Source organism: Microcoleus sp. BROC3 (genome assembly GCF_036702515.1).
Classification (GTDB): domain Bacteria; phylum Cyanobacteriota; class Cyanobacteriia; order Cyanobacteriales; family Microcoleaceae; genus Microcoleus.
In genome coordinates, this window is sequence record NZ_JAUBTQ010000026.1 from 57672 (window position 1) to 109253 (window position 51582).

At 46.3% G+C, this 51582-nt stretch carries 46 protein-coding genes and 1 tRNA gene (1 of these 47 cut by a window edge); 28 read left to right on the forward strand and 19 right to left on the reverse strand.

Annotated features, from left to right (window positions below):
• On the reverse strand, positions 1-1778 hold the 5' portion of the coding sequence (locus tag QUB30_RS17900) for an AAA-like domain-containing protein (RefSeq protein ID WP_333335834.1). 91 nt of this gene lie to the left of the window's left edge; 1778 of the gene's 1869 nt are visible here — the first part of the coding sequence; its start codon is at positions 1776-1778; its stop codon lies beyond the left edge, outside the window.
• Positions 1779-2054: 276 nt separating this feature from the next.
• Between QUB30_RS17900 and QUB30_RS17905 the strand changes: the two genes are divergently transcribed.
• From QUB30_RS17905 to QUB30_RS17915, 3 genes are all read left to right on the forward strand, one after another.
• Positions 2055-2228 (forward strand): hypothetical protein, encoded by a 174-nt coding sequence (locus QUB30_RS17905; protein ID WP_333040368.1) that lies wholly within the window; start codon positions 2055-2057, stop codon positions 2226-2228.
• A 31-nt stretch (positions 2229-2259) separates the two neighbouring features.
• Complete coding sequence (locus QUB30_RS17910) at positions 2260-2592, forward strand: hypothetical protein (protein ID WP_006633666.1); 333 nt, start codon at positions 2260-2262, stop codon at positions 2590-2592.
• A 210-nt stretch (positions 2593-2802) separates the two neighbouring features.
• The gene (locus QUB30_RS17915; protein WP_333335837.1) at positions 2803-4209 is read left to right on the forward strand and encodes a serine hydrolase; all 1407 of its coding nucleotides are present in this window, start codon (positions 2803-2805) and stop codon (positions 4207-4209) included.
• Positions 4210-4326: 117 nt separating this feature from the next.
• Here the strand turns inward: QUB30_RS17915 and QUB30_RS17920 are convergent, their stop codons facing one another.
• The 3 genes from QUB30_RS17920 to QUB30_RS17930 all read right to left on the reverse strand — a co-directional run bounded on the left by QUB30_RS17920 (position 4327) and on the right by QUB30_RS17930 (position 7427).
• Complete coding sequence (locus tag QUB30_RS17920) at positions 4327-4698, reverse strand: DUF4342 domain-containing protein (protein WP_333335840.1); 372 nt, start codon at positions 4696-4698, stop codon at positions 4327-4329.
• Positions 4699-4917: 219 nt separating this feature from the next.
• A complete protein-coding gene (glgA, locus tag QUB30_RS17925) occupies positions 4918-6393 on the reverse strand; it encodes a glycogen synthase GlgA (RefSeq protein WP_333335843.1) in 1476 nt (491 codons plus the stop codon).
• A gap of 305 nt (positions 6394-6698) precedes the next feature.
• Complete coding sequence (locus QUB30_RS17930) at positions 6699-7427, reverse strand: AIM24 family protein (protein ID WP_333335846.1); 729 nt, start codon at positions 7425-7427, stop codon at positions 6699-6701.
• Positions 7428-7607: 180 nt separating this feature from the next.
• Here QUB30_RS17930 and QUB30_RS17935 point away from each other — a divergent pair, with 180 nt between their 5' ends.
• The 5 genes from QUB30_RS17935 to QUB30_RS17955 all read left to right on the forward strand — a co-directional run bounded on the left by QUB30_RS17935 (position 7608) and on the right by QUB30_RS17955 (position 13202).
• Positions 7608-9104 (forward strand): glycosyl hydrolase family 57, encoded by a 1497-nt coding sequence (locus tag QUB30_RS17935; protein WP_333335849.1) that lies wholly within the window; start codon positions 7608-7610, stop codon positions 9102-9104.
• A gap of 492 nt (positions 9105-9596) precedes the next feature.
• Positions 9597-10403 carry a hypothetical protein gene (locus QUB30_RS17940; protein WP_333335853.1) on the forward strand — a complete coding sequence of 269 codons (807 nt, stop codon included), beginning with the start codon at positions 9597-9599 and terminating at the stop codon, positions 10401-10403.
• A gap of 37 nt (positions 10404-10440) precedes the next feature.
• Entirely contained in the window at positions 10441-10665 is a 225-nt protein-coding gene (locus QUB30_RS17945; RefSeq protein ID WP_333335856.1) for a hypothetical protein, read from the forward strand.
• Positions 10666-11343: 678 nt separating this feature from the next.
• Positions 11344-11877 (forward strand): hypothetical protein, encoded by a 534-nt coding sequence (locus tag QUB30_RS17950; protein ID WP_333335860.1) that lies wholly within the window; start codon positions 11344-11346, stop codon positions 11875-11877.
• Positions 11877-13202, forward strand: coding sequence for an O-antigen ligase family protein (locus tag QUB30_RS17955; protein ID WP_333335863.1), 1326 nt, complete (start codon positions 11877-11879; stop codon positions 13200-13202). The genes QUB30_RS17950 and QUB30_RS17955 overlap by 1 nt, the downstream gene beginning before the upstream one ends.
• Before the next feature lie 20 nt (positions 13203-13222).
• Here QUB30_RS17955 and QUB30_RS17960 read toward each other — a convergent pair whose 3' ends face one another.
• Both QUB30_RS17960 and QUB30_RS17965 read right to left on the reverse strand, forming a co-directional pair.
• Positions 13223-13522, reverse strand: a complete 300-nt coding sequence (locus QUB30_RS17960) for a hypothetical protein (RefSeq protein ID WP_006633230.1) — start codon at positions 13520-13522, stop codon at positions 13223-13225.
• Between the two features lie 49 nt (positions 13523-13571).
• Positions 13572-14183, reverse strand: coding sequence for a DNA-3-methyladenine glycosylase (locus tag QUB30_RS17965; protein WP_333335867.1), 612 nt, complete (start codon positions 14181-14183; stop codon positions 13572-13574).
• 20 nt (positions 14184-14203) lie between these two features.
• Here QUB30_RS17965 and QUB30_RS17970 point away from each other — a divergent pair, with 20 nt between their 5' ends.
• Positions 14204-14326, forward strand: a complete 123-nt coding sequence (locus QUB30_RS17970; protein ID WP_006633228.1) for a hypothetical protein — start codon at positions 14204-14206, stop codon at positions 14324-14326.
• 99 nt (positions 14327-14425) lie between these two features.
• Here QUB30_RS17970 and QUB30_RS17975 read toward each other — a convergent pair whose 3' ends face one another.
• Positions 14426-14944 carry a pentapeptide repeat-containing protein gene (locus tag QUB30_RS17975; RefSeq protein ID WP_333335870.1) on the reverse strand — a complete coding sequence of 173 codons (519 nt, stop codon included), beginning with the start codon at positions 14942-14944 and terminating at the stop codon, positions 14426-14428.
• 663 nt (positions 14945-15607) lie between these two features.
• Between QUB30_RS17975 and QUB30_RS17980 the strand changes: the two genes are divergently transcribed.
• Positions 15608-16111 carry a hypothetical protein gene (locus QUB30_RS17980; RefSeq protein ID WP_333335873.1) on the forward strand — a complete coding sequence of 168 codons (504 nt, stop codon included), beginning with the start codon at positions 15608-15610 and terminating at the stop codon, positions 16109-16111.
• Positions 16112-16219: 108 nt separating this feature from the next.
• A complete protein-coding gene (locus tag QUB30_RS17985; protein ID WP_333335876.1) occupies positions 16220-16600 on the forward strand; it encodes a translation initiation factor in 381 nt (126 codons plus the stop codon).
• A gap of 156 nt (positions 16601-16756) precedes the next feature.
• Here the strand turns inward: QUB30_RS17985 and QUB30_RS17990 are convergent.
• A tRNA-Ser gene (locus tag QUB30_RS17990) sits at positions 16757-16841 on the reverse strand.
• Between the two features lie 34 nt (positions 16842-16875).
• Positions 16876-17793, reverse strand: a complete 918-nt coding sequence (locus QUB30_RS17995; RefSeq protein WP_333335879.1) for a TIGR04168 family protein — start codon at positions 17791-17793, stop codon at positions 16876-16878.
• A gap of 211 nt (positions 17794-18004) precedes the next feature.
• On the opposite strand from QUB30_RS17995, the gene nadA reads away from it, so the two are divergent.
• The 8 genes from nadA (at position 18005) to QUB30_RS18035 (ending at position 24589) form a co-directional block, all read left to right on the forward strand.
• Entirely contained in the window at positions 18005-18973 is a 969-nt protein-coding gene (gene nadA, locus QUB30_RS18000) for a quinolinate synthase NadA (RefSeq protein WP_333335883.1), read from the forward strand.
• A 161-nt stretch (positions 18974-19134) separates the two neighbouring features.
• A complete protein-coding gene (locus QUB30_RS18005; protein WP_333335886.1) occupies positions 19135-19752 on the forward strand; it encodes a TIGR04282 family arsenosugar biosynthesis glycosyltransferase in 618 nt (205 codons plus the stop codon).
• A 406-nt stretch (positions 19753-20158) separates the two neighbouring features.
• The gene (locus QUB30_RS18010) at positions 20159-20875 is read left to right on the forward strand and encodes a TIGR04283 family arsenosugar biosynthesis glycosyltransferase (RefSeq protein WP_333335889.1); all 717 of its coding nucleotides are present in this window, start codon (positions 20159-20161) and stop codon (positions 20873-20875) included.
• A gap of 114 nt (positions 20876-20989) precedes the next feature.
• The gene (locus QUB30_RS18015; RefSeq protein ID WP_333304032.1) at positions 20990-21499 is read left to right on the forward strand and encodes a photosystem I reaction center protein subunit XI; all 510 of its coding nucleotides are present in this window, start codon (positions 20990-20992) and stop codon (positions 21497-21499) included.
• A 57-nt stretch (positions 21500-21556) separates the two neighbouring features.
• Positions 21557-21673: a photosystem I reaction center subunit VIII gene (locus QUB30_RS18020; RefSeq protein ID WP_293127047.1), complete on the forward strand. Its 117-nt coding sequence runs from the start codon at positions 21557-21559 to the stop codon at positions 21671-21673.
• Positions 21674-22000: 327 nt separating this feature from the next.
• Positions 22001-22540, forward strand: a complete 540-nt coding sequence (locus tag QUB30_RS18025; protein ID WP_333335892.1) for a hypothetical protein — start codon at positions 22001-22003, stop codon at positions 22538-22540.
• 138 nt (positions 22541-22678) lie between these two features.
• Positions 22679-23566, forward strand: a complete 888-nt coding sequence (locus tag QUB30_RS18030; RefSeq protein ID WP_333335894.1) for a hypothetical protein — start codon at positions 22679-22681, stop codon at positions 23564-23566.
• Positions 23567-23746: 180 nt separating this feature from the next.
• Complete coding sequence (locus tag QUB30_RS18035; protein WP_333335897.1) at positions 23747-24589, forward strand: DUF2996 domain-containing protein; 843 nt, start codon at positions 23747-23749, stop codon at positions 24587-24589.
• A 145-nt stretch (positions 24590-24734) separates the two neighbouring features.
• Here the strand turns inward: QUB30_RS18035 and QUB30_RS18040 are convergent, their stop codons facing one another.
• Positions 24735-25556 (reverse strand): alpha/beta hydrolase, encoded by an 822-nt coding sequence (locus QUB30_RS18040; RefSeq protein ID WP_333335900.1) that lies wholly within the window; start codon positions 25554-25556, stop codon positions 24735-24737.
• Between the two features lie 107 nt (positions 25557-25663).
• The gene (locus QUB30_RS18045) at positions 25664-26389 is read right to left on the reverse strand and encodes a lysophospholipid acyltransferase family protein (protein ID WP_333335904.1); all 726 of its coding nucleotides are present in this window, start codon (positions 26387-26389) and stop codon (positions 25664-25666) included.
• A 418-nt stretch (positions 26390-26807) separates the two neighbouring features.
• Here QUB30_RS18045 and QUB30_RS18050 point away from each other — a divergent pair, with 418 nt between their 5' ends.
• The 3 genes from QUB30_RS18050 (at position 26808) to QUB30_RS18060 (ending at position 33243) form a co-directional block, all read left to right on the forward strand.
• The gene (locus tag QUB30_RS18050; RefSeq protein ID WP_333335907.1) at positions 26808-27122 is read left to right on the forward strand and encodes a hypothetical protein; all 315 of its coding nucleotides are present in this window, start codon (positions 26808-26810) and stop codon (positions 27120-27122) included.
• 129 nt (positions 27123-27251) lie between these two features.
• Positions 27252-28979, forward strand: a complete 1728-nt coding sequence (locus QUB30_RS18055; protein WP_333335910.1) for a succinate dehydrogenase/fumarate reductase flavoprotein subunit — start codon at positions 27252-27254, stop codon at positions 28977-28979.
• Between the two features lie 226 nt (positions 28980-29205).
• The gene (locus QUB30_RS18060) at positions 29206-33243 is read left to right on the forward strand and encodes an AAA domain-containing protein (protein ID WP_333335913.1); all 4038 of its coding nucleotides are present in this window, start codon (positions 29206-29208) and stop codon (positions 33241-33243) included.
• Between the two features lie 206 nt (positions 33244-33449).
• Here QUB30_RS18060 and QUB30_RS18065 read toward each other — a convergent pair whose 3' ends face one another.
• Positions 33450-34358: a tetratricopeptide repeat protein gene (locus QUB30_RS18065; protein ID WP_333074708.1), complete on the reverse strand. Its 909-nt coding sequence runs from the start codon at positions 34356-34358 to the stop codon at positions 33450-33452.
• Positions 34359-34940: 582 nt separating this feature from the next.
• On the opposite strand from QUB30_RS18065, the gene QUB30_RS18070 reads away from it, so the two are divergent.
• A complete protein-coding gene (locus QUB30_RS18070; protein ID WP_333335915.1) occupies positions 34941-36188 on the forward strand; it encodes a hypothetical protein in 1248 nt (415 codons plus the stop codon).
• A 92-nt stretch (positions 36189-36280) separates the two neighbouring features.
• Here the strand turns inward: QUB30_RS18070 and QUB30_RS18075 are convergent, their stop codons facing one another.
• Positions 36281-37456, reverse strand: coding sequence for a homocysteine biosynthesis protein (locus QUB30_RS18075; protein ID WP_333335919.1), 1176 nt, complete (start codon positions 37454-37456; stop codon positions 36281-36283).
• 139 nt (positions 37457-37595) lie between these two features.
• Here QUB30_RS18075 and QUB30_RS18080 point away from each other — a divergent pair, with 139 nt between their 5' ends.
• Entirely contained in the window at positions 37596-38246 is a 651-nt protein-coding gene (locus QUB30_RS18080) for a Uma2 family endonuclease (RefSeq protein WP_333335922.1), read from the forward strand.
• A gap of 97 nt (positions 38247-38343) precedes the next feature.
• On the opposite strand, the gene QUB30_RS18085 is transcribed toward QUB30_RS18080, so the two are convergent.
• Together QUB30_RS18085 and QUB30_RS18090 are read right to left on the reverse strand one after the other, a co-directional pair.
• Complete coding sequence (locus QUB30_RS18085; RefSeq protein WP_333335924.1) at positions 38344-39516, reverse strand: AI-2E family transporter; 1173 nt, start codon at positions 39514-39516, stop codon at positions 38344-38346.
• A gap of 172 nt (positions 39517-39688) precedes the next feature.
• Positions 39689-40306, reverse strand: coding sequence for a Uma2 family endonuclease (locus tag QUB30_RS18090; RefSeq protein WP_333335927.1), 618 nt, complete (start codon positions 40304-40306; stop codon positions 39689-39691).
• A gap of 240 nt (positions 40307-40546) precedes the next feature.
• On the opposite strand from QUB30_RS18090, the gene QUB30_RS18095 reads away from it, so the two are divergent.
• From QUB30_RS18095 to QUB30_RS18110, 4 genes are all read left to right on the forward strand, one after another.
• On the forward strand, positions 40547-40738 hold the full coding sequence (locus QUB30_RS18095; RefSeq protein WP_333335929.1) for a hypothetical protein: 192 nt from the start codon (positions 40547-40549) through the stop codon (positions 40736-40738).
• A 26-nt stretch (positions 40739-40764) separates the two neighbouring features.
• Positions 40765-42081, forward strand: a complete 1317-nt coding sequence (locus tag QUB30_RS18100) for a methyltransferase domain-containing protein (protein ID WP_333335933.1) — start codon at positions 40765-40767, stop codon at positions 42079-42081.
• Between the two features lie 114 nt (positions 42082-42195).
• Complete coding sequence (locus QUB30_RS18105) at positions 42196-42732, forward strand: type IV pilin-like G/H family protein (RefSeq protein ID WP_333335936.1); 537 nt, start codon at positions 42196-42198, stop codon at positions 42730-42732.
• A gap of 182 nt (positions 42733-42914) precedes the next feature.
• On the forward strand, positions 42915-45158 hold the full coding sequence (locus QUB30_RS18110; RefSeq protein WP_333335940.1) for an O-linked N-acetylglucosamine transferase family protein: 2244 nt from the start codon (positions 42915-42917) through the stop codon (positions 45156-45158).
• A gap of 60 nt (positions 45159-45218) precedes the next feature.
• Here the strand turns inward: QUB30_RS18110 and QUB30_RS18115 are convergent, their stop codons facing one another.
• The 4 genes from QUB30_RS18115 to QUB30_RS18130 all read right to left on the reverse strand — a co-directional run.
• On the reverse strand, positions 45219-46802 hold the full coding sequence (locus tag QUB30_RS18115) for a hypothetical protein (RefSeq protein ID WP_333335943.1): 1584 nt from the start codon (positions 46800-46802) through the stop codon (positions 45219-45221).
• 56 nt (positions 46803-46858) lie between these two features.
• Positions 46859-50782, reverse strand: a complete 3924-nt coding sequence (locus tag QUB30_RS18120) for a methyltransferase domain-containing protein (protein ID WP_333335946.1) — start codon at positions 50780-50782, stop codon at positions 46859-46861.
• A gap of 134 nt (positions 50783-50916) precedes the next feature.
• Positions 50917-51399, reverse strand: a complete 483-nt coding sequence (locus tag QUB30_RS18125; RefSeq protein WP_333335949.1) for a tetratricopeptide repeat protein — start codon at positions 51397-51399, stop codon at positions 50917-50919.
• Positions 51375-51582: hypothetical protein (locus tag QUB30_RS18130; RefSeq protein ID WP_333335952.1), on the reverse strand; the 208-nt coding region annotated here is incomplete at its 5' end. The genes QUB30_RS18125 and QUB30_RS18130, both read right to left, overlap by 25 nt.

The following is a 51582-nucleotide window of genomic DNA, read 5'->3' on the forward strand; positions in this document are numbered from 1 at the left end:
AAACTATCTAATTTAAACGCCTGCATCGCCTTTAATTGCACCGGAGAGTCCGCAGCCACAATCTCTCTCATCCCCTGCGCCAACTCTGGATATTCTTCCAAATTCCACAACTGCCGGCGCAAATGGTCGCTGTAAATTCCCGCATCTGCGATCGCAGTTTCTTTTAATTCATCGAGTGTCACACCAGATCGCGAAATGTGATATAATGCAACTCGCACTAAATACGGATGTCCGCCGACAATTGCTGTCAATTTTTCAACTTCTGCATCCGACCAATTCAAGTTGTGGCGCGCTGCTAAATCTTGTATTTGCTGATGGTTGAATTCCGGCAAATCTACGGGCAGTCCGACGTTGAAAGGCGATTGATTGATGTTCATCGGGATGTAAACTTCGGTGGAGTGAACTACAATTAATCGCAGTTTTTTCCAGATGTCCCGCCGCTTCGATTCTTCGTGCCACGCCCGCAGCAGTCCTAAAAAGTCTTCGGCAATGTCGGGATATTGGAAAACGCGATCGATCTCGTCTAATCCTAAAATTAAAGGACTGTCGATTTGCGGCAAAATGTATTTCTCAAAGTAATCTTTGCAGTTGACTTTGCTGCCAAAAATTTCATCCCAATAATCGTCTAATTGATTGGGTAAGTGCAACTCGCGCCCGACGTAAGCGCAAAACCACTTTAAGAATTTATCTAAGTTGGCAAATACGGCTTTATCTACTAACTGAAAAGTTAGTGGCACGGTGCAATACCCTTGACGGGCTCCGTGATGCAAAATTCTTGCCATCAACGAAGTTTTTCCCATTTGTCTCGGTGCTTTAATTCTAATTAAGGCGCTGGGCTGCACAATAGTTTGATAGCAGCGTTCTTCGATGGGCGGGCGTTCTACATAAAATTGAGAAGCGACATCGACTTGTCCTCCCGGTAATTCTGGTTCGGCGGCGGGTAGAGGTATTTCGTCGCTGCTAATTTCTAATAGTTGTTGTTGTGTTAAATCTTCCGTTTCCTCTGTGACTGGTGCCGGAGTTTCTGCTAGCAAGTTCAGAACTTCTTCGATAATAATTGGAGTGTCGGCGGTGGTTTTCCATTCCCTCTGTTTGATGCGGTACAGATAGCCCCGCAAGTCGTGATTTAGAGGCGAGTTGAGGGGAAAACCGACGCGGATGGGGAGAATTATTGGTTTTCTGTCTGGGCGGGAATCTTGCAGTTCTTTTGCTTGCTGAACTTGATATGTTAGTAGTTCGCTTTGGTTTTCCGTTGGCGGCAACAGTAGCAGCAAATAATCGCATTCTTGGAGGAATAAATTAATGCGCTCAAACCAATTATCTCCCAATCTAATGTTATTTTCGGCTGTGAAAACTGTATGACCGATCGCGCTTAATGCCGTTTCTAACTGTTTTCCTAACTCGCGATCGGGTTCGGCGCTGCGATAACTGACAAATATTTTAACAATTCTGCTGCAGGTGGCTGTTTCCCCCGCTGGTGGCAAATTGTCCAGTTCGTCTAAATTTTCCGGTTCCTCAAGTTTAGCCGATCGGTGGTCGCTAGCAGCCAGAGTCATTTCAAAAGCCGCGAACAACTGCCTAATTTTACTCAAATCCGCACCTTCTCTACCCTGCTTAATTTTGCTGACTGTATCGGCACCAACGCCAGATTCAGCCTCGATTTCCGTCAGAGTACCTCTAATGTTATGTCGGTCAGACCATTCTTGGAGCGCCTCGTTAAGTTTCTTTAAGCCAGAGGCAGTGAGAATGCGACCGCGATCGCGTTTTGACTTGAGCACTTCGCTTGCAGTGAAAGGGAAAGGAATCTAGAAATTTTAACGCCTTAAGTTCCTATTTTGGGGGATTTTAAGGAAGATAATCAGCCAGCCGGAATTTAAGGGATTTTACTTGGAGATGTTTTTAGGGCGATCGACTCCTCAAACTCTTTCCTGATAACGGCTTCAACAGTTGAATATATTTGAGGATAAAAAGTTTTTCTTAACTCCCCAATCTCCGCCACTAATCACCACTTAACTTTTTAGAGTAGATACACCAAGCAAAAAAGGAGCAGCCAAATGAGCAAAATCTTACACAGACTGGCAATGGCCGCTTTGGGAACCGCCGCCATTTTCACAATTAATACACTTAATAATTTAACAGAAGCATCAGCCGCTGGTAAATTTGATGAACCAGAAATTTATCAAAACACAGTTTTTCCACTTGGCGTACCGGGTCAGTTTCATAAATAGGCAAATTCATTCATTTAATTAAGGAGAAATTATGAAGTCTACACTGTGTTCGCCGCAACCTATAGCTACAAAATCTGACTCCGTTGATGCTGAGGCGATCGATGCCTGCACTGCACTTGCATGGGTGGAATTGGTAGCATTAGATGCCAGCGCTCTCACGGGGGATGATTGGCTGGCTTTGTGCGATGATATAGATAGCGGGGAAATTTACCGCTGCTGGTTTTTGTGGCGCGATCGCGAAGTTAGCGGTAATTGGGAAGCTTACGATCCTTTGAGCGATCGCCGATTTGTTGCTAAAGGAAAAGTGTTTCTCAAAGCCGCGATTGACTCGCTCGAAGATGCTAGAAACCGGGAAGTCGCCTAAGTTGAATTCATCGAAGGCGAATAAAATTTGCGCCTACAAAACAAGAATTCTGCCAAGAGAATCCGCCAGTGTACAAAGTTTTGTCCGCCTGCGCGAGACTGGAAGAAAAAGGGGTAATAGAAGCGGATTTGAGATCACTCCCGGAAACGGAATACTCTCAAAGAAAATAAAAAAAATACGGCTGCGGGCAAAAGTTGACTGTATGATGCTATGTGGTTCACCTCGAAAGCGGTTGATAACGTTTTTTCAGCCGCTTTCTCGTTGCAGCCGTTAAACTATTTCTCTTCAAACATGACTCCTAAACTGCGATGGCTGTTGCCGGCCGCCCTTAGTCTTTTCTCGATCGCCCTGCCTGCAAAAGCTGATACACTAACATCTTGGCACTTCGACCCCAGGGAAAATCAGCTCAATTTAACCACAGATTCAGGAGTTCAGCCACAAGTTAAACTAATTGCAAATCCTACCCGCTTAGTAATAGATTTGCCGGGAATAGTCTTGGAATATCCCGAAATTCCTCAAAGCTACAACTCAGCTATTCAACAAATTAGAGTCGGGCAGTTTGACACCGAAACTACCAGGTTAGTGATACAATTAACTCCCGGTTATAAGTTAGACCCGCAAAAAGTCCGAGTCATTAGAGAATCTGCCACGCGCTGGTCGTTTCAGTTGCCTAATCCCGAGCAAATAGCCGGCAACGAGTCTTTTATCCCAACAGCTATTACCCGCATAGAACAAGCAGCAGGTCAAGTTACGCCCACTGTTTCGCCGGGAAATCAGAGAAACTATTCCACTGATTTGGGGATGTCAACAGGCTTGGAAATGACAGCTATCAAGCCTCAAATCGAAAGTGCGATCGAACAGTATAGATCCCTGAGCGCCGGAATGTTTTTTCTGGATTTAGATACAGGAAACTATTTGGATATCAAGGGCGATCGAGTATTTCCGGCCGCGAGTACCATCAAATTACCAATTCTGATTGCTTTTTATCAAGATGTAGACGCAGGCAAAGTTAGCCTAGACGAAACATTAGTCATGAAGTCCGACTTAGTGGCGAGCGGCTCTGGAACTATGCAAGACGAACCAGATGGCACTCGGTTTAGCATCAGAGAAACCGTAGATAAAATGATTACCATCAGCGACAATACAGCCACCAACATGATTATTGAACGTTTGGGGGGAATTGCTAAACTCAACGAGCGTTTTCGCAGTTGGGGATTAACTGATACGAGAATTCGCAATTGGCTCGGCGATTTTCAAGGAACAAATACTACAAGTTCTGTGGATATGGTAAAGCTGCTGGCGATGCTGTCTCGCGATAAATTAGTCTCTGAATCGAGTCGGGAACAAGCTTTAGAATTACTGCGGCACACAACAACTAGAACGCTGCTTCCTTCCGGTTTGGGCCCGGGAGCCGTGATTGCTGACAAAACCGGAGATATCGGCTTTGTAGTTGGCGATGCTGGAATTATTGATATGCCGAATGGGAAGCGTTATTTAGCGGCAATATTTGTCAAACGTCCTTACAATGACCCCATTGTGAGAGAGTTTGTGCGTCGAATTTCGCGGATTGTTTACAATTATTTAGACCAACCTGCGGCGAAAGTACCGGAATTATAGAACTTATGCAAAAAACCCGGTTTCTGGTAAAAATCGTCGATTGATACGAACAATTAACACAGAAACCGGGTTTTTGGTGTGGCTGGCGCAAGCGCTGAATTAACAATTAACTTAAGACTATTCTTTGCGCTCGATGGCTACAGTCAAATGAGCCGCAACTGCCCCAACTGTAGCCAGTACAGCAGCAATTGGAAAGACTACCGAGCCTGCAACGCCGCCCACCAATCCCGCCATCAGCGGAATGTCTGCCAAAGTCCGCCCTTGCGAGTTTTTGATGACGAGGCGGCGGAGTTTTCCTTGCTGAATTAGCTCTTTGACTTTACCAATTAAACTTTCACCGCTAATCTTAAATTCTTCCACTCTGACTTTTTCCTCTGTTGCAAATTCTGAAGCGAATAAAGGAGTTTCAACTGTTGGGTTTGCAGAATTTCCGGCTGCTGCTGTTTCGTCTTGTAGAATCGTTACTTGTTGTTCTAGTTGTGAGTTCATTTTGTGTAAGGGCGGGTGAAAACCAACCGTTTAATTTCTATACCCTTATCTTCGGCGATCGCACTTGGAAACGACAGGCAAGGAAACCCTACAATCTGGATTCGTACTTTCCACCCCCCACTTTTACTCAAAACATTATCTCTGTCTGGTTAGAAAAGGGCGGGTTTATCTATTCCTAAAGGTATAGATAATATCTTTGGGAAAAGCCGCCCCTAGTGATTATTTGTGTCGAATTAGCTCGTAAATTTCCACATAGTCTTTAGCTGGATATTTCCACGAATTATCGCAACTCATGCCTTGAAGCATTAGTTTTTCAAATTCATCATGATAGTCATACCACAATCCGATCGCCCGATCGAGCGCCGACTCTAAAGCGCCGTAGTCGCTTTGGTAAAACACGTAACCGTTGCGCTCTTCCGCGAGGTGGCGGGTGTCGTAATCTCGATCGAACACAGTATTCACCAAGCCGCCCACTCCCCGCACCACAGGAACAGTACCGTACCTCAACCCAATCATCTGAGTCAGCCCGCAGGGTTCGTAATTACTGGGAACCACAATCATATCCCCACCCGCATAAATTAAGTGCGAGAGTTCCTCATTAAAACCTAGTTCTAAATGGCAGTCTGGATTGTCATTTAAAAAGTATTTTTCGTGCTGGAAATGAGCGTTAATTCCCGCTTCCGTCGCGGAACCCAAAAGCACGAATTGCGCTCCCTTACTCAGAGAGTAATAAATTGCATGGTGGACGAGATGAACGCCTTTTTGGTCGTCCAAACGACCGATAAAGGTAATAATAGGCTTGTCAGCATCGCGCAGGAACAGCCGATCGCGCAAAGCTTTTTTAGTTTTGGCTTTTCCTGCCAAATCATCCTTAGTGTAGTGCTGCGGAATGTAGCGATCGCTTTCGGGATTCCACACATCGTAATCAATGCCGTTGAGCACCCCGCGAAACTTCTCTTGATACAAATGCAAAGTGTGGCCCAAACCGTAGCCAAACTCGCCGAGGTGAGCTTCCCAAGCATGGTGCGGCGAAACCGTGGTGACAAAGTTCGAGTAAACAATACCGCCTTTCATAAAGTTGATAGCAAAAGGGTTAAAGTTATCTCGGAGGCGATCGTACTCAAAATAATAATCATCTCGATTCAAACCCGTGGCTTGCAAAATATCGCCACCTCCCATGCCTTGATGTTTGAAATTGTGAATGGTATAGCAGACTCGCTGATTTTCCATCCAATTGTATTTGTAAATTTCAAACAGCATGACTGGAACCAAACCAGTTTGCCAATCGTGACAGTGAATCACATCGGGACGCTTGTTGCTTCTGAGCAAAAATTCCAAAGCGGCTTTGCTGAAAAATGCAAACCGCATATTGTCGTCATTGCAACCGTAATAACAGCCGCGATTGAAAAAGTTATCTTGAGAGCGAGGTTCGATGAAAAAACACAACTGCCCGTGCACCCAGCCGCACAAGACATCACAGAGGATTTCGCCACCGTACCAGGGCACCGCGAGATCCCGATAGGCCTCGTGAAGTCCCCAAATGTGGTCGTATCTCATGCAGTCGTACTTGGGCAGAATAATCTCGACGCAGTGACCGGAATTCTGCAACTCCCGACTCAAACCGTAAACTACGTCGCCCAAACCCCCTGCTTTGATGACGGGGGCGCACTCCGAGGCAATTTGTACTATGTACATTTTTTTTTCTCGCTCCTGGATGAATCAAAAAAATATTTTCTTAACTTGACAAAGTATATGATTTCTAGGCAGATAAGCAAGTCGGCCATTGGGAATACAGGGAAAATAGGCGCAGCTAGCAGAAGTTGAGACCGATTCGGGCGATCGGACTGTTGCTTAAAATAGAGTTACGGACACGGCATTGCCGTGTCCCTGATGTACCCAAGTGTAATCAATGACCTGTTTGTGCAGATTTTGCAAAAATCAAACTAATTTGTCAAATCCATTCCTTTTGAGCGATCGCATCTCCTGTCGCTGTCAATAACTCAACCCAAACCCATAGCATCATTTTCACATACTAACAATTTACCTTTCCCCTGATAAAACCAAACATAACCCTCCCCGCCGCCTTTGCCAAAATGACCTAATTTTCGATAATCTTCTTCAATCCCCTTGGTAAATCCTTTAACCAAATCGCAATCAGCTATCAAAGTTTCACCTTGTTTGAGTTCGACAATCTTAGCCGGTGAACTTGTAGCTGCTATAACAGTAGCTTTTTGCTCGCGCAAAGCTGTAACAGCAATTCTCCACCTACCGTCATTAGAAGCAGCCACTTGTCGCAATTTCAGTTTTTTAGCACCGATAACTACATTGTCCGAACAAAACTGAAATATACCGTCATCAAACTCCCACTGCTCCCCATCCGAAAGCTCGATCGGCGTATAATGCAGGAAATTTCCTTTTTGTCTCGGTTCCAGTTTCACAGTACCAGTCCCTTGATATACGGGAGCGTTGTAGTCCATTTCCGTTGTCAAAGATACCGACATATCTTTTAAACGGTTATCCGTTTTATAAACACCGGAAGTCAATTTTCCCATACACCAATGCAAGGCACCTTTTTGAATTATCACTCCTGAATTATTCAAGTTAATTTCCGCTTGCTGAACGAGGGGAATATTCTTAGTGGGATGGTAAAACTTATTAGTTTCAGGATTGATGTTATTTTGGATGTACCACAAATCCGTCGGTTCCAAAACCTTGATTTCGTATTTCATAATTTACCTCGCCTATTTACGTGAAATGTGTTAAACATTTGACCCGTGATTTGGGGCTGTCGCGATCCCGGACTTATCCGGTGAAATTTCTTTTTTGCAGACATCCTCTGCTACTGTTAAAGTATCTAGCTATATTAGCAATAGCAGACAGCGCCCCTCCACAATTGTTGAGAAAAATTTATGCCTGCGATCGCACAATCTCCCAATTTACCGATTTTACAAGAAATCAACTCAGGATTGCCCAATATTTGCGGATCGGAAGCAGAAATCAGTGCCGCAGCCAACAGCAATGAACCAATCTTTCTACCTACGACAAATCTGCGCCTGGAAAACATTCAAGCCGGATTCGCCTGCGCCCTGCATATGCACCAACCGACAATTCCTGCGGGTGCAAACGGCGAACTAATCAGCAATCTCCAGCATATGTTTGAACATCCCAACCAAGGAGACAATCACAACGCCGGAGTGTTTGCTTGGTGCTATTCCCGCATGGGAGAATTCATCCCACAACTGATTGCGGAAGGCTGCAACCCACGAATTATGCTCGACTATTCGGGCAATTTATTCTGGGGATTGCGCCAAATGGGACGGGACGATATCTTCAACAATCTCAAGCGGATTACCTGCGATCCTCAATATCAACCCCACGTAGAATGGCTGGGCACAATGTGGAGTCACGCCGTCATTCCCTCAACTCCCATTCCCGACATCAAACTCCAAATTCAAGCGTGGCAACATCATTTTGCAGCCATTTTTGGCATTGATGCCCTGAAGCGCGTTAAAGGTTTTTCGCCCCCAGAAATGCACTTTCCCAATCACCCAGATACACTTTACGAATACATCAAAGCTTTGAAAGAATGCGGCTACCGCTGGTTGATGGTGCAAGAACATTCCGTAGAAAATATCGACGGTTCGGGATTGTCGCAAGACCAAAAATACATTCCCAACCGTTTGCAAGCCCGCAATTCTCGCGGCGAAACAATCAGCATCACGGCTTTGATTAAAACCCAAGGTTCGGATACTAAATTGGTCGGTCAAATGCAGCCTTATTACGAAGCGAAAGGACGCAACAAACAGCAAATTGGCAATGTCACCATTCCTTCTTTAGTCACTCAGATTGCCGACGGGGAAAATGGCGGCGTGATGATGAATGAATTTCCTAGCGCTTTTGTCAAAGCTTGGCACGAAAACCGCGAACAAGGCGGGGGAAAATCCGGCGTTGTCGGTTTAAACGGCACTGAATATTTGGAGATAATTGAAGCGGCGGGCGTCAATCCTGATGATTATCCGATTTGTCAAGGGGTTAACCAGCACAAAATCTGGCAGCTAGTCGATCCAGATAGTGCAACACCGGAAAAAGTCGAAAGTGCGATCGGCCAACTCAAGCAAACAGACCATAATTTTCACATGGATGGTGCTTCTTGGACTAACGATTTGAGTTGGGTGAAAGGTTACGAAAATGTCTTGGAACCGATGAATCTACTCAGCGCAGCATTTCACAAAAAATACGACCCGCTGTTACAGCAAGATGCGACCGTTACCAAGCAGTTTGAATACCAACAAGCTTTGCTTTACAATTTGTTAGTGCAAACAAGCTGTTTCCGCTATTGGGGACAGGGAACTTGGACTGATTACGCGCGCGAACTTTACAACCGCGGCGCTGCTTTAATGAAGTAGGAAAAGTTGGCAGTTGCGGTGTGGCGAAAAAACCGCAACTGCGAACTTTACCAAATTTTACAAACAAATAATTCCAGTGCACCCGGATTTCATCTCAACCGTATATTCGCTGATTGCCTCGGTTTTTAGAGGAAACTCGATAAAAAACTGTATCCATTCAAACTTTTTAGCTACAGAAGTCAAAATTTTATCTTAAATCTTCCTTTAGGCATAAGTAATATTAGTAGGAAAAATTTTATTTTGTTCTCTGGGTATCACTCAATTCAGTAAATTTTCGGATGGTGGTGAACTTTGATACTGTGATAATCTTGGGAAATAATCTCAACCAACTTCTTTTAAATTAGCGTGCTACTTCCACAGTTTTTATTGTTTTAAACGTGACCATCTAGAACATCATGATAGAAGCAAGAGGTTGGCGCTGCTTTTAGTAGCTGGTTTCGTATTGTGTGGGCATTATTTCACTAATTATCCGGCTAATAAATAGCAAAAATTATGAAATATTTTTCCCTCTTTATATTGGCTTCAATACTTTGTGCGGTAATGGCACTAGGCTCTGTTTTACCTGGAGTTACTGCCTATAAGGAGGGGGCAAGAGAGAGAGTAGCTGACTTGAATCGAGGCAACACGGTGTCAGCAAGTCGCTACTCTGTCAGCGGCGATCGCCAGGGCATTGTTACCGTCAAAGATGCTGTTTCTTCAGAGGTGATTCGCACTTTTAAAATGGATGATGGAGTAGTTGTCAGGGAAACATTTCTCTTAGACGGTGGCAAGACTGTTGCTGCTTCGCAGAAAGACCATGCTGTTTTCTGGGAGTTGGCAACAGGTAAAGAAATTCGCCGTTTTCCGCAAAGGATTTATGGCTTTTCCCACGATGAAACCAAGTTTTTTACCTATAAATTTCCGCAAGGGATAATATTCCTGCACAGCTATTCCAGCTTTACACTTGTCTGCAAATGGAAAAAAGGAGCTCCCGGGCCTGAGCAGTTTCGCTTTTCGCCAAACGATCGCTTTTTGAACATCACATTTAGTAACGGATATCCCCCGAGCGATGAAAATTATCCTCTACCGGATCGGAGTGGAGGTCCGGTGAATTACGCGCGAGTTTTTAACATCGAAACTTGTCAGGAAATTAAAGAATTTTCTCAGCTTGATTTGCTATCTATAGGCGAGTTTTCTGCCGATTCAAATTTTTTGGTTACGCCAAAATATATCTACGTAGATGTTAACAGTGACAGACTTGTGCGGACTTTGTGGCGTTTCAATCTCAAAACTTACAAAGTTGAAAAAATTGCTGATTAGGATTTAATACACTTTCAAACAATTAGGAGTCAAGGCTATGTCACAGCGAAATGCTAGCACAACATACATCTGTGCGATCGGAATAGCTGTATTCTTTGAAACCGTTTCAAGCGGGGCAGCTCGGGCAGCACAACTGAGTTTTGATGTAATCGTCAAAAATGAAGTCCTAGGTAATATTAGCCTGGATAAAAAAACTGATCTTGTCCCAGCAGGAACCGAAGATGCAATTGTCGGTCAATTCGTTGCTACTAAAAATGACTAGAAAAATTTTCTCGGCGTCGATCATCTCAACTGGCTTCAAATAGTAACGCAAGATTCAAATCCACCCATACCTATTGACCCCCGCTTCGCCAATAACCCCCTAAAAGTCCCATATATAGATACCCCACCATCTGGTTATCTTAGTGGATGGGCTGACGAGGAACCTTGGTACTGGAATGAATACAGAATTCCAGAAGAATTAGAACCATTTCTACCCTGGAGTGAATATACCCAGCTAGCAGTACAGAGTCAAAACAATGGTCAGATTTTAAAATTCTCTGATGTACCGACTGATTCTAAAGCCAATCAGCTCAAATTTGAGACATTTCTGGTCGGTGATTTCGGCAACAAAACCTACGATTTTTTAACAGGTTTTTCCTGGTCAATTTCCCTCAATGGAGGCAGTTCAACTATCACAGATATCAGACAAGGTGCAACATTTACCAAACAGTATGCCAACCTAGTTGAGGAACAGTTTGGGTACAAAAAGGTTGACCGACTCCCCACCTATTTATTTTCCAGTGCCTTATCTCCTGGCAAGGTTGACACTTTTACAGAATCTGGGCTTCAACCATCAGCACCTTTTGTAGCCTGGACTAATAACTTTCCCGGTATCAACCCACCCAAAAAACCGGACACAATTTTAGGAGCGTTTAACCAATCGGGAAATCTGATTGCGGTGAATGACGACGGCGGGCCGTTTGGGAGCAATTGGGGTTCAGGGATTAAAAGTTCTGTAAACAATGACGGTTCTTTCAAACTCAAGGTGAGTGGCTACAACGACTTCAACTTTGATGAGCGTAATGACTTTAGTGGTGGCCCATGTAACGGCGGTAGCGGTGGTGGTGGATGTGTACGCAATGCACCACATCTTCAAGTTGGAAAATACGACTTAGCTGTCAAGATGTATCAAGATTACCTTCCTTCTCGCAGTAGCGTTTCTACGTCTTCGAGTAGCGTTGATACGAATACAAGAACCTTAGCTGCTAGGAGTATAAACCAGGAAAGATTTTTTTCCTCCAGCGACGTTTCTAACATAGCAAGCCTTTACAGCGACGACTTACCAAACGAAAAAGCCTCATCTAAAAAAGCCGAGGAGGACGCCCTCGCCGCCGCAGCCGTTCCCGAACCAACCACCGCATTAGGAACTTTATTTGGCCTCGCTACATTACCTGTAATTAAAAGACTCAAAAACCGGAAAACCAAAGAGTAATGAAAACCCTCTACACCCTCCTGTTTACCCTCAGCATCATCCTCATCAACTCCTGGGGAAGCAGCCGGGGCATCATCTGGACTTCTCCGAAAGTGTTCGTTATTTGGCTAATAGTAGGAGTCAATGTCGCGCTCTTGTGGGAACAAAAAAAAGCCCTAACCATTCCCCGACAATGGAAAATCTCCCTAATACTGTGGACAATTTTTCTCTCAATCGGAGCTATCTCGACTCTACAAAGTCCTTTCCCCTTAACCTCTTTCTTCGGTCAAGATCAAATGGGAGACGGCTGGCTGTACTGGCTATTAATCGCCGCCTTCACTCTCAGCAACAGCTTGCTCCTAATCCTACACCCGCAACTCATTAATTCCCAATTCCAAGGACTGCTAATTGGCGGCACGATCCTTTCTCTTAGTATCTTCCCCCAAATCATCGACTGGCGGATTGACTACACCGCCACAATGGGGCAAATTATCAGAGCTAATGTTAATGCCAGCAGCATTTTTCAAGGGCAACAACCAATAGGATTGTACTCCCATCGCGGCCATGCAGCCATAGTTTTAACATTAATAGCAGTTACTGCTATTGTGGGTTGGTTTGGGAGATTTACCGCCACTAAATTAACTACAATTACTTTAATTTTAACTGTTCCCGCGCTGCTGTTAACATCTACCCGAAGTGCTATTCTAGCTCTGATGGTGGCCAGTGCCTATTTGCTCAGAGACAAATATTACAAAATCGTTGCAGGCATTGCTCTTATCGGTGTAATTGCTATTGGCGTCATGACTGTCACCAGACCGCTAGATTGGAGCCAACCTTCGATCGCACAAGTCATGTCTAGCCGCTCGCCGATGTGGACACTCTCAGCCCGTGGCCTCAAAAAACGCCCGCTATTTGGATGGGGATTTGACGGTTTCGGCATCGCCTATCCCTACATCAGAAATCCTCAAGTAACTCCGATAGTTGTAAATTTAGATGAGTTTACTTACGATTATATTAACATAAAACGTGAAATCAGCACTAGAGAAATCCCTACTTACAAAGCTCACAATTGGATTCTGGATACCACCCTATCAGTTGGCATTTTCGGGCTGCTTGCTGGTATTGCACTTTGGGGATATTATGTATGTTTAGCGCTGAATTCGTCTCTGCGCGGTATTGAAGCGGTTGCTATTGCTTATCTGATTTTTACTTTCACTTGGTTCGACTGCGCTCAATACGCACATATTGCCTGGTGGACTATGAGTTTCGCAGCAGTTAAATCCGCTTCTATTACTCGTTTTTATCGTTGCCGGGGAGAGTCTGGGCAATTACCAATTACTAATTAGCAATTACCCATTCCCCAATCTTACATTTCTTGCATCAACCGCAAATAATTTTGCCGCATCTGCGTCATATTTTCCATCATTCTATTAGCCATATCTTTCTCAACATCGCTCATTTGCTGCCAAAATAAAGCCGATCGCCTCGCCATAATAGCTTCTTCCCACAGCATCTCCAAAAGTTGCGCCGCCATTGGATTTTCAGCATCGATAATCCCGCACAATTGCTCGAAGGCCCGGTTGGCTTCGGTGTGAGTGCTAACATCCTGAACCAGGCTTAGGCATTTTTTGAGTTGTACGATCGGATTTTCCGAAGAGTAAGCCATAATTTCACTAAGATAAGCGACAAAATTTACACTGATACCTTTGACATTACTAGAGTTGTGACACAGCCTTAGAGTTCCCTACATACCACCGCCAAGGCAAATCAATTCCTTGAGAAATCCCGATCCGCGTAGTTTGCACAAAATTTATTGTACCCTCCTCCACAGCTTGCTGAAAGTGTTCGCTCCGGTGTTCCAACCGCAGCGGTTGGCCTGCACCCAAGGGAAAACCGCTTAAAGTTCGATCGATCTTCAGTACCTTACACAGTTTCCCAGGCCCGGCGGCGAGGCGCGATCGCTTCTTATCGGGAATTCCAGCGAATTCTTGGGGAACCGCATCTAGCTGCAAAGCTCGAACCAGCACAGCACTAGCAACTCCCTCTGCATCCGTCACCACGTTAAAACAGTGATACATCCCGTAGATTAGGTAAACGTAGCTCATACCCGCAGGCCCGAACATCACCTCATTGCGAGGAGTGCGCAGCCGGTAAGCGTGACAAGCGGGGTCTCCCGGGCCGTAAGCTTCGGTTTCCACGATAATTCCCCGCATCGTCTCGCCGTCAGGAAACTGCCGCACCAGAGTACAGCCCAGCAAATCTGGCGCTACGCTGGTAGATGGCCGCGCCAGCCAAAAAGATTCTACAATCTGAGTATTTGCACTCACTCAACCACAGCAGGTAAATTATGGACGTTAAGTTAGTTTTAGCAGTCTTGACAGCAGTTTTCACCGTTTGCTGTCTGTTCTTCGGTACAAAAAACGGATTCTACGATACCGATAAGTATCACGGTAACGGTTCTGCTCACTAATTTTAGGCGTGCAGTTAATTTCTTAAAAAACCGCTGCCAGAAAAACAGGCGGCGGTTTTCTTTCGATTAAATCGATTTAAACAGTATTTGCTAGTCTTACTAAGGATGAATAGTGCCATTTGGCATTTGAGCTTCTTGCAAGCTAGCATTCGAGAAGTCAGCGCATCCCATGAGGTTAAAACGCATTGTCGCTCCTCGATCCGTTGCTTTCATATTGAAACCAACTACTGCATTTTCTGGGTTATTCTGTTCTGGAACAGCGGTGACATTAAAATCCATATTTCCTTCTTTTTCATTAGCCTCAAGGTTAAAAGTGATGCCAGCACAGCCCAAATCAGCTCCCGTCAGGTTGGCTCTATTTAAGTTGGCATTTTTGAGGTTGGCATTGGCTAATTTGGCTCCAGACAAATTAGCACCTTCGAGGTTCGCGCCCTGCAAGTTGACTCCTTGCAAGTCTAATCCTTTTAGGTTGGCATTGCTGAAATTACATTCTGGACACTGTTTGGTTTGCAGCAATTCCTTGACTTGGTTTTTTTGATTAGAAAAAGTTAGATATTTAGCCGCAGTAAATACAACTGCGATGGACAATCCAGCAGTAAATAAATTCTTTAATTTCATAAATATCCGAAAAGCTTCGGGGGCTTTCTATCGCGGTTAATAGATTTCTACAATAGTGCGATCGACCTCTCCAGAATTTCCAAAACAAAATTGTCTGCATCTGAGTCAAGCAGTCCGGCCCAATTAAACACCGCTGGACTTATATAGCAGCAAGCGTCCAGACGGTTAGGAGGTTCTTAATTGCTCAAACCCTTGCTATTATTCCTTCTTCCTTCTTTTTACCCGCTCAGCTTCGCGGCGCACTGAGGGTAGTCAAAGTGTCGAAGGGCCTTCTTCTTTCTTCCTTCAGCTCTAAATCCCCCCTCCTTGTCCTCGCCAGTGCTGCTTCGAGTTTCGGACTCCCCGCGTCCGTCTGCTTCACTTCCCTTTGATTCGGTTCCCAAACGGAATTTATTCTTACCCGAAGGCACGCATTTGCATATACCTGCGGATATAAATAAAAGAAACTTTATTTATATCCCTGGAGTGAGTAAGTCTTCTATAAAAGTGAGGATAATTAAACAGAAACGCCATACCGTACCTGCGCTGTTAAATTCTCAGCAACTACTGGTGTCAAAATTGCTTTGAGAAATTAATTTACTCTAAAAACTGTTAGCAGCAGCTCAGGTTCCTAAACCTCGCCAGAATACACCCTACCTATAATCCCGACAATTCGGAGCGGTAATGAACACAATCAAACCCGAACCCCAAAGATCGCGCTTCATGGCTCTGCTGCTGACAACGCTGTTGACCTTTCCCTTTGTGAGTGCTTGCGGTTCTGACGAGCGAACTTACGCTCCCCCGCCTCCTGTTGACAACACTCGCGCTGGAGGAGTGCAAACTAATCGCGCCCCCAGTCCAACGCCCCAAGCGAAAAAAGGACTCAACACTGCTCAAAAAGTAGGGATTACTTTAGCAGGAGCAGCCGCCCTTTACTACATCTACAATCAGTACAAAAATAAACAAGAAAAGGGGCCGCAGGGAAAACATTACCTTTCCAAAAACGGTCGCGTTTACTACCGCGATGCCCAGAATCGCGCGGTCTGGGTAACGCCCCCGCCTGAAGGAATTAAAGTTCCCGAGTCCGAGGCAGCGCGTTACCGCGAATTCCAGGGGTACAACAACCAAACTACCGGTCGAGACCTTACTAGCTTGCCGGAAGCTACAAGTCCTGTTCCGGCACAGTAGCCTAACCACTTGAGATTTTAGATTGCAGGTTCCCTGACTTTCAATTAAATCTGGGATTCCCAATCTAAAACAGTCGTTTTTCAGCACATAAAAAAGAGGAACTTTATCATGGTAGACGGATTTTTGCGGAAGTTAAAAGATGCGGTGGTCGGGTCAGACAGCGAGCAAGTCGATCCTGACGGCAATTACGAAGATGCCTCAAATCCCGGAGAGTACGGCAACGTGACTCCAGCCAGCGAAGACCCCTACGGCGACCCGGCAGAGTACGGAGAGTACGGCAACGTGACTCCAGCCAGCGAAGACCCCTACGGCGACCCGGCTGACTACGCCGGTACCGATTACGGACAGTTCGGTAACGTGAGTCCGGCCAGCGAAGACCCCTACGGCGACCCCGCCGACTACGTAGCGGATGCTGGAATGTTCGGGGACGTGAGTCCGGCCAGCGAAGACCCCTACGGCGACCCGGCGGATGAGGAAGGGTTTAGTTAAGTCGGTTAGCTAGAAAATTTACCTGGTAAGCAACAGCACCCCTGCGGGGGTGTTTTTTTTGGGGAAATACCACGAGTGAGCCAAAGATGAGCGGAAAAGGGAACTCTTGAGGCAATAGAGAATCTGAAACCCTTAACGGACAAGAGAATTGTTAAACGGAGAGGGTGGGATTTGAACCCACGGAACCTTGCGGTTCACCTGATTTCAAGTCAGGCGCATTCGACCACTCTGCCACCTCTCCGGGCGCATAAATTTTATCATACCAGCAATTGCCTCTAACTACAAATAGCCGCAGATTCTGTGCGCCGATAAAGAATTTGTTCTCTTTCTACCCCGAAATCTTCGCCTACCCATACCAGAGACACTTCCGACACTGCTCCATTTTCCAGCAGGACGATCGAGAAATTCCGCAGTTTCGAGCACTCTCTCTCCACAATTCGCGGTACGCTGGCGGCATTCAAATAAACTGTCCCCTCCGCACTCACCTCCAGCGACTTCCGCAACTCATGCTTTTTGTGCCGCAGTTTGTGGTGCATATGACCAAAAGTTACCAGAGGTATGTGCTTTCCCGAACTCCGAGTTCGATCGATCGCCTCCGCAAAATCCGGGTCGCCCCAATCCCCGCCCAGCGGCTTCCAATCTCGCCCGCAGGGGTCTTCAGGAGCCTCTCCCAACCCCGTCGGGCCCGTGTGACCCAAAAAAATCACATTTTCGCAATCGGCATCCGCCGCGGCCGCTGCTATGCGCCGCGCCGACTCCTCAAAACTTTGTACCCCAAACCACTCCGAGTAAAAATCCCCGTACTTCCACTCCGATCCCCCCCAAGTAAACGGGCGGCTTCCCACCACAGTTACGCCCAATTCGGGAAAATCACGCTTCCCGTAACCGACGTGAGCTTCTCCCATCAAATCTAACTGCTGTTTTACCCAATTTTCTTGAGTGCGATCGTAAGGGCACTGACTGCGGCCCCACTCTGTCGCCGTGTACCAAGCGTCGTGGTTCCCAAACACCGCTGCTTTCGGAATGTCCAATTGGGCGATCGCCCGCACTACCTCCACCGACTCATTGCCAAAATCCCCCACAAACAGCACCAAATCAACGCCCAGATGCTTCAGGGCCTCGCCGTCTTCCGGTTCCCACAGATCGTGAACGTCCCCCACCACCGCAATTTTGATAGATTTAGCTTTATTCATGTGATTTGTCATGTGCGATCGATCCCTAGCCCCTTCTTACTCAGCATAAGAAACAGCGACCAATTTTTGCACTCTCCCGCAGCATATTTTGGATTTGAGATTTGAGATTTTAGATTGGCTCCACTGAACAGCCAGCACTTTTTGGTGAATTCAACTATAATTCAAAATACACTTTAGCTGTCTTCGCCACCTTCCCCGGAATATTCTAACTGTGTTTACCACCGCACCTGCTCCGAACTTTACTCAAACCCGACTGCCCCACGACTTGTTTGCAGCCATTAACGCCCTCAAACAAGAGTTAAACGCCGTCATTCTCGCCCACTATTACCAAGACTCCGACATTCAAGACATCGCAGACTTCATTGGCGACTCCCTAGAACTTGCCCGCAAAGCCGCCAACACCAGCGCCGAAGTCATAGTTTTTGCCGGAGTTCATTTCATGGCTGAAACCGCAAAAATTCTCAATCCCGAGAAATTAGTATTGTTGCCAGACTTAAATGCTGGGTGTTCCCTTGCCGACAGTTGCCCTCCCGAAGCCTTTGCAGCTTTCAAAGCCGATCGACCAGGACATTTAGTAATTTCTTACATTAATTGTACCGCCGCAATTAAGGCAATGAGCGATATAATTTGCACCAGCTCCAACGCGGTTAAAATTGTCAACCAAATCCCCAAAAATCAGCCGATAATTTTTGGGCCAGATCGCAATCTCGGCCGCTACGTCATAGAACAAACCGGCAGAAACATGGATATCTGGCAAGGAGCCTGCATCGTCCACGAAAACTTCTCAGAAAAAAAGATAGTTCAACTCAAAATCGAAAATCCCGAAGCCGAAATAATTGCCCACCCAGAATGCGAACCTCCCGTGCTGCGCCACGCCAATTACATCGGCTCCACCAGCGCTTTGCTCAAATATTCTGAATCCAGTTCCAGCCAAGCTTTTATTGTCGCGACTGAACCGGGAATCATTCACCAAATGCAAAAGCAAGCTCCGCACAAACGATTCATTCCCGCTCCTTCAACCAATAATAACTGCGCTTGCAACGAATGCCCGCACATGAGATTAAATACCTTGGAAAAATTGTATCTATCCCTAAAAAATCAAACCCCTGAAATTACCATGCCCCAAGATATTCAACTAGCAGCTTTGCAACCCATCCAGCGAATGCTAGGAATGAGCTAACCGCTGGCTATTTTTAAGTGAATTTATTGTGTGGTAGGTTGGGCGCAGTCATTAAATTAAGTCATCGCCTAACCCACCACCATTAATCGATAATTCGTGAAGTAGTGGTTAACTCTTTCTCTTTCTCTGCAGTTCATTCCTTTAAAACTCATAAACTATAAATGATGCCCGAAAAACTGATTGTTTTCACTCGCTATCCCGAACCGGGAACAACCAAAACTCGACTAATTCCCGTTCTGGGAAAAGCAGGCGCTGCCAACCTTCACCGCTTGATGGCCCAACGGACGATCGCCTGCGCTCTCTCTCTCCAAAAATCCCACCGATTATCCGTAGAAATTCACCGAGCCGGCGGCAGTCAACAACTGATGCAAGAGTGGTTGGGAAGTGATATTTATTGTGAAAATCAAACAGACGGTGATTTGGGCGCAAGAATGACAGCAGCGTTTCAAAAGTCTTTTAATTCAGGGGTTGAGAAAACTGCAATTATTGGCACTGATTGTCCCGATCTGAAAGCAGAAATCATGGCACAAGCTTTTGAGGAATTGAGCAAGCACGATTTAGTTTTGGGCCCGGCAAAAGACGGAGGTTATTATCTGATAGGGCTGCGGCGAGCGATACCGGAATTGTTCGGTGGCATTCACTGGGGAACCAGTGAAGTATTTGCTTGTACGAGGGCGATCGCCCAAAATCTCGACCTGAATATTGCTTATCTTCCCACTCTCCTAGATATCGATCGACCAGAAGACCTCCTCGGTTTAGATATTAATATTTTGAAATAACTAAACTCTATTTAAGTTTTATAAATTATTAGGAATAATCATATATTTTTTAATTAAAATGCTTGATTGTAAAACCGGAACATCATAATATAGTAATTGTATTTGTCTAACCAAATGCTGAATCTCAGTAGCAGTTAGACAGCGCTTGGGACAATAGTCCCAGGCGCGAGAAGAAGCCAAAAATTACCAACTAACAGATCGGCTTTGTACAAAACCCGCCCGGCCCCATAAAAGCCCAATGTAAGTGCGCGCCCGGTGTAAAAAATAAGCAACTAATAGCTTTGCTTGGTACAAAACTCGCCCTCCCACGTTAAGGCCAAATGTAGGGGCGAGTCCGGGGTCAGAAATGGGCAAAATCAGCTTTGTACAAAACCCGCCCTCTCTCTCACGGGCTGCTTAAGTCTGTATGTCGCCAGAAAATCCCAATCTCAAAATTTCCATTATCATTCCCGTATTAAACGAAGCACCTACAATTGCCCCAGTCATCTCCACCGCCCTGGAGGCAAAAAATGTCGAAATAATTGTCGCCGACGGCGGCAGCAGCGACGGTACAGCAGATCTAGCAAAATCTTTGGGCATCCGAGTTATCTCCACCGCCCCAGGCCGCGCCACCCAAATGAATGCAGGGGCCGCCGCCGCGACAGGAGAGATATTGCTGTTTCTCCACGCAGACACTCTTTTACCTCGCGGGTACGACTCTTGCGCGCGTCGGGCACTAGCTAACCCGTGTACGGTAGCGGGGGCGTTTGAACTCAAGATTGACGCCCGCAGACTCAGCCTCCGGCTGGTAGAAAAGGGGGTAAACTGGCGATCGAACTTTTTGCAAATGCCCTACGGCGATCAAGCCATTTTCCTCAACGCAGCTACCTTTGACAAAATCGGCGGTTTTCCCGACTTGCCCCTCATGGAAGACTTTGAATTCGTGCGGCGGTTGAAAAAACAAGGCCGCATCGAAATAGTACCCCATCCAGTGCTAACATCTGCCCGCCGCTGGCAGCAGATTGGGGTCATCAAAACCACCGCCATCAATCAAATAGTAATCATCGGTTATTTCTTCGGAGTGTCGCCCGATCGACTCGCTTTCTGGTATAAGGGACAAAAGAAAAATTCTTCCGAAAACTAAAGAATAGTGAACTTTTCTAAAGCTCGCTGCCAATTATGCAAATAGGAAACACCTCCCTGCGTAAAATATGACTTGAATGCCTCAACTTTTACGCACAGCGAGGAAAAAGAGAATATGGCCGATCCCAGAGATGCAGAGCTTATTAAACCCTTTAACGGCGACCCCTTCACGGGTCATCTAGCAACTCCCATCAGTGCTTCTGATTTCACAAAAGCATTCATTGGGAACTTGCCCGCCTACCGCAAAGGGCTCTCGCCCCTAGTTCGAGGTCTAGAAATCGGTTTGGCACACGGTTATTTCCTCGTCGGCCCCGAAATCGTCTTCGGGCCCCTGCGGGATTATCCAGAAGCAGCTAATCTCGGCGGATTAATTACAGCCCTCGTTTTAGTTCTGCTAGGCACAGCAGGTATGTCTGCCTACGGTTTAGTCTCTTTCAAACAAGACAACACCAGCTACCCGAGTGCTAACCCCATGACTCCCGATTCCCTCAGAAATGCTGAAGGGTGGAGCCAGTTTACCGCTGGTTTCTTCATTGGCGGGATGAGCGGCGTCTTTGCTGCCTACTTCTTACTCGAAAACTTTAACGGCGTTGATGCCATTTTCCGGGGTTTAGTCAACAATTAGGCTTCACTCCCAAATATCCCTGTTGGAACACACTAACTTTAGTTTGGAGAATTTGATATGACAGGTTCCTACGCCGCTTCTTTTTTGCCTTGGATCTTGATTCCGCTAATTACCTGGCTGATGCCGGTTGTGGTAATGGGTTTGTTGTTTATCTACATTGAAAGCGACGCCTAATATTTACCAACAAAGCAAGACCGCAGTTGGATGGTTGACGAATAATAGGTCTGAAGCCTCTAGATAAATCTAGCGAAAATCAGCAAAAATTGTTTGGAGAGTGCTGGCGACAAAAAAACTTGATTTTTTTTCCCGACTTCCCATAATTGATCTGTGAAGTGATTCTTCCGTCTTCTTCCTTCTCAACTCGACCTTGCAAAAAAAAACCTCTGCCGTGCAAGCAGAGGTTTTTTTTGCAATTGAGACAAATTATTCGGCTCGGGACGGACAAATTGCCCAATCCTAAGCCATAATTGCGATCGGATACCCCTTCATGAGGAGACAGCGATGAAATTACCCCCTGCGCGCAGAATCCTAGCTCCATTCCTGATATCGATACTGCTGCTCGTCACCGCTTGCGGTCAAACTCCAGCGCCCTCTCGCTGGGACAAAGCCCAGCAGGAAAGCACCCAAAAACCCGGTCAAGCTCAGCAGACAACTGCTCAAAATCAAAACCTGCCTAAAAAAGCCGTCGCAGGTGGCAAATTAAATAAATATTTCCCCTCATCCGGCGGCGGATTCGATCGCGTCTTCGCTCAAGAAAAATCCGGTTTTGCTGAAGCTAAGCTCAACAAAGGCGGTAAAAATGTCGCGATGCTCTCGATTAACGACATCGCCGGCAACCCCTCGGCAGGCGCAAAATTTAAGCAAAGTACCAAGCAAATTGGCGGCTATCCGGCTGTCTCCCAAGGTGCTAATATCACTGCTGTTTTAGTGGCAAATCGCTATCAGGTGAAAGTTCAGTCCCGCGATCCCTCTTTTACAGCTAGCGATCGCGAAGCTTGGCTGTCAAAATTTAACCTCGGCGGCCTCGCCAGCGTCAAGTAGCCATCTCTTTTGTCAAACTCCGCGCCCGACTCCTGTCTGGCGCTATCAGAACTAAGTCTGCAAAAAAGAGACTTTGAAGTTTTTGCCATCTGCCAAAAGTAATACCTTTAATTCCAGTTCTAGCATAAGGAGTTTTTTGTGAGCAAAACAGTCTTTGAATTAGTCGATCGACTGCCTCAAGACAACATGACTGTCAAAGCCCTGCGAGCGCTTGACTTTGTGGTTCCCGGCGAGTGGAACAATTTAGTTGGCTTTGAAAATACCATTCGCACCGTTACTGGCGAAACCGACGAAGAACTGATCCAGCAAATTGGCGAGCGGGCGATCTACCTCTACAACGATAAGTCTCAGGGCTACCAGCGCGCTCTCTGGCTCTACCAAACTATTGACAGTGCCGACAAGGCTTTGGGCAGTGCCGCCCTCGCTAATAAGGTTGCGGAAAATGTCTCGTTTTTGTCGTTCCTCGGCAATATCACTCCGAAGGCTGAAAAAGCTCAAACGATCGACCTTTCTTTGAAGTTAGTCACTGAGTTGCTCGCTTTTTGCCAAATCAACGGCCTTCCCGGCGACAGCATCGGCGATTTTGCCGGGGCTTTGGGCGACTACGGCGGCGAATCCCTGATGCGGATGGCTGCTTTGGTTTGTTTCGACGGTTTGATTCCCCTGGGCCCGGACTTTATCATGGCAACTCAGTCTTGGATTCAAAAGCTCTCCCCGAACGATTTGCAAGATAATCAGGCCTTCAAGTCGATCGGCGGCATGATTCCTGGGGGCTCTCCCGCAGGCCAACTCGGCTTTATCGGCGAAAGCTTTAACTCGGTTTCTGGCTGGATGAGCTCTTTTGTGAGCGATCGGGGTTTGACTCCTCAAAACGTACTCGGCCACTTGCAGAGTTTTGTGGAAATTTCTGCTGACAAGGTGGACTACGTGGGCGCATTCCTCGACATGACTACCAACTACTACGAACACACGGGTGTTCAAACTCTCGCCCGCCGTTTGATTGAACGAGCTGTCGCTGAGATTTAGAATAACCACAGGAGTTGCGATCTTTGCGGGCGATCGCCCTGAGTGTGTTGAGTTCAAATTTTTTGAATCGCAATTTTCTCAGGTTGGTTTTCGATAAAAAGTGTGCGCGATCGAGAAAGTCGATCGCCCGCTAGCTCAACTCACAACTCCTGGCCGATTACTATTTAACAGGAAGCGTTAATGTCAGAAGAACCGAAAAATCCTACCGCTGGAGAATCCGAAAATCCCAGTGCTTCGATCGAGAACGCTCCGAGTTCCGACACGCCCGAGACAACCGACTTGCCCAGCACTGACAAGCCTCAGCGGGCTGCTAAAAAGCCCAAAGAACCGCAAAATCCTACCGCTGGAGAATCCGAAAATCCCAGTGCTTCGATCGAGAACGCTCCGAGTTCCGACACGCCCGAGACAACCGACTTGCCCAGCACTGACAAGCCTCAGCGGGCTGCTAAAAAGCCCAAAGAACCGCAAAATCCTACCGCTGGCGAATCAGAAACTCCCAGTGCTTCGATCGAGAACGCCCCGAGTTCCGACGAACCGCAGACAAGCGACTTGCCCAGCGCTGACAAGCCTCAGGCGGCTGCTAAAAAGCCCGCAGCCAAGGCTGAAGGCGACAAGCCCCCAGCTAAAGCTAAAAAGGAAAAAGCACCTGCTGTTGAAGACAAGCCCTTTGCGGAATTTATTCAACAAGATTATTTGCCCGCTTTGCAAACTGCTTTGACTAAGCAGGGCGTTCAGGATTTAGAGGTGAGTTTGGCAAAGCAAAAATTCCCCGTTGCGGGCATGAGTTCCGCCGGGGATTGCTGGCAGGTTATTGGGAAATTCCAAGCAGGTCAGCGCCAATTTAACCTGTATTTTCCTCAAGAAAATATTCAAAGTCAAAGGGCGTTTTCCTGCGCTGAAAATAATACGAAAACCAGCACTTTAGAGCCTTTTTTGATAGATGAGCGCAAGGTAACACTAGACCTCATGGTGTTTGGGGTCGTCCAGCGGCTTAACGCTCAAAAATGGCTGAATCTTAATTAGTCATCAGTCATTAGTTATTAGTCATTAGTTGCTTGTCTCGCGGCATTTACTAAAGACTTTCAGGGCGGGTTAATTGGGATATGAAGTTTAGCGATCGCTCAATGTGTAATTTTCACCCTACTGACTCCTAACTGAAAAGTCATAGCTAATGACTACTGACTAATGACAGATTTTCTTCGGATTTTGTCAAAAAATTTCGAGCTTGCATAATCGCGTAAAGGTCAACATCTGTTTCTAACAAACAAGCATGACCGCTGTTAGCCAGCATCACCATTTGAGCATGGGGAATTACCTTGACTAAAAGCTTCGCTTCTGCTAAGGAAGGCAGCAGCCGATCGGCACCGCTAGCAATTACTAGCGTCGGCTGTTTGAGGCCGCGCAACTGATTTTCGTCCACATTAAACGATCGCACTAACGCCAATCTCCACACAGACGTGTTTTGCGGTACTGCTTGCATCGCTTCTAGCAAAGCTCGCCGATCGTCGCGCCCAATCTTTCCTAAGGATGCTAATATCGGCAAGAGACCGATTACCGACAGCGGATAAAGGTTGGCCGGCAGCCACTGAGTCAGATACGATCCCCACTGCACCCAAGGCTGCTGTCGGAATGAAGAAGCTGGATTGACTAAAATTAATCGATCGCACAATTGAGGAGCTTCTAAAACAGTTTTCATCGCTAAACAGCCCCCAAATGACTCCCCGCACAGATAAACCGGCCGCTTCGGCTTTCCGGCTTGCTTTTCTGCTTCAATTAAGGCAATTGTTTCGTTAACCAGTACCTCCCAACTAGCCATGTCGTCAGCCGGTACAGTTAAGCAGCGAATGTCGAAATCATTTGCTAATTTAGAAATTTGCGGCCGCAGTAGCAAACCGCTGCCATCCATACCGGGCAGAAATACAAATAAAGGCCGATCTGGTTTCGGCGGTTTGGGGGTTAGGAAACGAACCTTGTTGTTAGCATTTGCCATGATTCAAGCCAAGCGATTTTAGATTTTAGATTTTAGATTTTAGATGGGAAATCTGACACCAGTCAACAGCCAACAGCCAACAGTCAACAGTCAACAAACTTACAAACTTACAAACAACGTCGTTGGAGTAATTCTGCAATTTCCCCCTGACAGTGGTCTGTGAGTTCAGCAACAACAGCTTTGGCTTTTTTGCCTCGATATTGCTGCTGTCGATCGACAGTAATCCAGTAAGGGCTGCCGATTAAAACATTAACTCGCTGATAAATTATCACAGGATGCCACCCCGATCGATCGAACAGCGGTTCCGAAGGATCGAACAAACTCAACAACTTGAGCGGTACACCCGATCGTATTGACTGTTCCTCAAAAGAACTAATCGCCACCGGCAAAACCGCCAAATCCCGCACCGGCGCCCGCAAAGCCAAATGAGCAAATCCCCGCTGAAACTTCCCCACAGTATTGGGCCCAGTAAGCTTCACCATCGGTTCTGCACCCTCTGGAAACACCCCCACCATCTCCCCGCCTTGCAGCAGCGCTGTCGCTTGAGAGAAAAAATGCTGCTGTCGGTGCTCCGGTGCTTCCAAAGGGAAAGCACCGAAAGTCGTGACAATTTCTCTCATCACCGGAACTTGACCCATGTAATGATGACAAGCAAAGCGGATCGATCGACCCAAAGCCGCCGTTAGCAGCACAGGATCTAAGAAACTGCGGTGATTGCTCACCACCAGCACCGGACTCTCCTGCGGAATCCGGTCTTCGCGGTACATAAACATCTGCGTTCCCAAACCAGCCAGGAAACAGCGCGAAATCAGCAATTTGCTCTCTGAAGACATGGGCGAAAAGACAGGTGCGACGCTATAAAGGTTGATTCCATCCTCATGTAAGTTAACATTTCTTTACCAAGTCGGGGCTCCCTCAAAAAGTAGACTTTCCCCTGATGCCTTTGTTTCCTAATCCTGGACCCACGGGCGGCCATCACCTTGGTTGTTTCGCGCGTTTACTTCTAGTGTGCCCGCCAAAACAGTAAAAAACCCGGTTTCTAGGCCGAGCGAGTGCGATCGCGAACTGTTTCGGCAGAATTTCCCAGTCTGAAGCAAAGATATAGGAAGTGTTGTCGCAACTTATTAAAGAATGTTTACAAGAACCCCAAAACCAAGTTAATGCAGCTAAACTTAGAAATTTACAGTGGGCATTGACGCACTGTCAAAGTATTTTTGGACAAGTCGTAATAGCAATCTCGCGAGGCATCAAATGAATAACATCCAAAACTATCGCCTTAAATGTACCCTCACCTTTGGCGACATTTACGGTCAAATCATTGTTTGGCTGATAGTCATATTCCTAAGTCTAGCGTCGGCACTGGCCTTGTGGAGTAGCGCCCGCCAAATCTACGCCTTGGCTACCGTCGGCTTGATTTTAGTGCTGTCTCTGCCCTTCTTGCTGTTTGCTTTTGTTACCACTCTGCTAAATAACATTGAAGTGCTTGCTGTAGAACCAGGCACGGAAGCTCAACCTTCTGCCACGGGAAATCAGTCCAATCAGCAGCCTGTCGAAAGCGCCGGCTAGTCCAATTTGAGATTTTAACTTTGGATTTTCCATTCAAATCAAAAGTTAAAAAACTTCCTGCTCTTGTGGTAGGAAGTTTTTTTTTGCGTCACCATAAGTTGAGCAGAACACTCAAAATAATTCAAAAAGATGCTAGAACACGACGTAATCATTGTAGGCGGCGGTTTAGCAGGTTGCCGCGCCGCAGTAGAAATTGCCCGGACTGACCCCAGTTTAAAGGTAGCGGTCGTCGCCAAAACTCACCCGATTCGATCGCACTCCGTCGCAGCCCAAGGTGGGATGGCCTCCAGCCTCCAAAATGTCGATCCCGAAGACAGTTGGAAAGCCCACGCCTTCGACACAGTAAAAGGTTCAGACTATTTAGCCGACCAAGACGCGGTAGAAATCCTCACCCGCGAAGCCCCCGGTGTAGTTATAGATTTAGAACACATGGGAGTCCTCTTCTCCCGCCTCCCAGACGGCAGAATTGCCCAGCGCGCTTTCGGTGGACATTCCCACCGCCGCACCTGCTACGCCGCCGACAAAACTGGTCACGCCATCCTCCACGAATTAGTCAACAATCTGCGCCGCTGCGGAGTTCACATCTATCAGGAGTGGTATGTCACGCGCCTGATTTTGGAAGAAGGCCAAGCCAAGGGCGTAGTTATGTACCGCCTTCTAGACGGTCAAATTGAGGTTGTCCGGGCTAAGGCGGTGATGTTTGCTACGGGGGGTTACGGCCGAGTTTACAATACCACGTCGAACGATTACGCCTCCACGGGAGACGGTTTGGCGATGACGGCTTTAGCTGGATTGCCGCTGGAAGATATGGAATTCGTGCAGTTTCACCCAACTGGTTTGTATCCCGTGGGAGTGCTGATTTCGGAGGCTGTGCGGGGCGAAGGCGCTTATTTGATTAATTCAGAGGGCGATCGATTTATGGCGAATTATGCCCCGTCGCGGATGGAATTAGCGCCCAGAGATATCACCTCGCGCTCAATTTCCATAGAAATTCGCGCCGGCCGAGGGATTAATGTTGATGGTAGTGCCGGCGGCCCCTTTATCTACCTCGATTTGCGGCACATGGGACGCGAAAAAATTATGAGCAAAATTCCTTTTGCTTGGGAAGAAGCCCACCGTTTGTTAGGAATTGATGCGGTAAATCAGCCGATGCCCGTGCGCCCTACAGTTCACTATTCAATGGGGGGAATTCCTACTAATGTTAGCGGGCAAGTTCGCAGCAGTCCTGACAGTTTGGTAGACGGTTTCTTTGCAGCGGGCGAAGCAGCTTGCGTGTCAGTTCACGGCGCCAACCGTTTGGGCAGCAATTCGCTGTTGGAATGCGTCGTTTATGGCAAAGTTACTGGCGCAACGATAGCACAATTCGTGCAAAATCGCAAGTTGCCTGCGGTAGATGAACAGCGTTATATTACGGAAGCAAAAGAGCAAATTCAGGCACTTTTAGAACGTCCGGGAAAATACCGCATCAATCAAATCCGGCAGCAGTATCAAGATACTATGACTGAGTATTGTGGCGTATTTCGTAGCGCCGAATTGATGCAGGAAGGTTTAAAGAAATTGGAGGATTTAGAGCGACAATATGAGGAGGTTTACTTAGACGATAAAGGCAAGTTGTGGAATACGGAAATTGTGGAAGCTTTGGAGTTGCGGAGTTTGATTATTGTCGGGAAAATGATTTTAACTTCTGCTTTGAACCGGCAGGAAAGTCGGGGAGCTCATTCGCGGGAAGATTTTACAGAGCGCGATGACGGCAATTTCTTAAAGCATACAATGGCGTATTATTCGCCTGCGGGGATTGATTTGGCTTATATGCCGGTGGCGATTACGATGTTTGAGCCGCAGGAGAGGAAGTATTAATTTGTAGGTGGGCATTGCCCACCATTTGTGTCAACTATAGATTCTAGATTCTTTAATCAAGAAATCCGAGTGGCGGCCCAGCAGTAATACTTGTAAAGTATGGAAAAATAAGGATTGAGAAGCTTTGCATCAGACTCAAGAGGCAGTAACAGTAATATCGATCTCGCAGATATTAGACAAGCGTTGAGAGTCTTCAGGGGATATGCTGTTGGAAAAGAGTGTTGGTATGAGCAACTTTGGGAAGGATGGGGCGAATCGCTCGCGCTATGCTGCTGTGGAGCGAGTACGGGAGGGTTGGATTCGACGCCTAATCGATCTGTCACGGCGCAACAACCTGCTATACTATCGCGAACTTAAGACGGGGACACTTGATTTCTCAGAGTGTAACTCCAAGGCATTGAAAGAGTTGCTGACTGGCAAGACAGTTCCGTTAATTCGTCTGCTACCGCAGGCTGAAGAACTCAAAGCCGCAGCACAGGTACAGGGAATCCGCCGCCGCGCACTTGCCAACTTAGAAGAAAAGGGGCTAGAAACGCTTTTCCTCGCTTTGGGAATGGCAACTTGGACTCCAACTGATGGAGGCCGTCCGCCAGAAGCTGCTGTCCTTCTGGTGCCAATTCATGTAGATGCACGCGGCGCAATAAAACTAAAACGTAGCGGCGAACTCCAGGTCAACCCCGTACTGTTGCACGTACTAGAGGCAGAATATGGATGCCAAGTCACGCCCGAATGTCTGCTAGGGGAGGCAGAAAGCGTAGGGGAAGACGAGAGTCCAGACCTAGAAGCTGTTTATTCTGAGTTAACCAAAGCTGCCTCTGAATTAAAAGGCTTTGAGATTAAAACACGGGCAGTCCTCAGTAATTTCTCTTTCCAAAAGATGGCGATGGTGAGAGACCTGCGCGATCGCTTGAGTGAGATGGTAGCCAATGATATGATTTCCGCGATCGCTGGGGACATCACAGCCCGTCAAAATGTCCGGGGTACGAGTCAAAACATTGACGTTAGAGAACTCGATCGCATCTCACCCGACAACGAATTTCTCGTCTTCGATGCCGACTCAAGTCAGCAGCAGGTGATTCATGCAGCTCTGGCAGGGCGAAATGGAGTCATTCAAGGCCCTCCCGGTACAGGAAAAAGCCAGACCATTGCTAATTTGATTGCCACCTTAGCCGCATCAGGACAGCGCATCCTGTTTGTTGCTGAAAAGCGTGCCGCTTTGGAAGTGGTGAAAACTCGATTAGAGCAAAAAGGACTGGGGCATTTATTGCTCGATCTACACGGTGCAGCTATCTCGCGGCGAGAGGTATTACAGCAAGTAGCAGAAAGCTTGACACAGGTACGCAATATTTCCCCAGCAGACATCGGCAATATCCACCAACGCTTTGTCGATCGAAGGAAGCGGCTCAATGACCATGTAGCACGACTGCACGATAAGCGCAAACCATCAGATAAGAGTGTCTACGAGATTCAGGCTGAGCTTTTGTGGCAATTTTCTGAATCGGAGCGGATCAATATCCGCTTTCGCGGTGTAGAACTTAATCGACTCGCAGAAAACGCTGAAACTGTAGCGGAACGCCTGGGACAAATAAGTAGGGGAGAATTAGCCAGTCTCTTTCTTGGCGACCATCGCTCCCCTTGGATGACAGTCAAGTTATTGTCGGTAGACGCTGCGTCGCAGGCATCTGATGTAGTGCAGCGGATTGCTACAGTTCGTTTACCAGAATTTTCTGAGTGCCTAGAAACGCTCATTTTGATTACCAAGCTAGAGCCACCTATTAGCCTTAACAAAGCTAGGCAGCTAATTGCATTCATCGAAGACGTTGAAAAAACCCTCTTTCTCTATTCGGAGGATATCTTTAAACAAGACCTAGAGAAGCAAGTCAATGCGCTGTCACCATTAAGAAACGGTTTCATTGCAGAGAGCTTGGCATTTCTCTTTGATAGCAACTTCAAAAATGCAGTATCTACTCTTAAAAAACTACGAAAAGCTGGAGAAACATCAAATGGGCAATTATTTGAGGAAGTAACCAAAGCATCTGAACAGTTGAGTCATTGGCGATCGCTGTCGCGTTCGGCTTCAGTTCCGTGCCAAGTCACGTCTTTGAGTGCAGCACGAGACAACCTGAATGCGCTCCTTACTGACCTAGAGCGTATTGAGCCCGATTTGGGGCGGGGTAATCTAAGTCAGTTACCGCTCCAATATTTAAAAGAACTTTTTAATGAGCTGGCAGCAGACCGCGACACACCTCAACTGGTGGCGGGTCTAAAGGAAATTGAGCGCACAATTGAACAGTGTGGTGCGTCCTTAATTATTGCGGAATTGAGACGGTTAAAATCTGATCCCTCCCTATGGCAGAAGCAATTCAAGTATGCCTGGTTTGCCTCCTGTCTCGACCAGGCGCGTGCCCAAGATTCAGCCTTAACAGTCTTCCATAGAGAAACTCATGAACAGTTGATTGAAGAATTTCGCGTCCTAGACCAGGAAAGAGTGAAGATCTCTTCCAATCGAGTCCGACGCGCCCATGCGGAACGCGTGATCGCTGCAATGAATGCTTATCCAGAACAGGAAGCGTTGGTACGGCGCGAAGCCGCTAAAAAAGCCCGACATCTGCCACTGCGTAAGCTTTTGGCAGAAGCTCCCGATGTTTTAACCAGCATTAGTCCCTGCTGGATGGCTAGTCCCCTCTCAGTGAGCCAGTTACTCGACGCTGACCGTCGTTATTTCGATGTTGTCATTTTCGATGAAGCCAGTCAGGTATTGCCAGAGGATGCAGTTCCGGCATTACTGCGGGCCCAAAGGGCAGTTGTCGCCGGGGATAAATACCAACTCCCACCGACAACATTTTTTGCAGGGGGTCTGGATGAGGAAGAGGAAGCCGAATCTCCATCCCCCGTTGAAGGGTTGGAGAGTCTGCTCGATTTGATGTCCTCTTTCCTGGAAACCTGGGAGCTTTTGTGGCACTATCGAAGTCGAGATGAAGCGTTAATTGCCTTTTCCAACCGCCACATTTACAACGATCGCCTGATTACATTTCCCAGTCCTGGTGGTTCACCATCTATCTCTCACGTTCTTGTCTCGTGTATTCCCGGTCAGGACGGTCAGGAAGAAAGCGCTTCCAGGGAAGTCCAGCGAGTAGTTGAGTTAGTGCTCCAACACGCCACTGAACAACCTAACGAAACGCTTGGCGTAATTACAATGGGCATCAAACACGCACAGCGCATTGAAGCAGCCCTCGATGCAGCACTTGGGGAACGTCCTGAATTAGCAGCTTTCTTTGACGAGGGTCGTCCGGAACGCTTTTTTGTCAAAAACCTCGAACGGGTTCAAGGGGATGAGCGGGATGCAATCCTGTTGTCTGTAGGCTATGGCAAAGACCGTTCGGGCAGGCTGGTGTATCGATTTGGCCCGTTGCTGACGAAGGGAGGGGAACGCCGTCTCAATGTTGCAGTTACGCGGGCAAGGCAGCGTATGACTCTGGTTTCGTCATTTGACCACCACGATATGGACCCGGATCGGTCGTCATCGCGAGGTGTGGAACTGTTGCGACTTTACATTCAGTATGCAGCGAGTGAGGGCAAGATTCTTGGCGAAACCGAACAGTCTGGCGTGCCACTCAATCCCTTTGAAAAGGATATCTATGATGCACTAACAGGTAAGGGCATCTCGCTTCTGCCTCAGTGGGGAGTTTCGAGTTATCGAATTGATATGGTGGCGCAACATCCGCAGCAGCCCGGGCGATTTGTGCTGGCAATTGAGTGTGATGGGGCGAGTTACCATTCTCTACCAACCGCACGCGATCGCGATCGACTGCGACAGCAACAACTGGAAGCACTCGGCTGGCGCTTTCACCGTATTTGGTCAACTGACTGGTTCATGCGGCGGGACAAGGAAATACAACGCGCTGTGGATGCTTACGAAGCTGCTGTTAAGTATGCTAACCAGGTAGATGCACAGAAGAATAAACCGACCAAGCCAGTTCCACAAACTGCCCAACCTTTTACATCCCAATCACTCACTCCAGAAATAAACTCTCCTACAGCATTGCGGGGAACGCGACCCAATGTTCCAAAACGATCCAAAATTGACGATTACACTCAGACTGAACTTATGTCGCTAATTCGGTGGATCTTATCAGATGGTTGTCTGCGTACCGATGAGGAAATTTTGAAAGAAATGCTGCCAGAGCTGGGGTTCAAACGCCGGGGAGCGCGAATTGATCAAGCAGTTTTTGCAGCTATTGAGAGGCTGCGTTCTTCTAGGTGAGGATGAAGTTAAAATTTTGCACTCATCATACTAAAACAGCCTTGCAGCATAGTCCTGTAACAGCTTCTCCTTTAGGGAGAACCAAAATTTTCCTTCAGGATGCCGCTGCTGCTTGTAATTGGTAATGGGCGAATAGTTTTGAATTATAAGTATTAAGTGTTGAATTTTAAACTTTTTAACTTATAACTCAAAACTTAAAACACTCCTTAAGGTTTCGGTAGCGCGCCTTCAGGACTAGGAGAAGCAGCCGGTTCGGGAGTCGTCGTAGCCGCAGGAGAAGGCGAAGGAGTGCCACTAGCTAACTGATTAATTTGGTCTTTATAGTTAGGAGGAGCTAACTCAGTAGCTCGGTCGAACAGCGTTTTTGACTCATCTGTTTTGCCCTGTTCCTTCAGCACGATCGCCTTTCCTAAAGTGGGGCGAAAATCTTTGGGGTTAGCCTTAGCAGATTCGTCGTAAATTGCGATCGCCTCCTCGTAGCGCTTCTGCACAGCATAAACCTGTCCCAAAATCAACTGCACTGAAGTTACATCAACACTTTCCGGTTTCGCCAGATTGGCAGCGGGAGCAGCCTTCAGCGTATCTTGCAGCAATCCGATCGCAGCTTCGGGCCGCTGCTGCACCAGCAGCAAATTCACCAACCCCTGCAAAGCCTTAATTTCCCCAGGCTTAGACGCTAAAATTGACCTGTAAGCTTGAGCAGCCCCTTCGCGATCGCCGGTGCGTTCCTTAGCCTGAGCCAGCAAAATTCCGTATTCAGTAGTCTCAGGATTCAGCGAAGCCAACTTTTCCAAAGGAGCGATCGCATCCTTAATGTCCCCCACTCCTTGCCCGATCAACTCCAGCCGCACCTGCAACAATCCCCGCAAAGCCGTTACATTGTCAGGTTCCCGCTGCAAAACCAACTCGTATCCCCTAGCCTGAGCTTGCAGCAACTCTGATTGCTTCTCCCCTGACTGCGCCGTCTGAGTAGGTGTTGGAGTTGACGTACTTTGGGCTTGGCTGGCCTTGAGAATACTGTCCAAAATGGGAACCAGAGAAAATCCCAAAAAAGCGATGAGCGACAGCACCACCACCACAGTAATCAACCCACGACGCTTATTTGCTTTTTCCATAATTCAACTATCCCAGCTTAAAATCTACTATTTTCTAAGAATTAACGCATCGCCCGGGGGCGTCTGCCATTTAACTAGATCCATGCAACCATAAAAGTTCTTAACTTCAAAGTCCGAACGGACAAAGCAGCCTTTTACTTGCAGCTAATATGGTAACAGACCCGCAACTCCATGCTAGCTAAACAATTTTGGACACTCAGACCCGCAGCCCCAAGGACTGCGGTGTCTGTCCAATTTAGTCTGGTCAAGCTAAAAATTACCGAAAATATGGCGGATCAGGCCGTTAGGTAATTGGATTAAGTAAAATAGGCAAGCTGAATATCCTAAATGCTATTAGCCAGCAACTCCAGATCAGCGCGATCGCAGGATCGATCGGTCAGCAACTCCCAAAGTCCTTGCTCGCAAGGATTTTAGCAGCCAGCGAACCGATCGGCACACGTAGCGTTGAAAGTTGGCGTTGACGGGTCACAACCAGACCTCCGGGCGCAAGCCCCAAGTCAGGTGCTAGTAGTTTTTAAAGCAGTTTCTTCAGTTTATTCCTAATTTCCCTTAAGGGATGTGTCTCCGCTGCAAGGAGTTTTTATGAACCCCTCTCCCAACCGGTCTTCCAAATCGTCCAAATCTACTTCTACTCGCAAGGCTCAGCCCAGCGAACAGGCCGTCAATCCGCCTAAAGATACAGATTCCATTCCTGAGACACCAGACGAAAGTCCGGTGCCTTCGGCGTTGGCTGCACCTGTTGACCAAAATCAACCGCCAGCGCCAACAGACGCCCCAGCGTCCAAGGATAAGCTGCAACGACCCCGCTACAGTTCTGCCCCCGACAGGGACAAAACACAGCCACAAGACCCGCCCAGCAATGCTCCTGCACCCTCGGAGCAAGCAGCGCCTTCGGAAGCTGTCAGCGATACTCCAGCGCTCGCAGTCGCACCGCCGGCAAACGCCGAGCCGGCGGCTAACGAAAGTCAGGCCGCTGAGGACATACCCTCGGTCATGCGCCAACATCCCATTCCCCCCCCCAGCGAACCCAGACAGTACCGAGCTGTTGGTTTGGTGCGGGGCCGCTACACGCAATCAGAAGAGCAATTCACCCGGGGTATGCTGATAGCTGCCGACGGAACTGCCATCGACGCAGTTTTGCTGGGTAGAGTCATGAGTTTAGTCAAAAATCACCTGGATCTGGAACAAGAACACCTTTGGGTGGTCTATCCCCGCACCAGGCAAGAAGACGGGAACTTGCACGCCCAGATTATGGGAGTTTGGGAGCCGGAAACGCTCAAGAAACCTCCAGAACCCTCCTCTGACGAGGAAAATCAGGACGCAGCGGAGATTGAGCAGGGGGACGAAGCATCTACCGCATCTTTGCCGGCCTCGGAACCTGATGTTGAAGATGGCTATTTTTCGATTAGAGGTGAGGTGATTTATCAATCCCAAGACGAAGAAAAGTATGTCATCGTCAAAATCAAGCAAGCTCCCCGCAAGAATGACGACAAGATGAAGTTTTTTAAACTGAAACTCAAGGGAGATTTAGCAACAAAAGCGATCGGGTTTTTTTGGGATTTCCACGTCAAATTGCAAGCTGACAGTCTGATGATTGAGCAGGCTAACAATATTGGCGCGCTGCCGATTAAGAAGCGGAAATTCCCCCCTGGCAGCAAGCCGCCCGGTGGCTTCAAAGGACGAGGGAAGCGTCCGTTTACTCCTAAGCCGAGCGGTGACGGTGCTCCTGTAGGGCGTCCTACCATCAAGTCCGCAGCAGCAGCACCACCGCCTGTCCCGAAGGAACCTCTTCCTAAGCCTGTTAAGAAGCCTAAGCCGATCGAGGAATGAACCAATTTTAGATTTGAGATTTGAGATTTGAGATTTGAGATTAGTTTGTCCAAGACTAATTTAGAACCGCTAAATCGCCAATCTAAAATCCTTTATTCGAGCCGGACTTGTGCACCCCACAAATCTTGCGGGAGAAATACTCTGTCGGTGGGTAGGGGAGCAACTGGGGCCGTGAGGGTAAATTGACCCGCTTCAATTTGCTGCTTCAATTCCAATGCTACTTGCCGGGAGAGAAACATACTCGCAAGGGGGGCGGCCCGCACAGGTTTGCCCTCGATCGCGATCCGACCAGTCTTTAATTGAGCATAGCTGACTAAACCGAAGGTGGGACGAACGCGCCGGGGGATAGAGAAATCTACCACCGGCGCTACTATTTTTTTGTCTGATACTGCACAGTTGGCGACGACTGTTTCGTTTAAGACGGGAAAGGGGATGCCGACTCCCAGCATTAGGGATGGGCCGTAGTTTTTGAAGTAGCAGCCGCGCACCCATTTGGAGTTCATCTGTTTGGCGTCGCCGATGAGTGCAAGGGTGGCGGCCGGGCCGATGGGCGTGCGGTTGGGCTGGCGTTTTTGCAGCGGGAAGTGCTGGGTTCCTTCCCAGGTGATGTAGCCCTGAGCGCCTCCTAGGAAGATGCGGGTGCCGATGCCGATGATTTGGAGGTCGGGGTCGTTGAGCAGGGGAGACATGGCTCCAAGGTTCGAGTAGACGGCGTTGCCGAGGTTTGGTTGCAGGGGGCCGAGGTAGGTGAACAGCGGGCGATCGCCCCCGTTGACGCCAACAATAAAGTTTTGATATGCGTTCCGGGGATTGAATAAATAAAACTGGTTGATTGTATCGCGGGTAATCGTGGTTTCAAAGGAGGCGCGGGGGTAGCAGTCTGTTACTTGTCCGAGGGCGCGCAATTGTACGGGTTTGCCTGCTATTAAGTCTTCGATGACGTGTCCGCCGCCCCGTTCACGGGATTCTTCGCCGTCTTCGGCTACTTGGGTGGCTCCCAAGTACAGGTCTACTGCCCCGAAGCCGGAGTAGGCTAGAACGCCGTCCAGCCAGCACTGGCGGATTTTTATCGGCGGGTCGGTATGGCCGAGGTTGATGATTGCACCGGAGGATTCCATCGGCTCGAAGGTGCCGGTGGTAATCACATCGACTTCTTTGGCGGCTTGGGTAATGCTGGTTTCTTGAACTCTAGTTTTGAGTTCTTCGATTGTCCAGACTGTGGCTTTGCCCTGGCTGATTTTCTCGTTGATTTCGTCGATCGATCTCATAAGACTATTTTAGATTTTAGTGTGGTGGAATGTCGATCGAGCGAATGCTGTTTTGGCGATCGGACTCAGTTTGAGAACACAGCACAATGTTATAACAGAGATCGGGATTATATTATAAATAAAATAAGGAGCGATCGCCATGACTCAAGCGATATTAAAACCAGTCACCTTCGATGAATTTATTGACTGGTATCCTGAAAATTCTGAAAACCGTTACGAACTGCACAATGGAACTATTGTTGAGATGCCTAAAGCAACCGGAGAACATTCAGAAGTAGCTGGCTTCCTCTGCCTGAAGCTAGGGATTGAAATCGAGAGGCTAGCGTTGCCCTACTTCGTCCCCAAAGAATGCGTTGTCAAAGCAGATAACGAGCTATCTGGTTACGAACCGGATGCGATCGTTTTGGACAGGCAAGGGACGGACAGCGAACCGAGATGGAAAAAGGAATCTATCATTACAATGGGTAGTTCTGTCCGGCTAATTGTCGAAGTTGTCAGTACCAATTGGCGTGATGATTATGGCTACAAATTGGTTGATTACGAAGCTTTGGGCATTTCTGAATACTGGATTGCCGACTATTTGGGACTTGGCGGCCGACGCTATATTGGCAATCCGAAACAACCTACTTTTTTTGTTCACCATTTGGTTGACGGCGAGGATCAAGTCAGTCTGTTTCGGGGGAGTGAGCGGGTTGTGTCACCCACATTTGGGCAGTTAAATTTGACTGTTCAACAAATTTTTAGCGCCGGTAGAGATGCGGTAGAAAATTCGAAGATTGAAGATAGTTAGTTGATGGCGTTCTTCTCACAATTTTCCTAAGTTTGTAGTGAATACTTCTGTCCTCTAACTGGGAATGAATAAGAACTGAAGTCATTACAAACCTTAACTATTGATTTTCAGGAGCGTCATTTTCTACATTATCTGGGATGTCGGGTTTGTGTTCTGGCAACTTTTCTGGTCGGCTTTCGGTGACTTCTATAGATTCATATTCTTCATGGATAGCAGAATCGATTGCTGCTAAGGTTTTAGGACTGGCACTCCACTGGTTGAGAATATCTTTAATTAGGGCTTCCCTAATCCAAACTTGAGCGACAACGGTGAGGGGGAGGGCTAGCAATAAGCCTAAAAATCCAAAGAAGGTGGCGAAGAATACTTGAGCTATTAATGTTACTGCTGGCAGCAGTGATACTTGCTGCGCCATAACGTAGGGGGTGAGGAGGTTGCTTTCAAATTGTTGAATTAGAAAGTAGAGAATGAGCACAAAACCTGATTTTAAGGGAGAGTCTAAAAGTGCGATCGTCACTGGGGGAATGACGCTCAAACCGGGTCCGATATTGGGTATTAAGTTCAGCAAACCAGCTAAAACAGCGTGAGCTAGAGCTAGGGGAACTTGTAATACTGACAAACCAATTAAACTCAGAAAAGTGATGACGCTCATGCTAATTAAAGCGCCGATTACCCATCGACCGAGGGCTATTTCGCATTCATCTAAGATGCCATCGATTCGCCGCCGATAAAAAGAGGGAAAAAGTTGTATAAATGCTTTGCGGTAAGAGAGAGGTTCTGCTAATGTCATCAAGGTCAAAACTATGACTAGCAAAAAGCTGAGAATAACACCTAATGTGTTGCCGACAAAAGCTCCTGCACCGCCGACGAGTTGGTTGAATATGGGTCGTAGCTGTTGGATAATATCGTTAATATCAAGATTCGGCAGTCGCTGACCAATTTGTCCAGAAAAGCGCGTTTCTAGCTGATCGATCCAATCATTTAATTTTGCTATTCCTTGAGGGGCTCTTTGGGTAAGTTGTTGAAACTGTTGGGCAAAGGGCGGTACAATGATTAGGAATAATCCTACGAAGATGAGGACTAGGAAACTAACTGAGAGCAATACGGCGATCGATCTTTTGAGCCGGAATTTTTGTAAATACCGTGCTAGTCTGTTTAAGGCTGTGGCTAAGACGACGGCGGCAAACAGCAGCAGTAGGGCCTGCCTGATTTGCCACAGGATGTAACAAGATGCGATGAGGGCTAATAAGCCCATCCACTGTCCTAGCTTCATTAGATTTTAGATTTTAGAATTTAGATTGAGGAATAGGGTATTGGGAATTGCTGCTTAGTAATTGCTCTGCATCCCAGAAGCGATGAATCGCATCTCTACAAGATACCTTAGATGCGGGCGATCGCATCTTTAATCAGATAGCCCTACTCGGACATCAGCATAAGCAGCCTCCTCAATTCCCTTTTGCGAACACCTGCTGCGCTGTCAGCTTCAATTCTGGGAAATTTGGGGACTCAATACACTCGCCCCCTCGGAACAGTTTGACTTGGTACTCCCCGTCAATTAGTTGGTAAACCGAAAAGGTTGGTTGCTTGGGGTTGCCGATGAACCGTCTGCCTCCCAATCCTAGATAGTCTATAATCCAATATTCCTGAATACCCATTGACTCATAAGCCTCAAGCTTTAGGGCATAATCATCACCCCAATTAGTGCTAGTTACCTCGACGATTAGGGGGACTGATGAACCGATTGTGATAATTGATGATTTTTCCCATCGCGGCTCGTTTCCAATGGTTTGTTCGTTAAGTACAATAATATCTGGTTCATATCCCGATTCCTCGCGCATGGGTTTGATGACGCATTCTTTTGGGATGAAGTAGGGCAAATTGAGACGCTCAATCTCTATTCCGACTTTCAGTGCGGTAAAACCCGCCACTTTAGAATGTTTACCTGTTGCTTTTGGCATTTCAACAATTTCTCCATTGTGCAGTTCGTAGCGCTGTTCTGAATTTTCAGGATACCAGTCAATGAATTCATCAAATGTTACTAATTCAGGTATGATTTGAATCATGGTGAGTGGCTTTAGTTTGATTGCGATAGCTGTACAGGGCTGGGATTTGTGGTGAGGAATTGCCTTTTGGGCCAAGCAGAATAATATTATCTCCACGCAAGTCTAGATCGATCCCACATCTTGATTGTGTCTTAATTTGGTCTCTAATACTGCTGTTGTCGTGCTCGCCAGCCGAGGATGGCAGCTAAGATGATACTGGGGGTAAACACGGCTATGAGGGCGTTGAGGTCGGTAGAGGGTATGGATAAGCTAGGCCCTGCGTACTTGATGGCCAGGGAAATTGCGGCGGAAAGGGTGAATACTTTGAGGATGGGGCTGATGTTGGTGTTCATGGACGTGGTACTTGGTTGGGCGATCGGTTTTCAGACTATTATTGCAAGTATGTGTTGCGGGTGGGCGGGCGATCGGCTATTTTCTGAGATACTAGGATAATTTGCCAGCGTTGAGTGTAATTGAAAATGGATCACCAAAATTTAGAGTTAATAGAAAACATTCGCCAGCAATTTGACAATACTCCTTATCCGAGAATCCCGCTGGAACAATCTCCCAAAGACAACAGTGAATTGCTCTACCTTCATAATCTTGTAACTGCTTACTACTTTAGAAATAGAAAAGTCATCAATACCGAAGGTAAAGTTATCCTAGATGCGGGATGCGGCACCGGTTATAAATCCTTGGTTTTAGCTCTAGCCAATCCGGGAGCAAAAATAGTAGGCATCGATTTATCAGAAGAATCTGTGAAACTAGCTGAGCAACGTTTACAGTATCATGGGGTTGCTAATGCAGAGTTTTATGCTTTGAAGATAGAAGAATTACCAAGTTTAGGGTTACAGTTTGACTATATCAATGCTGACGAAGTTCTGTATCTCTTGCCCGATGCTATTGCTGGATTGCAAGCGATGAAGTCAGTTCTCGCTCCCGATGGCATCATCCGCACCAACCTTCACAGTTCAAATGGTAGAGCCGGAGTATTTCGCGCTCAAGCTGCTTTCAAAACAATGGGATTAATGAATGGAGCTCCCGGAGAAGTGGAGATAGAAATAGTCCGGGAAACAATGGAAGCATTACAAGATGAAGTAGGGCTTAAGGCATTCACCTGGAAGGCCGATCGCGCGGATGAGGCATGGATTATGGTTAACTATTTATTAGTGGGTGATAAAGGTTGTACCATTCCTGAAGTGTTTGCACTTTTGAGAGCAACCGATCTAGAGTTTATCAGTATGGTGGCTTGGCGCAGGTGGGATTTGATGGATTTGTTCAAAGATCCAGATGATTTGCCTCCGTTTTTGGCGATGAGTCTGCCAGAAGCTTCTGTGGAAGAACGGCTGCATTTATTTGACTTGTTACATCCCCTGCACCGTTTGTTTGATTTCTGGTGCGGCAATCTAAATCGAACTCAGGCTTTTGTGCCCGTTGCGGAATGGACGGAAGCTCAATGGCGGGAAGCGCGGGTACACCTGCACCCTCAACTGAGGACTTCTCAGATTAGGGAAGACTTGAGTAATTGCATTGACAGCCAGACGCCGTTTGAGATAAGCCGTTATATTATTGTGCCAACTTTAGCGCCGGTGGCGATCGAGAGTACGATCGCGGCTTGCTTGCTACCTCTTTGGGATGGGCCGCAGTCTGTGGTGTCCATCGTGGAACAGTGGCTCCAAATCCGCTCCGAGATCGGTGTTAACCTAGAGCCTGTTAGTGAGGAGACTGCCTTTGAGGAAGTCCAGGAAATGTTGACTAGGCTGGAAGTCTTTCTGTATGTGCTTTTGGAGCCTTAGAGCTAGGAGTTGACAAAAAAAATTGTTTGGGGTGATATTAAAGCGCCGATAACTGGGTAAGTTACATATAAGAGTTAGAAATCAAGCATCCCACCCCTCACGGAGAAAAGACTTATGAAGACTGAATTTAAAGCCAAGTTCCTGCAACACATCAACAAAAGAAGACAGGAGCAAGGTTTCACCCTGATTGAACTGCTGGTTGTGATCATCATCATCGGTATTTTGTCTGCTATTGCTTTGCCTTCCTTCCTCAACCAAGCGAACAAAGCTAAGCAGTCAGAAGCCAAACAGTATCTGGGTTCAATGAACAAAGGTCAACAAGCTTACTTTGCAGAGAGAACAGTGTTCGCAACTGATGTCCCCAGCTTGGGTCTGGGTATCAAAACTGCAACTAACAATTATCAGTATGGCGTCGGTGCAAGTAGTGCTACTCCTGCCAGCGGAGGAGTGACTATGGCGGGAACACCTTTAGGTGCTTCGATTAAGGGATATGCAGGCGCAGTATTTTTTGTTCCCGCAGGTGAGGGAGACGGTACTAGTTCAATCCTCTGTGAGGAGCTAACTGCTGTGCAAAACCAAAATCCTGCCACAATTACACCTGCACGGGAGAATACCAAGTGTGCTGATGCTCAGACTCTCGTTACTAAGTAATTTCTGAGTAGAACAATCCATCAAAAAGCGGGTAGAGTTCAGCATGCTACCCGCTTTTTATGACATATTAATTGATGAATTGTTGATAATACCTGTGATTGCGAAGTTAGAGCTAAATCAGGTTGTTGCAGCTTCGTCAAAAATTTTCTATAACTTAGGTATATTTGTAGATTTTTTAGCTTATGACTTCTGATAATTTATTGGCTGTTGCATCTGACTGGCAAGAGCAAGCAAGGGAATGTTTGCTCAAGGAAAATTATACTCGGGCTGCGCTACTCTACGAACAAGCAATTGAAGCGGAACCCAATGTTAAGTCATACTACTGGCAATTGGGTTTGATGCTGCTGTTGCAGGGACAGGAGGCAGAAGCTCAGACAACCTGGCTGTTGGGAATGGCTGAAGGCGATCCAGAGGAAATCGAGCAGTGGACTCAAGAACTGGTAGAATTGCTCGAAGTCGAAGCCGAACGGCAGCGACTGCAACGAAAAGACTATGGCGTGGCTTGGGCTGTGCGCCAGCATTTACGGGAAATCAACCCTGCTAATCTGCACAACCTGCTGCATTTAATGGCAATGTCCATATTGCTTGACGCTTATACTGGCGAAGAGCCTCATTCTTTGGGCGTGATTGAACTGCTCAAATCAAACAAACCTTTATCGATCAACCATGAATTGCTAATGCAATTGTGGAAGAGCGTCTTAGATTATGCTCCTCTACATCCATCTACTTTGGAATTGACAGAAGCTTGTCTGGATCATGTCCAGGAGCCACTAATTTTTATTGATACTTTAATCCATTTTGTTTATAAAATTGCTTATTTAGGGCGCCAATTTCCCCGGGCCGTTAAATTCACAGAACTCGGCTTGCGCTTAGATCAAAAGCATCCAGAGTTGCTGCTTACTTTATCCTCTTTTTATCAAGATGTAGGTGAGTCTGCAAAGGGGATAGAAATGGCTAAGTTTGCCTATTCGGTAATGGAAAAGCTAGCCGATAAAGTGTATGCTTGTCACTTAATTATTCGCGGTATGATGACTGCGGGCGGGTATGCCGATGAAGCTTACTCAACATTTCAGACCCTCAAATCTCTAGTGGCAGACCTAATCGAGCAGCAACCAACCGATCTCGATTCAAGCTCTACAGTTCGTTTATTTAGTTCGATATTTTTTTACCCATACTTTCAGGATAGACCGCAGGAAAATATACAAATTCGCCGTCAGATAGCAGAAATTTGCCAATCGAATCTTCCTAATTATGCTAAGGAGCAAATGGAAAAGTGCCACCAGCGACTGTCTTCTGCGGTAAAAACAGATGTTCCTAAAAAACGTTTAAAAATTGGATATCTGTCCTATTGCCTGCGCCGCCATTCTGTAGGCTGGCTAGCACGATGGGTCTTCGAGTATCACGATCCCGAGCGCTTTGAAATTTATGCTTATTTACTGGGGTCTGAGTCTAAACTAACCCAGGACCCTTTGGAGGAATGGTACACAGGGAAAGTTTTCAAAGCTCGGAAATTAGGGCTGCAAGGCCCTGAAGTGGCAGAGCTAATTTGTGAGGATGAGATTGATATTTTGGTCGAACTCGACAGCCTGACACTGAATACTAGCTGCGAGATTATGATGCTTAAACCTGCACCCATACAAGTCAGTTGGCTCGGCTGGGATTCACCGGGCATACCAAATATTGATTATTTTATTGCTGACCCTTATGTGCTGCCTGAATCCGCCGAAGATTACTATGTCGAAAAAATCTGGCGTTTGCCCCAAAGCTACATCGCAGTAGATGGCTTTGAATTAGACGTTCCAAGGGTGCGGCGGGATCAATTAAATATTCCTAACGATGCAGTTGCATACGTAAGTTTTCAGCGAGGATACAAATACAATGCCCACACAGTACGCTTGCAAATGCAGATTATTAAAGCAGTACCAAATAGCTATTTCTTAGTTAAAGGTTTAGGAGATGAAGAATCACTCAAAAACTTCTTTACTGAAATAGCAGAATCAGAAGGAGTGAACGCAGATCGTTTGCGATTCTTGCCCATAGTGGCAACAGAAACAATTCACCGCGCTAATTTAGGTATTGCTGATGTGGTGCTTGACACTTATCCCTATAACGGAGCTACAACTACATTAGAAACTCTTTGGATGGGCATTCCTTTAGTTACGAGGGTGGGTCAGCAGTTTTCCAGTCGCAACAGTTACACGATGATGATGAATGTAGGGATAACAGAGGGAATTGCTTGGACTGAGGAAGAATATGTCGAGTGGGGAATCCGTTTAGGAAAAGATACTGTTTTGCGACAACAAATATCCTGCCGACTGCGACAGTCAAGACACACTGCTCCGTTGTGGAATGCTCAGCATTTTACGCGAGAGATGGAGAAAGCTTACGAGCAAATGTGGCAAAGGTATCTTGAGAGTCATGATTGATTATGATTGTCGGGCTTAGTAATTTGTGCGGCAACTCGCTGCACAAATTCCCTTGATTTATCAATGACTCTCCTGTATAAAACTGTCTGGCTCAAATTTAGGAATGTTTTGCGCTTTTGCCTGCACGATCGCTTCTTTATTTTCATTCTCCAATACAATTCTCCCATGCAGGCGCGGCATTAGAACTGACCACTGAATTTCGCTCAACTGTCCAATCAATGAAATTTCTGGCCCATCAGAAACATCTAAATCTTCTTCCATTAAAAGATTCATCGCCACGCTTGATAAAGCGAGATTAGCATCTTCGTCAGAAAAATTGCTGCTGTCTACTAAGAGGGTGATCTTTCTTTTGTCTGGGTGAGTTGCGATCGCCCTCACCACTCGTTCCAATTCTAAACCAAGAGACTCTTCCGGTTTCGTCCAATCTGGAAAAATAATTAAGTTAACCTCTGTTAACTTAATTGCCACTGAAAAGATTGCTCCTTCACCTTCATTTTCCTTTCCTTCCTGCTTTTGTGGAGTGTAACAACCGAGCATTTCCAAAAAACGCAAAGCTGTAGGAACAGGAGAGTAATTTTCAATAGCCCACTGCCGACCTTCAGCAGAGATTTTTTCTAAAATTCCTGGGTCATCAGCGATGCGATCGACAGTATCCTGCATATTGTCTAAATCAATTCCTACATAGTGCCGCCAGTTTTCTGGCATTACTGGCAGTTTAACTCCATACTTATCAAAATCTACATGAAATGTTACGCACCCAGCCGCCAATGACTCCCAAAAACGCCAACTATCCCACCATTCTACGATGGGTTCTCCTGTGAAATAGCTGGAGGTAACAGCACCCCCAAAGCACGCACAAGCCACAGATTCCTTCAAACGTTGGTAGTAACTCGGATAGTGGCGTTGACCTGTTTGCTGCCACTGCAAGTAGTGGTAACTATCTGAGGGAGATTTCTCAAAATCCTCAGCCGTATCATCTGGCGGTAAAATATCTTGAATCAACGGCAAGAATTGTTCGCGAACAATCTGCCTTAGAGGCTTATCTACTATCATCACCCCACTGTCAACCCATAAATAACCCTGGCGAACTTTCAGTACAGTTTTAGTGTAGTGCAATTGCACGTGATCGTTGCGAAAGTTAACAAGTAAGCGTCTTTTTTTGTCCTGATTTTTTTCTATTTTGCTAGTTTCTCGAAGTATCCTGTTAGAAAGCCCAAAAACCCAATTTAAACAGTTTGAAGGATATATGGATTTACTGTTGCAGTGAGTTCTAAATCTAAAATCGAAGTTTTCTAACTGTGGATTCCAGACTGTAAAACCATCCATGTCATCTAGACAGACCGTGACATATTTCCCCTCGGAGGAAAATAAATTTTCAGGAAAAGATGTAGCGTTTCTCATCCACCTGAAGTCCAAAATCACTATCGAGCAATCTTGATGAGCCACATTTGGGTCATAACAAAATAAATATTCTTCTGTATCGGGGTCAATCTTCCAATGATTGATGTTTGAATAAAAAGGTATTCCCAGTTCTTTCAGGCCTTCCGCTAAACATATACTTGGAGGTGAATAGACTCCTTCACTGCAATAGAAAAATATAGGCTTGTCCAAACTTAGTTTGAGAGGTGGTTGGGAGTTGGACATATCACTGTTCATAGTAATCGCAGCTATACAATAATTGATGAGCCTTTCTGTCAAGATTAGATATTCGTAAAACTGTCCAGTAGATAAGATGGGATTTCTTCATATTCCAGGGCTGCGATCGCCTCTCTACTCTCATTCTCCAATACAATTCGACCGTAAAGTCGAGGTATCAAAGCTGACCACTGATTTTTGCTCAACTCTCCAATCAGTGAAATTTCTGGCCCATCAGAAACATCTAAATCTTCTTCCATTAAAAGATTCATCGCCACGCTAGACAAAGCGAGATTAGCATCTTCCTCAGAAATGTTACTGCTGTCTACTAAGAGGGTGATCTTACTTTTGTCTGTGTGAGTTGCGATCGCTCTCACTACTCGTTCCAATTCTAAACCAAGAGACTCTTCTGGCTGCGTCCAATCGGGAAAAACAATGAGATTAATCTCTTTCAAGTTTAAACGCACTAGAGTTTCGTCAATCAGCACTGAACTAACCGTTTTCGCCATTTTTGACCAAGAGAACTTTTTAGCTTGTTCCAACCCAGCCGCAATTAATGAGTTGCGAACCTTCGGCTTTTGTACCTCACAAAGTGCATCTGTTAACCCCTCAACATCCTCATCATTCACATATAAAGCTGCTTCTCCGGCCACTTCAGGAATTGAGGCATTAGGACAAGTGATAACGGGACAACCGCAGGAAATAGCTTCTAGCACAGGTAAACCAAATCCTTCATACTTGGATGGATAAACCAATGCAACCGCACCCGCATAAGCTAATCTCAACTCCTCGTCATTGAGCTGAAGCTTATGAACTACAGTACCTAAAGTGTAATTTCTCAATTCTCCTTCTAATACAACTCCACTCCCCGTACATACTATTTCAAAGCCTTGTTTGCTGGCAAGTTGAGCAAAAGCTTTGAAGAACAAGATACTATTTTTATAATCCGCAGCCCCACCTACTGAAATAAAGTAGGGTTTTGAGATTCCATACTTATTTTTAAAACCCTTAATATCTTCTGGACTAGCCGGTGAAAAAAGACTTTGAACTCCACAATGAGCTACAGTTACAGACTTATGAGCAATTTCTGGAAAAACCTTTATTAAGTCGCGGGCTGTCTTTTCAGAAATAGCAATATAAGCTAAAGCATGGCGGATAGCATGATGTTTCTCCTTCCACATTGATTCATTCAAATTTGCTCCCAGCACTTCGGGAATCATGTCATAGGCCATGAATACAGAGGGAGTGGATAAAGGTGTTGTGTAGTAAGTGGATATAAATAAGTCTGCACCAGTTTCATCACATACTTGCTGTAACATTTCCCGGTCAGCATCAGTTTTACTGTAGTCATAAGCAGGCACGGTGCAATACCTAATTCCCCCAATCTTTGGCGATGTTCCCACCCGATCCAATACAATTATATGCTTGGCAAAACCATTTTCCGCCCATTCTTCTAGCAGCGACCTCCAAACGCGGGCAATTCCTGTTCTGTACATTTGAAAGAATACACCGTCAACCAGTATTGTTAACCCGCTTTGCGAGTCGCCGTCCTCTTCTATTTCCGAAGGCTGTATCTTTGCTTCTTGTTGAATATGAGTAATTTTGCTAACAGCTTTTAAGAAGTCATTCTGTAAAAGCGAGGCTTTATTAACCGCTGCTAATTCTCCTTTTGCCAATTGATCAAATAAATCTTCCGGCAATTGTTTTTCTGTTAGTAAATGAAGAGACGAACCATTTGAGTAGAAGTTGAGATTAAACTTGGCAGCAAGGATTGAAAGAGATTTAGCTGTATAAAGAGAAACGTGCTGACCTTCGTGAAGCACATAGTACCACCACTCATCAGGTTTAGGATGGCTTTCTGGCAGCAATTCTGTACTCAGTAAAATATTTCGGGAAACCTTTAACAATTCTTCCAGCTCATCTATGGGGTGAACCAGATGCTCAAATACTTCAAATGCCGTCACTAATTCAAATTGGTTATTTGTGGCTGCATCAATCTCAAATCCTTGAGCAAATATATTTTGACAAAACTTGTCTAGCCAGTAAAAGTCAAATCCCGCATCTCTCATCAGCCTGACAAATAGACCGTAGCCACCGCCGTAGTCGAGAAATATTGCTTGATGATTAAAAAAGTTAAATAATAAATTTTGGGTTATTTGTGAAAATGACAAATTTCTGAACGCTAAGCCAACATCACTGCTTGCTATTGGTTGAGAATAAGCTTCGTCTAGCCAGTATGGTTCTTCGGTTTGAACAAATCCGCAGTTTGAACATTGAAAATAATCAACATCATATTTACCCATAACTTTACCAGGGGCAAAATGATGGGAATCTGATTCGCAAACTTTACATTTCAGCGGCATACGATCTAGTAAATTCTTAACTTTAGGAAGTAGATATTGATGATTCCATCGTTCTATAGTTAGCTGTCTAATATCTGGCACATAAAAATGGGGCATTCCATCTTTCTCATTTACTGAGCTATAGATGCGAACCTTTTCTTGTCTCTGCGATTCACTTTTAATTAATAAGTCTAAATGATAAACGCACAAGTCTAACAATGTTTCGCCCGGTTTCGTGAGTCCGTGAATGCCCTCGTGAATTGGACGGCTATAAGCTAGAGATTGGTTATATCTAAATATCCGGTGCTGCCAGTCCGGATAATGAGGAGCGCTTGATACATAATGATTTTTGCTAAAGGGACTAATCCATTTACGAGTAATCCAAAAGTGATCGGTATCTAGTTGAGTACCATTAGCTTTTAGATAACGTAAAAATTCTAGAGTTTTCAGGTCAATAAATTCATCTGCATCGAGAATAAAAACCCAATCACTCTTAACTTCTTTCAAAGACACATTCCGCTGGTCCGAAAAATTGCCTGTCCACGCGGAGTGTATAACTTTGGCTCCATAACGCAAGGCAATTTCGCAGGTGGAGTCGGTACTGCCACCGTCAACCACTATTAGCTCGTCATAAACACCATTAAGAGATTCGAGGGCAAGATCCAAAGTTTTCTCAGCGTTTTGAACAATCATGCAAACCGAAAGACTTTCGATTGGCGACCCGGACAACTCACTGCTGACTTGAACAGGCTTGTGATTATAAACCTGATTTTTGGTTTGAGCGATAGAAGGGTTATGGTCATTTTTTAATTGAGCCTTATGTTGCTCACTGAGGCTTGTTATTGATTTTTCTGAAATATTTTCTTTCTTCTTATTTTCTGGTTTCTCCAGCACTGCAAGAATACCGTTGTTAGCAAACTGAGTTCGGCCCGGATAAAGTTTTTCTAAAGTTTCTTGAGTATTTTTTTCTATTGGGATTAAACCAATAGCTTCTAGGCGCTTTACTATGAATGAACTTTGGTTGATAAATTCCACATAATCTTCCGTAAAAAACCGATTAATGTGGGGAGAGTTGTACACATAATGTGTGATAGCATCTGCTGTTTCCTTATCGGTATGCTGATACAAGTAACGGCCTAGTTCTGGGGGTCTCATCAGTAAATGTCCCCACGGCGGAATCGGAGAATTCTGAAAGTTGAAAGTTTTTCCCTGGTTAGGTTCAGTTATGGGAGGTAAGTAATGGCCGTCATGAGCTGACCAAACGGGTGTAAATATAGAAAATAGCTGCCCTCCGGGCTTCAGAGCCAAAAACATTTTTTCTAACGCTAAAGGAAATTTATGGATGTGTTCAAAAGCAGCGATTGAGAAAATTAAATCGTATTTTTGGTAGTACGCGGGAGGTAATTCTTCGATGTAGCCAGCAAAAAAGTTATAATTGCTCAACTCTCTCTCGGTAAAACCAAAAGCAGAATAGTCTACTTTGCCAAGCTTAGAGCCTTCACGCTCGCTGGCACCCCTATCTAGGTAAACTTCAAAATCTGGGGCTTCTAGGGCAGACCACGATTTAACATTTAGATAATCTAGTACAAACTCTTTAGGTAAGCTTCCTCCTACTTCGAGAACATCCTTACCTTCAAATCCAATCATTTGTTGACACAAATGAGCAAAGGGAACGTGATAGCTGAGGTTGAACTTTGCTTGACACTCTGAGATGTTAGATTCAGTTAATTTTTGGGTCATCTATTAACCTCCTTTGGCACCTTAAATTTTAACTATTAGCTCTATTTTTTTCCTTCCCTTTGCTGTCGCGCCTGCCCCAACAGCGCCTTATAATCAGCTCTGTTAGGATTTAGCTTCACCAACTTCTCCAAAGGCTCGATCGCCCCTTTCCCATTATTCATCTGCAACCGCACATTTGCCAAGCCCTCCAGAGCCGTCTGATTCTGCGGTTCCCGCTGCAAAACCGTCTCATACCCCCGTTCCTGCGCCGCCAGCAAAGACTCCTGAGAAACAGCCACAGGCGTCGGTTTTTGTTGGTGCTGACTGCTCAAACCGCTGCTGAACAGACTGAAAATACCAAAAATCGCAGAACCACCAAACGAAACCATTGATACTAAGGCAAAAATCTGCTTAGTTCGATCGCCCTTATTAACTGGACGAGGGCTAGATTTTTTCTGTGTACTTTCCATTGCTAACTCTTGGCCTCGCTGTTTTTCCGGTACTCGCAAAGCACCTATCTCTAGATTGCCCAAGTTCGATCGCAAAACGATCGCCCTTCGCCATTTAAAATTTGAAACCCATTATAGCCCGCTACACAAAACCTGAGATTTGTCAATAGACCTCTTGCAAAAATAGCTGGGACGGGCATCTTGCCCGTCCCACAAAAAGTTTTTTCTCTTGTGGGATGGGCATCTTGCCCGTCCGAAAATTTGATCGAAAGGACTTTT

Excerpts from the sequence above, each read along its gene's own strand:
- QUB30_RS17905 (WP_333040368.1), top strand. The coding sequence starts at position 2,055 with ATGAGCAAAATCTTACACAGACTGGCAATGGCCGCTTTGGGAACCGCC.
- QUB30_RS17910 (WP_006633666.1), top strand. The coding sequence starts at position 2,260 with ATGAAGTCTACACTGTGTTCGCCGCAACCTATAGCTACAAAATCTGAC.
- QUB30_RS17915 (WP_333335837.1), top strand. The coding sequence starts at position 2,803 with ATGTGGTTCACCTCGAAAGCGGTTGATAACGTTTTTTCAGCCGCTTTC.
- QUB30_RS17920 (WP_333335840.1), bottom strand. The coding sequence starts at position 4,698 with ATGAACTCACAACTAGAACAACAAGTAACGATTCTACAAGACGAAACA.
- glgA (WP_333335843.1), bottom strand. The coding sequence starts at position 6,393 with ATGTACATAGTACAAATTGCCTCGGAGTGCGCCCCCGTCATCAAAGCA.
- QUB30_RS17930 (WP_333335846.1), bottom strand. The coding sequence starts at position 7,427 with ATGAAATACGAAATCAAGGTTTTGGAACCGACGGATTTGTGGTACATC.
- QUB30_RS17935 (WP_333335849.1), top strand. The coding sequence starts at position 7,608 with ATGCCTGCGATCGCACAATCTCCCAATTTACCGATTTTACAAGAAATC.
- QUB30_RS17940 (WP_333335853.1), top strand. The coding sequence starts at position 9,597 with ATGAAATATTTTTCCCTCTTTATATTGGCTTCAATACTTTGTGCGGTA.
- QUB30_RS17945 (WP_333335856.1), top strand. The coding sequence starts at position 10,441 with ATGTCACAGCGAAATGCTAGCACAACATACATCTGTGCGATCGGAATA.
- QUB30_RS17955 (WP_333335863.1), top strand. The coding sequence starts at position 11,877 with ATGAAAACCCTCTACACCCTCCTGTTTACCCTCAGCATCATCCTCATC.
- QUB30_RS17960 (WP_006633230.1), bottom strand. The coding sequence starts at position 13,522 with ATGGCTTACTCTTCGGAAAATCCGATCGTACAACTCAAAAAATGCCTA.
- QUB30_RS17970 (WP_006633228.1), top strand. The coding sequence starts at position 14,204 with ATGGACGTTAAGTTAGTTTTAGCAGTCTTGACAGCAGTTTTCACCGTT.
- QUB30_RS17975 (WP_333335870.1), bottom strand. The coding sequence starts at position 14,944 with ATGAAATTAAAGAATTTATTTACTGCTGGATTGTCCATCGCAGTTGTA.
- QUB30_RS17980 (WP_333335873.1), top strand. The coding sequence starts at position 15,608 with ATGAACACAATCAAACCCGAACCCCAAAGATCGCGCTTCATGGCTCTG.
- QUB30_RS17985 (WP_333335876.1), top strand. The coding sequence starts at position 16,220 with ATGGTAGACGGATTTTTGCGGAAGTTAAAAGATGCGGTGGTCGGGTCA.
- QUB30_RS17995 (WP_333335879.1), bottom strand. The coding sequence starts at position 17,793 with ATGAATAAAGCTAAATCTATCAAAATTGCGGTGGTGGGGGACGTTCAC.
- QUB30_RS18005 (WP_333335886.1), top strand. The coding sequence starts at position 19,135 with ATGATGCCCGAAAAACTGATTGTTTTCACTCGCTATCCCGAACCGGGA.
- QUB30_RS18010 (WP_333335889.1), top strand. The coding sequence starts at position 20,159 with ATGTCGCCAGAAAATCCCAATCTCAAAATTTCCATTATCATTCCCGTA.
- QUB30_RS18015 (WP_333304032.1), top strand. The coding sequence starts at position 20,990 with ATGGCCGATCCCAGAGATGCAGAGCTTATTAAACCCTTTAACGGCGAC.
- QUB30_RS18020 (WP_293127047.1), top strand. The coding sequence starts at position 21,557 with ATGACAGGTTCCTACGCCGCTTCTTTTTTGCCTTGGATCTTGATTCCG.
- QUB30_RS18025 (WP_333335892.1), top strand. The coding sequence starts at position 22,001 with ATGAAATTACCCCCTGCGCGCAGAATCCTAGCTCCATTCCTGATATCG.
- QUB30_RS18035 (WP_333335897.1), top strand. The coding sequence starts at position 23,747 with ATGTCAGAAGAACCGAAAAATCCTACCGCTGGAGAATCCGAAAATCCC.
- QUB30_RS18040 (WP_333335900.1), bottom strand. The coding sequence starts at position 25,556 with ATGGCAAATGCTAACAACAAGGTTCGTTTCCTAACCCCCAAACCGCCG.
- QUB30_RS18045 (WP_333335904.1), bottom strand. The coding sequence starts at position 26,389 with ATGTCTTCAGAGAGCAAATTGCTGATTTCGCGCTGTTTCCTGGCTGGT.
- QUB30_RS18050 (WP_333335907.1), top strand. The coding sequence starts at position 26,808 with ATGAATAACATCCAAAACTATCGCCTTAAATGTACCCTCACCTTTGGC.
- QUB30_RS18055 (WP_333335910.1), top strand. The coding sequence starts at position 27,252 with ATGCTAGAACACGACGTAATCATTGTAGGCGGCGGTTTAGCAGGTTGC.
- QUB30_RS18060 (WP_333335913.1), top strand. The coding sequence starts at position 29,206 with ATGAGCAACTTTGGGAAGGATGGGGCGAATCGCTCGCGCTATGCTGCT.
- QUB30_RS18065 (WP_333074708.1), bottom strand. The coding sequence starts at position 34,358 with ATGGAAAAAGCAAATAAGCGTCGTGGGTTGATTACTGTGGTGGTGGTG.
- QUB30_RS18070 (WP_333335915.1), top strand. The coding sequence starts at position 34,941 with ATGAACCCCTCTCCCAACCGGTCTTCCAAATCGTCCAAATCTACTTCT.
- QUB30_RS18075 (WP_333335919.1), bottom strand. The coding sequence starts at position 37,456 with ATGAGATCGATCGACGAAATCAACGAGAAAATCAGCCAGGGCAAAGCC.
- QUB30_RS18080 (WP_333335922.1), top strand. The coding sequence starts at position 37,596 with ATGACTCAAGCGATATTAAAACCAGTCACCTTCGATGAATTTATTGAC.
- QUB30_RS18085 (WP_333335924.1), bottom strand. The coding sequence starts at position 39,516 with ATGAAGCTAGGACAGTGGATGGGCTTATTAGCCCTCATCGCATCTTGT.
- QUB30_RS18090 (WP_333335927.1), bottom strand. The coding sequence starts at position 40,306 with ATGATTCAAATCATACCTGAATTAGTAACATTTGATGAATTCATTGAC.
- QUB30_RS18095 (WP_333335929.1), top strand. The coding sequence starts at position 40,547 with ATGGATAAGCTAGGCCCTGCGTACTTGATGGCCAGGGAAATTGCGGCG.
- QUB30_RS18100 (WP_333335933.1), top strand. The coding sequence starts at position 40,765 with ATGGATCACCAAAATTTAGAGTTAATAGAAAACATTCGCCAGCAATTT.
- QUB30_RS18105 (WP_333335936.1), top strand. The coding sequence starts at position 42,196 with ATGAAGACTGAATTTAAAGCCAAGTTCCTGCAACACATCAACAAAAGA.
- QUB30_RS18110 (WP_333335940.1), top strand. The coding sequence starts at position 42,915 with ATGACTTCTGATAATTTATTGGCTGTTGCATCTGACTGGCAAGAGCAA.
- QUB30_RS18115 (WP_333335943.1), bottom strand. The coding sequence starts at position 46,802 with ATGTCCAACTCCCAACCACCTCTCAAACTAAGTTTGGACAAGCCTATA.
- QUB30_RS18120 (WP_333335946.1), bottom strand. The coding sequence starts at position 50,782 with ATGATTGGATTTGAAGGTAAGGATGTTCTCGAAGTAGGAGGAAGCTTA.